Annotated in this window: 51 protein-coding genes (2 of these 51 cut by a window edge); 20 read left to right on the top strand and 31 right to left on the bottom strand. The window is 66.2% G+C overall.

Features of this window, described 5'->3' with window-relative positions:
* The 6 genes from metG to mazG form a co-directional block, all read left to right on the top strand.
* On the top strand, nt 1-1218 hold the 3' portion of the coding sequence (metG, locus tag K369_RS02885; RefSeq protein WP_036287724.1) for a methionine--tRNA ligase. Its footprint begins 336 nt before the window's first position; only the last 1218 of its 1554 coding nucleotides appear in the window; its start codon lies beyond the left edge, outside the window; it ends in the stop codon at nt 1216-1218.
* 13 nt (nt 1219-1231) lie between these two features.
* Nucleotides 1232-1744: a hypothetical protein gene (locus K369_RS02880; RefSeq protein ID WP_245278062.1), complete on the top strand. Its 513-nt coding sequence runs from the start codon at nt 1232-1234 to the stop codon at nt 1742-1744.
* A 133-nt stretch (nt 1745-1877) separates the two neighbouring features.
* Nucleotides 1878-2678 carry a TatD family hydrolase gene (locus tag K369_RS02875; RefSeq protein ID WP_036287194.1) on the top strand — a complete coding sequence of 267 codons (801 nt, stop codon included), beginning with the start codon at nt 1878-1880 and terminating at the stop codon, nt 2676-2678.
* Complete coding sequence (locus tag K369_RS02870) at nt 2675-3472, top strand: MBL fold metallo-hydrolase (protein WP_036287191.1); 798 nt, start codon at nt 2675-2677, stop codon at nt 3470-3472. The genes K369_RS02875 and K369_RS02870 overlap by 4 nt, the downstream gene beginning before the upstream one ends.
* A gap of 591 nt (nt 3473-4063) precedes the next feature.
* Nucleotides 4064-4732 (top strand): cold-shock protein, encoded by a 669-nt coding sequence (locus K369_RS02865; RefSeq protein WP_036287188.1) that lies wholly within the window; start codon nt 4064-4066, stop codon nt 4730-4732.
* Nucleotides 4733-5035: 303 nt separating this feature from the next.
* Nucleotides 5036-5854, top strand: a complete 819-nt coding sequence (mazG, locus tag K369_RS02860; RefSeq protein ID WP_036287185.1) for a nucleoside triphosphate pyrophosphohydrolase — start codon at nt 5036-5038, stop codon at nt 5852-5854.
* Nucleotides 5855-5870: 16 nt separating this feature from the next.
* Here the strand turns inward: mazG and K369_RS02855 are convergent, their stop codons facing one another.
* From K369_RS02855 to dusB, 9 genes are all read right to left on the bottom strand, one after another.
* Nucleotides 5871-6524 carry a glutathione S-transferase family protein gene (locus tag K369_RS02855; protein WP_036287182.1) on the bottom strand — a complete coding sequence of 218 codons (654 nt, stop codon included), beginning with the start codon at nt 6522-6524 and terminating at the stop codon, nt 5871-5873.
* Nucleotides 6525-6534: 10 nt separating this feature from the next.
* A complete protein-coding gene (locus K369_RS02850; RefSeq protein WP_018265373.1) occupies nt 6535-6861 on the bottom strand; it encodes a multidrug efflux SMR transporter in 327 nt (108 codons plus the stop codon).
* 55 nt (nt 6862-6916) lie between these two features.
* Complete coding sequence (gene hflX / locus K369_RS02845; RefSeq protein WP_036287179.1) at nt 6917-8308, bottom strand: GTPase HflX; 1392 nt, start codon at nt 8306-8308, stop codon at nt 6917-6919.
* Between the two features lie 122 nt (nt 8309-8430).
* Entirely contained in the window at nt 8431-8700 is a 270-nt protein-coding gene (hfq, locus tag K369_RS02840) for an RNA chaperone Hfq (protein ID WP_018265371.1), read from the bottom strand.
* A 262-nt stretch (nt 8701-8962) separates the two neighbouring features.
* Complete coding sequence (locus tag K369_RS02835; RefSeq protein WP_036287721.1) at nt 8963-10327, bottom strand: sigma-54 dependent transcriptional regulator; 1365 nt, start codon at nt 10325-10327, stop codon at nt 8963-8965.
* Nucleotides 10328-10339: 12 nt separating this feature from the next.
* On the bottom strand, nt 10340-12607 hold the full coding sequence (locus tag K369_RS02830) for a PAS domain-containing sensor histidine kinase (RefSeq protein ID WP_036287176.1): 2268 nt from the start codon (nt 12605-12607) through the stop codon (nt 10340-10342).
* A gap of 227 nt (nt 12608-12834) precedes the next feature.
* Nucleotides 12835-14313, bottom strand: a complete 1479-nt coding sequence (gene ntrC / locus K369_RS02825) for a nitrogen regulation protein NR(I) (RefSeq protein ID WP_036287173.1) — start codon at nt 14311-14313, stop codon at nt 12835-12837.
* Nucleotides 14314-14338: 25 nt separating this feature from the next.
* Nucleotides 14339-15577: a nitrogen regulation protein NR(II) gene (locus K369_RS02820; RefSeq protein ID WP_036287170.1), complete on the bottom strand. Its 1239-nt coding sequence runs from the start codon at nt 15575-15577 to the stop codon at nt 14339-14341.
* Between the two features lie 61 nt (nt 15578-15638).
* Nucleotides 15639-16643 (bottom strand): tRNA dihydrouridine synthase DusB, encoded by a 1005-nt coding sequence (gene dusB / locus K369_RS02815; protein ID WP_036287719.1) that lies wholly within the window; start codon nt 16641-16643, stop codon nt 15639-15641.
* Between the two features lie 147 nt (nt 16644-16790).
* On the opposite strand from dusB, the gene K369_RS02810 reads away from it, so the two are divergent.
* Together K369_RS02810 and K369_RS02805 are read left to right on the top strand one after the other, a co-directional pair.
* Complete coding sequence (locus K369_RS02810) at nt 16791-18002, top strand: bifunctional 2-C-methyl-D-erythritol 4-phosphate cytidylyltransferase/2-C-methyl-D-erythritol 2,4-cyclodiphosphate synthase (protein WP_036287168.1); 1212 nt, start codon at nt 16791-16793, stop codon at nt 18000-18002.
* Between the two features lie 151 nt (nt 18003-18153).
* Nucleotides 18154-19959, top strand: a complete 1806-nt coding sequence (locus K369_RS02805) for a methyl-accepting chemotaxis protein (RefSeq protein WP_036287160.1) — start codon at nt 18154-18156, stop codon at nt 19957-19959.
* 98 nt (nt 19960-20057) lie between these two features.
* Here the strand turns inward: K369_RS02805 and katG are convergent, their stop codons facing one another.
* Entirely contained in the window at nt 20058-22235 is a 2178-nt protein-coding gene (gene katG / locus K369_RS02800; protein ID WP_036287158.1) for a catalase/peroxidase HPI, read from the bottom strand.
* 179 nt (nt 22236-22414) lie between these two features.
* On the opposite strand from katG, the gene K369_RS02795 reads away from it, so the two are divergent.
* Together K369_RS02795 and K369_RS02790 are read left to right on the top strand one after the other, a co-directional pair.
* Nucleotides 22415-23326 carry a hydrogen peroxide-inducible genes activator gene (locus tag K369_RS02795; RefSeq protein WP_036287156.1) on the top strand — a complete coding sequence of 304 codons (912 nt, stop codon included), beginning with the start codon at nt 22415-22417 and terminating at the stop codon, nt 23324-23326.
* 77 nt (nt 23327-23403) lie between these two features.
* Nucleotides 23404-23904: a CinA family protein gene (locus K369_RS02790; RefSeq protein ID WP_036287154.1), complete on the top strand. Its 501-nt coding sequence runs from the start codon at nt 23404-23406 to the stop codon at nt 23902-23904.
* Here K369_RS02790 and K369_RS02785 read toward each other — a convergent pair.
* A complete protein-coding gene (locus K369_RS02785) occupies nt 23889-24359 on the bottom strand; it encodes a type II toxin-antitoxin system RatA family toxin (protein ID WP_036287151.1) in 471 nt (156 codons plus the stop codon). The genes K369_RS02790 and K369_RS02785 overlap by 16 nt on opposite strands.
* Nucleotides 24360-24473: 114 nt before the next feature.
* Here K369_RS02785 and K369_RS02780 point away from each other — a divergent pair, with 114 nt between their 5' ends.
* On the top strand, nt 24474-24878 hold the full coding sequence (locus K369_RS02780) for a DUF488 domain-containing protein (RefSeq protein WP_036287149.1): 405 nt from the start codon (nt 24474-24476) through the stop codon (nt 24876-24878).
* Here K369_RS02780 and lipA read toward each other — a convergent pair.
* The 4 genes from lipA to K369_RS02760 all read right to left on the bottom strand — a co-directional run bounded on the left by lipA (nt 24805) and on the right by K369_RS02760 (nt 30318).
* Nucleotides 24805-25779: a lipoyl synthase gene (lipA, locus tag K369_RS02775; protein ID WP_036287147.1), complete on the bottom strand. Its 975-nt coding sequence runs from the start codon at nt 25777-25779 to the stop codon at nt 24805-24807. The two genes, K369_RS02780 and lipA, sit on opposite strands and share 74 nt — an antisense overlap.
* Before the next feature lie 9 nt (nt 25780-25788).
* Nucleotides 25789-26097 carry a GlsB/YeaQ/YmgE family stress response membrane protein gene (locus K369_RS02770; protein ID WP_156967645.1) on the bottom strand — a complete coding sequence of 103 codons (309 nt, stop codon included), beginning with the start codon at nt 26095-26097 and terminating at the stop codon, nt 25789-25791.
* A gap of 201 nt (nt 26098-26298) precedes the next feature.
* Nucleotides 26299-29766 carry a DNA polymerase III subunit alpha gene (gene dnaE, locus K369_RS02765; RefSeq protein ID WP_036287717.1) on the bottom strand — a complete coding sequence of 1156 codons (3468 nt, stop codon included), beginning with the start codon at nt 29764-29766 and terminating at the stop codon, nt 26299-26301.
* Nucleotides 29767-29976: 210 nt separating this feature from the next.
* Nucleotides 29977-30318 carry a phasin family protein gene (locus K369_RS02760; protein ID WP_018265355.1) on the bottom strand — a complete coding sequence of 114 codons (342 nt, stop codon included), beginning with the start codon at nt 30316-30318 and terminating at the stop codon, nt 29977-29979.
* A 269-nt stretch (nt 30319-30587) separates the two neighbouring features.
* On the opposite strand from K369_RS02760, the gene K369_RS02755 reads away from it, so the two are divergent.
* Nucleotides 30588-32264 (top strand): SPOR domain-containing protein, encoded by a 1677-nt coding sequence (locus tag K369_RS02755; RefSeq protein WP_036287143.1) that lies wholly within the window; start codon nt 30588-30590, stop codon nt 32262-32264.
* Between the two features lie 55 nt (nt 32265-32319).
* Here the strand turns inward: K369_RS02755 and K369_RS02750 are convergent, their stop codons facing one another.
* Both K369_RS02750 and K369_RS02745 read right to left on the bottom strand, forming a co-directional pair.
* A complete protein-coding gene (locus K369_RS02750; protein WP_036287140.1) occupies nt 32320-33045 on the bottom strand; it encodes a DnaJ domain-containing protein in 726 nt (241 codons plus the stop codon).
* Nucleotides 33046-33057: 12 nt separating this feature from the next.
* Nucleotides 33058-33762 carry a hypothetical protein gene (locus K369_RS02745; protein ID WP_036287137.1) on the bottom strand — a complete coding sequence of 235 codons (705 nt, stop codon included), beginning with the start codon at nt 33760-33762 and terminating at the stop codon, nt 33058-33060.
* Between the two features lie 177 nt (nt 33763-33939).
* Here K369_RS02745 and K369_RS02740 point away from each other — a divergent pair, with 177 nt between their 5' ends.
* A complete protein-coding gene (locus tag K369_RS02740) occupies nt 33940-34491 on the top strand; it encodes a DUF2478 domain-containing protein (protein ID WP_036287134.1) in 552 nt (183 codons plus the stop codon).
* Here the strand turns inward: K369_RS02740 and K369_RS02735 are convergent.
* Together K369_RS02735 and K369_RS02730 are read right to left on the bottom strand one after the other, a co-directional pair.
* A complete protein-coding gene (locus K369_RS02735; protein ID WP_036287131.1) occupies nt 34470-35420 on the bottom strand; it encodes a DUF817 domain-containing protein in 951 nt (316 codons plus the stop codon). The genes K369_RS02740 and K369_RS02735 overlap by 22 nt on opposite strands.
* A 7-nt stretch (nt 35421-35427) precedes the next feature.
* A complete protein-coding gene (locus K369_RS02730) occupies nt 35428-36486 on the bottom strand; it encodes an amino acid ABC transporter substrate-binding protein (RefSeq protein WP_245278061.1) in 1059 nt (352 codons plus the stop codon).
* A 97-nt stretch (nt 36487-36583) separates the two neighbouring features.
* On the opposite strand from K369_RS02730, the gene metC reads away from it, so the two are divergent.
* Both metC and K369_RS02720 read left to right on the top strand, forming a co-directional pair.
* Nucleotides 36584-37774 (top strand): cystathionine beta-lyase, encoded by a 1191-nt coding sequence (metC, locus tag K369_RS02725; RefSeq protein ID WP_036287128.1) that lies wholly within the window; start codon nt 36584-36586, stop codon nt 37772-37774.
* A gap of 110 nt (nt 37775-37884) precedes the next feature.
* Complete coding sequence (locus tag K369_RS02720; protein WP_018265347.1) at nt 37885-38139, top strand: hypothetical protein; 255 nt, start codon at nt 37885-37887, stop codon at nt 38137-38139.
* A 132-nt stretch (nt 38140-38271) separates the two neighbouring features.
* On the opposite strand, the gene K369_RS02715 is transcribed toward K369_RS02720, so the two are convergent.
* The 4 genes from K369_RS02715 to K369_RS02700 are packed head-to-tail and all read right to left on the bottom strand — an operon-like array spanning nt 38272 to nt 45053.
* The gene (locus tag K369_RS02715; RefSeq protein ID WP_036287125.1) at nt 38272-40356 is read right to left on the bottom strand and encodes a membrane protein; all 2085 of its coding nucleotides are present in this window, start codon (nt 40354-40356) and stop codon (nt 38272-38274) included.
* Nucleotides 40353-43133 carry a DUF4159 domain-containing protein gene (locus tag K369_RS02710; RefSeq protein WP_051948814.1) on the bottom strand — a complete coding sequence of 927 codons (2781 nt, stop codon included), beginning with the start codon at nt 43131-43133 and terminating at the stop codon, nt 40353-40355. The genes K369_RS02715 and K369_RS02710 overlap by 4 nt, the downstream gene beginning before the upstream one ends.
* Nucleotides 43133-44059, bottom strand: a complete 927-nt coding sequence (locus K369_RS02705; protein ID WP_156967644.1) for a DUF58 domain-containing protein — start codon at nt 44057-44059, stop codon at nt 43133-43135. Before K369_RS02705 ends, K369_RS02710 begins: the two co-directional genes overlap by 1 nt.
* Before the next feature lies 1 nt (nt 44060).
* On the bottom strand, nt 44061-45053 hold the full coding sequence (locus K369_RS02700; protein ID WP_036287119.1) for a MoxR family ATPase: 993 nt from the start codon (nt 45051-45053) through the stop codon (nt 44061-44063).
* Between the two features lie 444 nt (nt 45054-45497).
* On the opposite strand from K369_RS02700, the gene K369_RS02695 reads away from it, so the two are divergent.
* Together K369_RS02695 and K369_RS02690 are read left to right on the top strand one after the other, a co-directional pair.
* Nucleotides 45498-45758, top strand: coding sequence for a DUF6111 family protein (locus tag K369_RS02695; RefSeq protein ID WP_036287116.1), 261 nt, complete (start codon nt 45498-45500; stop codon nt 45756-45758).
* 1 nt (nt 45759) lies between these two features.
* The gene (locus K369_RS02690) at nt 45760-47004 is read left to right on the top strand and encodes a CCA tRNA nucleotidyltransferase (RefSeq protein ID WP_051948812.1); all 1245 of its coding nucleotides are present in this window, start codon (nt 45760-45762) and stop codon (nt 47002-47004) included.
* On the opposite strand, the gene K369_RS02685 is transcribed toward K369_RS02690, so the two are convergent.
* Complete coding sequence (locus K369_RS02685; RefSeq protein WP_036287114.1) at nt 46999-47289, bottom strand: hypothetical protein; 291 nt, start codon at nt 47287-47289, stop codon at nt 46999-47001. The two genes, K369_RS02690 and K369_RS02685, sit on opposite strands and share 6 nt — an antisense overlap.
* A gap of 187 nt (nt 47290-47476) precedes the next feature.
* On the opposite strand from K369_RS02685, the gene K369_RS02680 reads away from it, so the two are divergent.
* Complete coding sequence (locus tag K369_RS02680; protein WP_018265337.1) at nt 47477-47731, top strand: hypothetical protein; 255 nt, start codon at nt 47477-47479, stop codon at nt 47729-47731.
* Between the two features lie 62 nt (nt 47732-47793).
* A complete protein-coding gene (locus K369_RS02675) occupies nt 47794-49476 on the top strand; it encodes a cation:proton antiporter (protein WP_036287112.1) in 1683 nt (560 codons plus the stop codon).
* Here the strand turns inward: K369_RS02675 and K369_RS02670 are convergent, their stop codons facing one another.
* Entirely contained in the window at nt 49477-50130 is a 654-nt protein-coding gene (locus K369_RS02670; protein ID WP_036287109.1) for a M15 family metallopeptidase, read from the bottom strand.
* Nucleotides 50131-50382: 252 nt separating this feature from the next.
* Here K369_RS02670 and K369_RS02665 point away from each other — a divergent pair, with 252 nt between their 5' ends.
* A complete protein-coding gene (locus tag K369_RS02665; protein ID WP_051948810.1) occupies nt 50383-51741 on the top strand; it encodes a S41 family peptidase in 1359 nt (452 codons plus the stop codon).
* A 9-nt stretch (nt 51742-51750) separates the two neighbouring features.
* Here K369_RS02665 and K369_RS02660 read toward each other — a convergent pair whose 3' ends face one another.
* The 6 genes from K369_RS02660 to K369_RS02635 form a co-directional block, all read right to left on the bottom strand.
* The gene (locus tag K369_RS02660) at nt 51751-52953 is read right to left on the bottom strand and encodes a DNA methyltransferase (RefSeq protein WP_036287106.1); all 1203 of its coding nucleotides are present in this window, start codon (nt 52951-52953) and stop codon (nt 51751-51753) included.
* 22 nt (nt 52954-52975) lie between these two features.
* Complete coding sequence (gene tgt, locus K369_RS02655; RefSeq protein ID WP_036287103.1) at nt 52976-54106, bottom strand: tRNA guanosine(34) transglycosylase Tgt; 1131 nt, start codon at nt 54104-54106, stop codon at nt 52976-52978.
* Nucleotides 54107-54119: 13 nt separating this feature from the next.
* Entirely contained in the window at nt 54120-54464 is a 345-nt protein-coding gene (locus tag K369_RS02650) for a hypothetical protein (protein ID WP_036287100.1), read from the bottom strand.
* Nucleotides 54461-55513, bottom strand: a complete 1053-nt coding sequence (gene queA / locus K369_RS02645) for a tRNA preQ1(34) S-adenosylmethionine ribosyltransferase-isomerase QueA (protein ID WP_036287098.1) — start codon at nt 55511-55513, stop codon at nt 54461-54463. The genes K369_RS02650 and queA overlap by 4 nt, the downstream gene beginning before the upstream one ends.
* A gap of 225 nt (nt 55514-55738) precedes the next feature.
* Nucleotides 55739-56185 carry a peptidylprolyl isomerase gene (locus tag K369_RS02640; protein WP_036287095.1) on the bottom strand — a complete coding sequence of 149 codons (447 nt, stop codon included), beginning with the start codon at nt 56183-56185 and terminating at the stop codon, nt 55739-55741.
* A gap of 84 nt (nt 56186-56269) precedes the next feature.
* Nucleotides 56270-56761 carry the 3' portion of a peptidylprolyl isomerase gene (locus K369_RS02635; RefSeq protein ID WP_084570398.1) on the bottom strand. Its footprint extends 60 nt past the window's final position, so 492 of the gene's 552 nt are visible here — the last part of the coding sequence; its start codon lies beyond the right edge, outside the window — the gene reads right to left on this strand; it ends in the stop codon at nt 56270-56272.

The raw sequence follows: 56761 nt of genomic DNA, 5'->3' as shown, positions 1-56761 counted from the left end.
TATCTCGCCAAATATTCCGGCTGGTACTCGGTGCGCGACGAGGCCTATTACGACGAAGGCGAGATCACCGAGGTCGAGGGCAAGAAGCTCGCGCCGACGGGCACGCCGGTCGAATGGGTGGAGGAGGAGAGCTGGTTCTTCAAGCTCTCGGCCTATCAGGAGAAGCTGCTCGCTCTCTATGAGGCGCATCCGGATTTCATCACGCCGGAGAAATACAGAAACGAGATCGTCTCCTTCGTGAAGCGCGGCCTCACAGATCTCTCGATCAGCCGCACCACTTTCGACTGGGGTATTCCGGTCCCGGCGAAGCCCGAGACCAATTCACCGCATGTGATGTATGTGTGGGTGGACGCGCTCACCAATTACATCACCGCGACCGGCTTTCTGACCGGGGAGCGGGAGCGCGCGCGCTACTGGCCGGCGAACGCCCATGTCATCGGCAAGGATATCACGCGCTTTCACGCGATCTATTGGCCGGCCTTTCTGATGTCGGCCGGCGTGGCTCTGCCGAAGCAGATCGTCGTGCACGGCTTTCTGTTCAGCCGCGGCGAGAAAATGTCGAAGTCGGTCGGCAATGTCATCGACCCGATCGATCTCGCACAGCGCTATGGCGTCGATCAGCTGCGCTATTTCTTCCTGCGCGAGGTGCCCTTCGGCCAGGACGGAAATTATTCGCATGAGGCGATCGTCAATCGCATCAACGCCGATCTCGCCAATGATCTCGGCAATCTGGCGCAGCGCTCTCTGTCTATGATCGCCAAGAATTGCGGCGGCGTCGTCCCGACCCCCGGCGAATTCACCGAGGCGGACCGCGCGCTGCTCGCCGACGCCGCGGCCGCGCTCGGCAAGGCGCGCGAGGCGATGGACGCCTATGCGCCGCATCTGGCGCTGGCGGAGCTGTTCCGCGTCGTCGGGGACGCCAATCGCTATTTTGCCGGCGAGGAGCCCTGGGCCAAGAAGAAGATCGACCCCAAGCGCATGGAGACGATCCTCTATGTGACGGCGGAGGCGCTGCGGCGGCTCGCCATTCCGCTGCAGCCTTTCATTCCGGCCGCGGCCTCGGGCTTGCTCGATCTGCTCGCCGTTCCCGCCGATGCGCGCGATTTCATCCATGCAGGCGAGTCGGATGCGCTGAGCCCCGGCGCGCCGCTGCCGGCGCCTGCGCCGGTGTTTCCGCGCTATGTGGAGGAGGGCGAGGCGCAAGGCGCCAAGAGCTGACGGAGAGACGCAAATGGAACGGTCGCGAGCGAGCCTCATTCGAATGACGGCGACGGTCGCGGCCCTGCTCTGCGCCGACCCACTGCACGCCGAAGCCTGGCTCGCCTATCGCAACGCCCGCTTCGGCGCGACGGCCGATGTGCCAAAGGGCTGGACCATGGGCGAGGCGCCGGAGAATGACGACGGCCGCGTCTTCACCTCGCCCGACAAGCAGGCCGAGATCGCCATCTTTGGCGGCTATCGCGCCTTTCAGAAAGATCAGGAATTCGCCGACCGTCTCGCGCCCGGCGAGGGCGAGACGGTGACCTACGCCAAGAAGGGCAAGGATTGGGTCGTCGTCTCCGGCACGAAGGGCGACCGCATTTTCTATCGCCGCTCGCTGCTCTCCTGCCGAGGCGAAATCTGGAACAATGTCTCGATCGAATATCCTGCGTCGCAGAAGAAGAAATTCGATGCGCTGGTGACGCACGTCTCGCGCTCGCTGCGCGCCGGGCGCAGCGACGGCCTCGTCACCGGATGCTCGTGAGGCGCTCGGCTGGTCGCCGAATTGCTTTGCCGCCTCGAGGACGCCGAATCCCCCACCGAATAGAATCGTTCCAATTCCCGGCCGGGCGCGTTAAGGGTTCGGCGCCGACACGCCGAGAGTTCAGGCCGAGCCCATGCTGATCGACACACATTGCCATCTCGACTTCCCCGATTTCGCTCCCGAGCAGGAGGAGGTCGTGGCGCGCGCGCGGGCGCAGGGCGTCGCGCGTTTCGTCACCATCTCGACCCATGTCGAGAAATTCGCTGCGATCGCCGCCATAGCCGAGCGTTACGAGGATGTGTTCTGCACGGTCGGCACGCATCCCAACCACGCCCATGAGGAGCGCGAGGCGAGCGCCGCCGAGCTGGTCGCGCTGGCGCGCCACGAGAAATGCGTCGGCATAGGCGAGGCGGGGCTCGACTATCACTATGACAAAGCCCCGCGCGCGCTGGCGCATCGCGTTTTCCGCACCCATATCGCCGCCGCGCGCGAGAGCGGGCTGCCGCTCGTCATTCACTCGCGCGACGCCGACGCCGATTGCGCCGAAATTCTGCGCGAGGAAATGGGGAAGGGGGCTTTCAAGGCCCTGCTCCATTGCTTCACCAGCTCGCGCGCGCTGGCCGAGACGGCTGTGGAGCTCGGGCTCTACATCTCCTTTTCCGGCGTGGTGACGTTCAAGAACTCGGGCGAATTGCGCGAGATCGCGCGCGACGTGCCGCTGGAGCGGCTGCTCGTGGAGACCGACGCGCCTTTCCTCGCGCCCGTCCCGCATCGCGGCAAGCGCAATGAGCCCGCCTATGTCGCCGATACGGCGCGCACGCTCGCCGCGGCCAAGGGCGTCTCCTTTGAGGAGATGGCGGCGCAGACGACGGCCAATGCGCTGGCGCTGTTCTCCAAAATGACGCCGATCGAGACACGGCGGGGGGCCGAATGAGCCTCGCCGTCACAATATTGGGCTGCGGCTCCTCCGGCGGCGTTCCGCGCGTCGGCCAGGGCTGGGGCGCCTGCGATCCCGCCAATCCGCGGAATCGCCGCCGACGCTGCTCGATATTGGCGACGCGAACCGAGGGCGACGCGCGGACCAATGTGCTGGTCGACACTTCGCCCGATCTGCGCGAGCAATTGATCGACGCGAAGGTCGACCATCTCGACGCGATCCTCTTCACTCATCCGCACGCCGATCATACGCATGGCGTCGACGATGTGCGCGGCCTGGTGCTGGAGAGCGGCCGCCGCATTCCGGCCTATCTGGACGAGCCGACGGCCAAAATGCTGACGGATCGCTTCGATTACATCTTCAAGACGCCGCCCGGCAGCTATTATCCGCCGCTGCTCGACGAGCATCGCATCCATCTCGGCCGCGAGGTGACGGTGGAAGGTCCTGGCGGAACCATCGAAGCCATGCCGTTCCGGCTCGACCATGGCGATATGGACGCGCTCGGCTTTCGCATCGGCGGCTTGGCCTATACGCCGGACCTCAATTCCGTGCCCAAAGAGAGCTTCCGCCATCTCGAGGGGCTCGACGTCTGGATCATCGATGCGCTGCGCCACAAGCGCCACGGCACGCATCTCTCCGTCGGCGAGGCGCTGGAATGGGTCGCTCATTTCAAGCCGCGCCGCGCGATTCTGACCGATCTGCATGTCGATCTCGACTATGACGTGCTGGCCGCGACACTGCCGGAGAATGTGACCCCGGCCTTCGACGGAATGCGGATCGAACTGGCCTGAGCCGGGCGTCCGAAACAGCCGCATTATCCATGAGCCGATCGTCCGAGCCACGCCGATATGGCGCGTGCTAATCTGCGCGTTGCCTGATCGCCGTCGTCGACCAGAGCCGCATTCCTGCCCCGAGGCGAATGGATTTTAAGTTCCATAATATCGATTATGCGATTTTCGTTTTTCTGATCTTCCATGATTTCAGACAATTGTGCGTCGAGCGTCCGGCCCCTCGCCTTCGAGGCCTCGCGCCGCTGTGGCGCGCCGAGTGCGGATGCGCGGCGTTCTTGCCGCGCTCGCGCCACTTTTCCGGGGTTCGATCACCGTGTTCTCACCCTGTGATTCGTCGCATGGTGAGCGGCGGCCTCGGGTTTTTTCGAAAATGCTGGCGAATTCATCTAGCCAGACTGGGCCGCTTCCTGGTAAAAAGGCGATTGCGCGGGACTATATGGCATTCAACTGGCACACTTACGAACGCACCAAAACCGGCTCTCCGCGAGACGCCGGCGGACGCGTGCGTCGTCGGCGCTTTTGCGCCCGGCGAGAGGCCGTGCATGTGGCTATAGCGGTCTTTTGGCGGTTGGCGGAGACGAGTACCAAGACATGAGCAGCAAAGGTCGAGACTTCCGGGGACCCAGAAAACGTGGGTTCGACGACGACCCCCCATACGGCTACGACAGCCCGCGGCCCAGCCGGCCGCCGAGGTCGCCTTTCGGCGGAGGTGGTGGATTTGGCGATGCGCCGCCCCCGTCCTCGAACGAGCCCGCGATCGACGCGGTCGTCAAATGGTTCAAGCCTGATAAAGGCTTCGGCTTCGTGGAGCTCGGCAATGGCACGGGCGACGCGTTCCTGCATATCGGCGCCGTTCAGGCTGCGGGCTATGACGCCCTGCCGCCCGGAGCGAAGCTGAAGGTGCAGGTGTCGAGCTCGGTCAAGGGCCAGCAGGTCACTCGCGTGCTCGAGGTCGATCTTTCGACCGCGACCGCAGAGCGTCCGCGCAGCAGCAGCGGCGGCGGCGGCTTCGATCGTCCGCCTCGCCGTCAGGCTCCCGATCCGTCGACGGCGGTGCCGGTCTCCGGCAAGGTCAAATGGTTCGACGAGACCAAGGGCTTCGGCTTCGTTCAGTCGAATGATGGCGGGAAGGACGTCTTCGTCCATATCTCGATCCTCGGTCCCTCCGGCGTCAATCATCTCGCCGAAGGCCAGCCCGTGACGATGCAGGTCGTCGACACGGCCAAGGGTCGCGAAGCGCTGTCGATCACGGTCGACTGAGGCTTTTAAAATCAGTGGGCCGCAAGTCGTTCCCGGCTTGCGGCTACGCGCCTGAAGGCGACAACCAACTCACCTCGGATGCGCAAGTCGGGTCCGAGGCGCTGTCGTTTGCAAGGCGTAATCTGGCCCCGGACCCTCGGATCGACTGCGGAGGGCGGTAGACCAAGGGCGCAGTCGAGATCCGGCACTCATGTTAGAGCAAAGCGTTTCGGATTCCTCGCTTTTTTTTCCGCGCCCTGCTGCGTCAAAACAACGCGTCGCTCGCGCTTCTCGGCGCCCCTCCCGCCTCTTCGAGGTCGGCCGATGACGCAGGACGCGATCGCGCGCCTCCTCGGCATAATGGCGGCCCTGCGCACCCCCGGAACCGGCTGCCCTTGGGATCTCGAGCAGGACTTCGCCAGCATCGCCCCCTATACGCTCGAGGAGGCCTATGAGGTCGTCGACGCCATAGAGCGCGGCGATCTCGGCGATCTTCGCGACGAACTCGGCGATCTGCTGCTGCAGGTGGTCTTTCACGCCCGTCTGGCCGAGGAGGGCGGCGCTTTCGCCTTCGCCGATGTGGCCGAGGCGATTTCGGACAAGCTCATCCGCCGCCATCCGCATGTGTTCGGCGACAAATCCGCGGCCTCGGCTGATGATGTCGCCGTCCAATGGGCCGAGATCAAAGCGCAGGAGAAGAAGGCCCGCGCCGAGCGTCGCGGCATAGAAGAGCCCGCCGGCCTGCTCAATGGCGTTCCGCCTGCCCTGCCCGCTCTGACGCGTGCAGTGAAGCTTCAGGAAAAGGCGGGAAAGGTCGGCTTCGATTGGGCCGACGCGCGTCTCGTGCTGGAGAAAATCCGCGAGGAGACGCTGGAAGTGGAGGCGGAACTGGGCGACGGAGGCGCCCCGCATGCGCCCGCCGTCGTCGAGGAGATCGGCGATCTTCTCTTCGCCGTCGCCAATCTCGCTCGCCATGTCGGCGCTGATCCAGAGCAGGCGCTGCGCGGCGCCAACGCCAAATTCGAGCGGCGCTTCCGCTATATCGAGCGCGCGCTCGCGGAAAAGGGCAAGAGCCCGAAGCAATCGACGCTCGATGAGATGGAAGCGCTGTGGCAGGCCGCCAAAGCCGACGAGCGGAAGTGAGTCCGGCGCGCCGAGATCACTTCTCGAATTTCTCGAGGACCCAGGGCTCGGCCCGGCCACTTTCCGTCCATTCGCGATAGGCCGGCAGCGCCTCGATCGCGCGCATATAATCCTGCGCCTGCGGCGAGACGTCGAGCCGATAGGCCCAGAATCGGCAGACGACCGGCGCGAACATGGCGTCGGCGGCGGAGAATTCGCCGAAGAGAAATGGTCCCTGCCCGCCGAAACGCGCGCGCGCGTCGCGCCAGGCGGCGTCTATGCGCGCGATATCGGCCGCGGCCCCAGCGCTCGGCGCTGCGATGGCGCCGGGCGCGCGACGAAAATTGGTGGGATATTCGCTGCGCAGCGCGGTGAAGCCGGCATGCATTTCCGCCGAGAGCGAGCGCGCCAGAGCCCGCGCCGCCGGATCGCGCGGCCAGACCGGCAGATCGGGAAAGCGCTCGGCGATGAATTCGACGATGGCGAGCGATTCCCAGACGAGAATGTCGTCGGCGCGCAGCGCCGGAACCTTGCCGGCCGGCGAGAAGGCGAGGAGCTTTGCCTTGGAGTCCGCCTGATAGAGCGGAACCAATATTTCCTCGAATTCGATTCCGAGCTGCGTCAGCAGTAGCCAAGCGCGCAGCGACCAAGAGGAATAGCCCTTATTGCCGATGAGCAAGGCGAGCGGCATCGAAACATCCTCAATGAGCGGTCTGGGAAAACAGGCTCAGCACGACGACGCCGGCGATGATGAGGCCCATGCCGGCCATTTCCCCGGCGTTGAGCCTCTGATGGAAAGCGAACCAGGCGACGACGGCGATCAGCGCTTGGCCGACGCCGGACCATATCGCATAGGCGACGGCGACCGGAATGCTGCGCAGCGCGAGCGACAGCAGAAAAAAGGACACGCCATAGCCGATGACGACGATGACCGACGGCAGCGGCTTGGAAAAAGCCTCGCTCGCCTTGAGCGCCGAGGTGCCGACCACCTCGGAGAGAATAGCGACGATCAGATATATTCGATCCATGATGCGTTCCGCCGGTTCCAGCGCCTCGGGACTCGAGGCGCGCCGAGAGGGGGAATTAGCGCGCGCGCCGCTTGGATGACGCCCGAGCGCGCACTTCCGCCTGCGGATAGCGGCGCGTGACCCCGTCAAATCGCTCCGGCGCAACGCGCACGATGAGCCGCGCGCGGCCATCGGCCAGCGTCTGGCGATCCAGCACCTCCGTATGGGCGTGCAGCCAGGCGATGCCGGCGCCGTCGGCTGGATCGAGCTCGACCTCGAGCTGAATGCGCCCTTCGGCGAGACGCGTCTCTATGCGCTCGAGCAAAGCGTCGAGTCCCTCCCCGGTCAGCGCCGAAACGAGAGACGGCCGATCGACGTTCTTCTTTCCACGTGCGGCGATCTTCATCGCGGCTACGATCTCGTCGTCGAGCGCGTCGATCTTGTTCCACACTTCGAGAATGCGCGTTCCCGCTTCGCCGGAAAGGCCGAGCTCGCCGAGAATGGCCTCGACATCGGCGGCCTGCGCCTCCCAATCGGGATGCGAGACATCGCGGACATGCAGGATCACATCGGCGAGCGTCACCTCCTCCAGCGTGGCGCGGAAGGCGGAGATCAGCATGGTCGGCAGATCGGAGATGAAGCCGACCGTGTCGGAGAGCAGCACTTTGGCGCCATGCGGCAGGCGGATCTGGCGAAGCGTCGGATCGAGCGTCGCGAACAGCATGTCCTCGGCTAGCACGCCGGCCTTGGTCAGCCGGTTGAACAGCGTCGATTTGCCTGCGTTGGTGTAGCCGACCAGAGCGACGACCGGATAGGGAACCTCGCGCCGCTTCTTGCGATGCAGGCCGCGCGTGCGCTTGACCTGATCGAGGTCGCGCTCGATACGCGCCATGCGCTCCTCGATCAGGCGGCGGTCCGTCTCGATCTGCGTCTCGCCGGGGCCGCCGAGAAAGCCGAAGCCGCCGCGCTGGCGCTCGAGATGGGTCCAGCTGCGCACGAGCCGCGATTTCTGATAGGCGAGATGGGCGAGCTCGACCTGCAGCGAGCCCTCCTTGGTGCGGGCGCGGCGGCCGAAAATCTCCAGGATCAGCCCGGTGCGATCGATGACCTTCGCGCCCCAGGCCTTCTCGAGATTGCGCTGCTGAACCGGCGAGAGCTGGCAATCCATGGTGACGAGCTCGACCTCCGCGGCCTTCACCGTCTCGGCGATCTCCTCCACCTTGCCTTTGCCGAGATAGGTCGCCGGCCGCACGTCATGCAGCGAGACGCCGATCTCTCCGACGATGTCGAGCTCGATCGCCTCGGCGAGACCGACCGCCTCGGCGAGGCGAGCGACGGGGTCGCGCTCCGTGCCCTGCCCGGCTCCGCTCTCCGAAGCGCGCGGCCGCGTGGGATAGGGGCCGACCACGAGCGCTTTCGTGGGCGCGCCGGCCGTCCGGTCCTCGGACGCTGATGCTTTTTCGTTCAACCTCACCTCGACCCGCCGAGCCGAGCGCCTCGGCGATTCGCCGCGCGTCTCGCCAGCCTTTTATAGTTCTCGCGCGGACTCCTACCAGAAAACGAAAAACGCCGCCCGCTTATGGAGCCCTCTCAGCGATGGCGCTCCGGTGGGCTCTGCTCGCCCTCCTCGCCCGGCTCGAACATATGGATCGGATGGCCGGGCATGATCGTCGAGATCGCATGCTTGTAGACGAGCTGGGAATGCCCATCGCGCCGCAGCAAGAGGCAGAAATTGTCGAACCAGGTCACGATGCCCTGCAATTTGACGCCATTGACCAGAAAAATCGTGAGCGGGACTTTGTTCTTCCGCACGTAATTCAAAAACGTATCTTGCAGATTTTGCGCGCGTTCGGAGGACATCGGCTATCCTGTTCTGTTTTTCGTTATCGGGGCGATTTGCGTCGCTCTTATCGGTCCATAGCCATCCGACCGCACATTAGAGCCCGCGTCGGCGCGATGCGCAAGACGCAACTCCCTCATGCGGCCAAAGGCCTCCCCTTACGGTCCTGTAACCCGCTGTTTCGACGAGTTTACGACGAGACGAAACGCATCAACTAGAGCCAAACCGCCGCAGAGCCAATAGGAAATTTTCGCAAGATCTTGTATCGGCGAGATTTGTCGCTCACTCGATGGCGAGCGACTTCAACTTGCGATGGAGCGCCGATCGCTCCATTCCAATGAATTCCGCCGTTCGCGAAATATTGTTGCTGAAGCGATTGAGCTGAGCGATCAGATATTCTCTCTCGAACACTTCGCGCGCCTCGCGCAGCGGCAGGCTCATCAGCTTCTCGCCGCGCACGCCGGCCGGAGTCGCGGGAACGAGCTGGCCGATCTCGGACGGCAGCATTTCGGCGGAAATCTCCGCCGTCGCGTCGCCGGCGGTCAGAATCATCAGCCGCTCCACATTGTTGCGCAGCTGGCGGATATTGCCCGGCCAATCGTGCAATTGCATCACGGCGAGCGCATCCTCGCTGATCTTGCGGCGCGGCATGCCGGAGGTCGCCGAGACCTGCTCCATGAAATATTCGATGAGCTCGGGGATATCCTCGCGCCGCTCGGCGAGCGAGGGGATGCGAATCGGCACCACGGAGAGGCGATGGAAGAGATCCTCGCGCAGAGCGCCCTCCTCTATCGCCGAGGTGAGATCGCGCGCCGATGAGGAGATGATCCGCACATCGACCTCGACGCGCGCCGTCCCGCCGACACGCTGAAAATTCTGCTCGACCAGAACGCGCAGGATTTTCGCCTGCGTGTCCTTCGGCATGTCGGCGATCTCGTCGAGGAAGAGCGTGCCGCCATGGGCCTCCTCCAGCGCGCCGATCTTGCGCGCGCCCTCGCCGCCCTCGCTGCCGAACAGCTCTATTTCCATATTCTCCGGCGTGATCGTCGCCGCATTGATGACGACGAAGGGACCGAGGGCGCGTTGCGAGGCCGCATGGATGCAGCGCGCCGCGAGCTCCTTGCCGGAGCCCGGCTGGCCGGTGATGAGCACGCGCGAATTGACCGGCGCGACGCGGGCGATCACCTGCTGCAGCTGATGCGCCGGAAAGGAGCTGCCGACGATGCGGTCCGAGGCGCCGGCGCGCTGGCGCAGCGCGCTGATCTCGCGGCGCAGATGCGAGGCCTCGAGCGCGCGCTCGGCGACGAGCACGAGTCGGTCCGCCTTGAAGGGCTTTTCTATGAAGTCATAGGCGCCGAGCTTTATGGCGCTGACCGCCGTCTCGATATTGCCGTGGCCGGAGATCATCACCACCGGCAGGTCCTTGTGCTGCTTCTGGACCATCTCCAGCACCTGCATGCCGTCGAGGCGCGAGCCTTGCAGCCAAATATCGAGGAAAACGAGATGTGGGCGGCGCTGCTCGATCGCGGCCAGAGCGCCATCGGCGTCCTTGGCGGTGCGCACGCCATGGCCCTCGTCGCCGAGAATGCCGGCGACCAGCTCTCTGATGTCTTCTTCATCGTCGACGATGAGAATGTCGCTGACCATGTTCCTCACCATTCACGAAATCCGGGCCTGCGCCTGCGTTTCCTCCGCCGCCGTCTCGGCGAGCGGAATCAGCAGGCGCACGCAGGCGCCCGTCCCGGAGGGGGCGTCGAGCAATTCGAGTCGGCCGCCATGGTCCTCGATGATCTTGGCGACAATAGGCAGGCCGAGCCCGGTGCCCTCGGCGCGCGTCGTCATATAAGGCTCGAGCAGGCGCTGCCGGTTGAAGGCGGGAAAGCCCTTGCCATTGTCGACGACGTCGATCTCGGCCATGCGATCACGCACGCCGAGGCTGATGTCGATGCGCTTGGCGGCGAGCGCGCCGGCGTCCTCGCGCGCTTCTATGCCTTCGGCTGCGTTTTTCACTATGTTGGTGAGCGCCTGCGACAGCAGCCTTCGATCGAAGACCGCGTAGACCGGCGCCTCCGGCAGATTGAGCGTCATCTCGACGTCGTTATGCGCGACGCGCGTCAGAAAAAAGGCCTGGCGCATGCAGTCGCAGAGATCGTCGCGCACCGGCCGCGCCTTGGGCATGCGTGCGAAGGAGGCGAATTCGTCGACCATGCGCTTGATGTCGTCGACCTGGCGCACGATCGTGTCGGTGCATTGGTCGAAGACGTCGCGCTCGAAGGTGATGTGCTTGCCGTATTTGCGCTTCAGCCGCTCGGCGGAGAGCTGGATCGGCGTCAGCGGATTTTTGATCTCATGGGCGATTCGCCGCGCCACATCGGCCCAGGCGGAGGTGCGCTGGGCGGTGACGAGATCGGTGATGTCGTCCAGCGTGACGACGAAATGCGCGCCGCCCTTTTGCGTGCTCGCCGAGGTGACGCGGACGGCGAGCGTCAGCTCCTTGACGCCGCGCCTTATATTGATCTGCGTCTGAATGGCGCGCGGAAACGCTTCCACCGCGTCCGCCAGAATGGGCGCGATCTCGGGGAGAGCCTCGGCCGCCCGCGCGCCGATCGCCGCCGCCGTGCCGTCCTTATCGCCCACGCCCTGCCCCGCCCCGCCGACGAGAAGCTCCTCCGCCGAGCGGTTCAGCACATTGATCCGCCCTTCCGCATCGACGCCGATGACGGCCGCCGGCACGCCGGAGAGCACCGCCTCGGTGAAGAGGCGACGTTCCTCATTCTGGTGATTGGCGGCGAGCAGGCGGCTCTGCTGCTGCTCGATCTCGCTGGTCATATTGTTGAAGACGGAGCCGAGCCGCGCGAGATCGCCATGCGAGCGCTCGACATTGACGCGCACGTCGAGATTGCCGGCCGAAACCTGATCGGTGGCGGCGATGAGCGCGCGAATCGGCGCGACCAGCCGATCGACGAAATCGAGCCCGACCCACACCGCCGACAGCAGCATTATGGTGGCGAGCAGCGCATACATGACGGTGAAGGCCTTTTTCACCGCGCCGCGATAGGTCTCGAAAGCGTCATAGGTGGCGATGAGGCTCGCCGCCTGCTCTGGGAATTGCACGCCGAAAGGATCGACCGGCCGCGTCACATAGAGGAATGTGTCGGGAAAGCTGGACAGCGGCCGCAGCGCGACGAAAGTGAGCCCATCGTCGATGACGAGGCAGAGCGGCTCACCCTTGCGCGCATCCTCGAAATCCGAGGCCGGCGGCGCGATGACGATGGCCGAGCCGTCGGCCGTGACATCGACGCGCTCCAATATTTGACCGTCGGTCTTGACGATCGCCGCCACGGAAAAGCCGAGGAAGCGCGCCCGCGAGACGAAGAACTCGTGGAACAGGCCGCGATCGGCGTTGAACATGGCGCGGGCGCGATCGAGGTCCGAGGCGGAGAGCTGCGCCTCCTGCAGCAGCGAGCGGCATTGCGTCTCGCGGAACACGCGCGCCGCCTCCGCCGTGCTGTGAACGGAGGTTTTCACCATGGCGAGGAATTGCGGGTTCAGCGCGCGCTCGAGCGTCACCGATCCGACGATGGCGAGGGTGATCGCCGGCGTCAGCGCCAAGGCGGAAAAGAAGGCGAGGATGCGAATATGCAGCCCGGCCGCCGCGGCGCCGCGCCGCCAGGAGCCGATGAGCGTGCCCGCCTTGACGAGCACCAGGGCGACCAGAAGAACCAGCGCGACGGCGTCGGCGAAGAAAAGCGGATAGACGACGTCGCTGGTCGGCGCCACGGGCGCGAGCTCGGCCATGACGAAGAAGGTGGCGAGCGCGCAGGCGACGGCGGCGACCACCGCGATCGGCCCGAACCACAGCCGCCAGGATCGCTTCCTGGGCGCAGCCGGCGGCTCGGGCGCCTGAATGTCTCCCGCCATGGACATGCGCCTGTATAGGTCGTGGCGCCGGTAGAGGCAATCTCGCGCGCTCCCTTCTCCCGTTTACGGGAGAAGGTGGCCCCGCGCAGCGGGGTTGGATGAGGGTCCTTCGAGTTTGCTGGACAGAGTTGGTTTTTTTCAAAGCCTCGGATGAGCGGCAATGGCCCTCATCCGACCCTCGCTGACGCGAGGGCCACCTTCTCCCGCGAGCGGGAGAAGGAGTCTACGCTTCCTTAGCGCGGCGAGCGCATCAGCCGAATGTCGAGGTCGTTGACCTTTTTGCGCAGCGTGTTGCGGTTGAGGCCCAGAAGCTCCGCCGCCTTGATCTGATTGCCGCGCGTCGCGGCGAGCGCGGCGGAGATCAGCGGCACCTCTATCTCGCGAATGACGCGGTGATAGAGGCCCGGCGGCGGCAGACGATCGCCATGGTCGCGGAACAGCTTGGCGAGATGCTGCTCGACCGAGGTGGAGAGCGTCAAATCCTTATCGGAGGGCATATCCGCCAGGATGGACGCCGCCGGCTGCAGCCGATCGCCGGGCGAGGCCTGACGCATCTCGTGTTCGAGCTCGAGCTCCACCACCGCCTCGGTGATGACCTCCTGCGGATGCAGGGCGGCGAGCCGGCGAATGAGATTCTCCAGCTCGCGGATATTGCCCGGCCAGCGATAGCGCTTCATGCGGTCGAGCGCCGCCTGCTCGATATATTTTTGCGGCAGGCCCTCGCTGGCCGCCACCTTGAAGAAGTGATGCACGAGGTCGGCGATATCCTCGGAGCGCTCGCGCAGCGGCGGCAGGCGCAGCGGCACGACGTTGAGGCGGAAATAGAGGTCCTCGCGGAACAGGCCCTGCTGAATCAGCGCGCGCAGATCCTTATTGGTCGCGGCGATGATGCGGACATTGGTCTTTATCGGCGTGCGGCCGCCGACGGTCGTATATTCGCCCTGCTGCAGCACGCGCAAAAGCCGCGTCTGCGCCTCCATCGGCATATCGCCGATCTCGTCCAGGAACAGCGTGCCGCCCTCGGCCTGCTCGAAACGGCCGATGGAGCGCTGATTGGCGCCGGTGAAGGAGCCCTTCTCATGGCCGAACAGCTCGCTCTCGATGAGATCGCGCGGGATGGCGGCCATGTTGATGGCGACGAAGGGGCCTTTCTTGCGCTTGCCATAGTCGTGCAGCGCGCGGGCGACGAGCTCCTTGCCGGTGCCCGACTCGCCATTGATCATGACGGTCAGATCGGTCTGCATCAGCCGCGCCAGCGAGCGATAGATCTCCTGCATCGCCTGCGAGCGGCCGACGAGGGGCATGCCCTCCATATCGTCCGGGCCGTCGATCTCGTTCTTCTTGCGCGGCTCGGCCATGGCGCGGCCGACGATGCCGACCAGCTCCTTCAGATCGAAGGGCTTGGGCAGATAATCATAAGCGCCACGCTCGGAGGCGCGGATCGCGGTCATGAAAGTGTTCTGCGCGCTCATCACGATGATCGGCAGATCGGGGCGCAGCTTTTTTATGCGCGGCAGCAGCTCGAAGGCGTTTTCATCCGGCATCACCACATCGGTGACGACGAGATCGCCCTCGCCCGATTGCACCCAGCGCCACAAGGTCGCGGCCGTTCCGGTGGTGCGCACCTCATAGCCGGCGCGCGAAAGCGCCTGCGCCACCACAGTTCTGATCGCGGCGTCGTCGTCGGCGACCAGAATCTCGCCGTGGGTCATCGGATTTTTCTCCAGCAGATCGTTCTCACGAGCGGCGCTCTCTCGGCGCAGGCTCTGTTCCCTCGGCGGCGGTATATTGTCGTTTGGCTCGTCGCTCGTCCGCGCGCTTCTCCTCGTCCTTGTTGCGATACATCGGCATCAAAATACGGAAAGTGGTACGCCTCGGGTGAGATTCGCATTCGACGATGCCGCCGTGGTCATTGACGATCTTGGCCACCAGTGCAAGTCCGAGGCCAGTTCCAGAAGTCTTCGTGGTGACGAAGGGATCGAACAAATGCGCGGCTATGTCCTCGGGAACGCCGCGGCCATTGTCGCGCACGCAGAATTCCAGCGGCAGCCCCACCGGGCGCTTGTCGCCGGCGGTGCGCAGGCTGACCCCCGGCCGGAAGGCGGTGGAAAGCTCGATCTCGCCGTCTATGGAGTCGCCGATCGCCTCGGCCGCATTCTTGACCAGATTGAGAAAGACCTGCACCAGCTGGTCGCGATTGGCGGCGACAGGCGGCAGCGACGGGTCGTAATTCTCGATGAAGCGAATGTGGCGGGCGAAGCCGCTGCGAGCGACGCGCTTCACATGGTCCAGCACCACATGAATATTGACCTTCTCGCGCTCCGGCGGCCGCGAGTCGGAGAACACCTCCATGCGATCGACGAGGCGGACGATGCGGTCGGTCTCCTCGCAGATCAGCCGAGTCAGCGCCCGATCGGCGTCTCCCACAGAGCTTTCCAGCAGTTGGGCGGCGCCGCGAATGCCCGACAGCGGGTTCTTGATCTCATGGGCGAGCATCGCCGCGAGCCCAGAAACCGTGCGCGCCGCCCCCCTATGGGTCAGCTGCCTGTCTATTTTATCGGCAATTGTGCGCTCTTGCAGCACCACGAGAACGCCGCCTTCGCTGTCCGGCAGCGGCGCGCAATGCACATCGACGCGTCTTTCGCCCTCCGCTCCGGGCCGGCCGAGGTCGATGCGATATTCATTGATCGCCGAGCCGCGCTCGCGCACCTGCTCGATAAGGGCGATCAAGGGCGAGCCGAAGGGCACGAGACGGCTCAGCTCCTGCCCGATGAGAATCGGCTTGCCGATCTCGAAAAACGACTCCGCCGCGGCGTTGGCGTCGACGATCACTCCATCCGGCCGGATCGCCAGGATCACATTGGGCAATGCTTCGAGAATGCAGGCGCGGTTATCTTCGGCGATGACGCGCAGCCGCGCGCCGACGGGCGTGGCGAGCGCGTTCTTGCGCCGGTGCGGGTTGGATTCGGCGGTCATCTCGACACCTCGGAACTCCTCTGGCGCGGAGCGCGCGCCGATCCTGTACGGGACTTACGCGTCAGCAATATGCCGGAGCCGGCTCCCCTCGCGCCGGCTCGAGCGAGAACAAAAGGCGAAGAAGCCCGCGAACCTCCTCGGCCGAGGAAGAGGCGAGCATCGCCCGTCGGAGACCGGCGCGCGCCTCTGCGTCTCCCTCCGCCTGCTCGGCATAGGCGGAGAGATGCTTGCGTGCATGGCGCAGGCCTAGATTCGCGCCCATGGCGATCAGCAGACCGTCCAAATGCTCGAGCGCGGCCTCCAGCCGCATTGAGGCGGAGGGCGTCGCGCGACGGCGCCCGGCGTCGAGAAAATGAGCGATGTCGCCGACGAGCCACGGCCGCCCCATCGCCGCCCGTCCGATCATTACCGCATCGGCGCCGGAGGCCGCGAGCATTGCGGCGGCGTCCTGCGGCGAGGCGCAATCGCCATTGGCCACGACCGGAATTTTAATGGCGGACTTGACCGCGGCGATCGCCCGCCAATCCGCTTTGCCCTCATAGAATTGCGCGCGGGTGCGGCCGTGGACCGTCACCATGACGGCGCCCTCGGCCTCCACCAGTCGCGCCAGCTCGGCGGCGTTGCGGCTGGAATCGTCCCAGCCGAGCCGCATTTTTACGCTCACCGGAACCCTGACCGCGCCCACAGCCGAGCGGACCAGCTCGGCGGCGAGCGCCGGCTCGCGCATCAGCGCCGCGCCGGCGAGGCCGCCGGTCACGCGCTTGCAGGGACAGCCCATGTTGATGTCGATCAGCCTCGCTCCCGCGGCCTCGGCCTGGCGCGCCGTCTCGGCTATGCCGGCCGGATCGCGCGCCGCGATCTGCACGATATGGGCGTCTATGCCGGAGCCGTCCAGCCGCTGGCGGGCCTCGACGTCGCCGCGCGCGAGCGCGCTCGCCCCGACCATCTCGCCGACCGCCGCGGAGGCGCCGAAACGCAATGCGATCCGCCGCATGGCGAGATCGGTCACGCCGGCCATAGGCGCCAGAAAGGCGCGCCCCGTAAGATGAAGCGAACCGATGCGCAAAGGCGTGGCTCCTATGGTCTCGCCTATAAATTCATCAGTTGTCATCGTGCCTACACTATATGCAGATGGGCATACGTACGCAATGCGTACATCCCCGAGAATAGTGAAAATTGACGCGAAGCCGAAAAAGCGGGAGAGGAACCTCCTATGAGCTCATCCTCGACCATTGCGATCCTCACTGTCGCCGGCGGCCGCGGCGTGCGGGCGGGTGACGGCCTTCCAAAACAATATCGTGCGCTTCTCGGCAAGTCTGTGCTGGCGCGCACGCTCGAAGCGATGCACCGGGCTGCGCCTCAGGCTTCGCTTCTCGTCGCCATCCATGCCGACGACGCGGAGCTCTATAGCGGCAGCGTCGCCGAGCTCTCGGACAGCGCGCGCGCGCAGCTGCTCGAGCCGGCGATCGGCGGCGCGACGCGCCAGCAGAGCGTGCGCAATGGGCTCGAGGCGCTGGCCGCCCTCTCTCCCGCCCCCGCGATCGTGCTGATCCAGGACGCCGCGCGGCCCTTCGCCGACCCGGCGCTCGTCGCCAGGGCCATAGAGGCGGCGCGCGCCCATGGCGCGGCGGTGCCGGGCCTGCCGCTCGCCGATACGGTGAAGCAGATCGACGCCGAGGGCGTGGTGATCGCCACTCCCGACCGCTCGAGCCTGCGCTTCGTGCAGACGCCGCAATCTTTCGCCTTTCCGCTGATCCTCGCCGCGCATCGCAAGGTCGCGAGCGGCGGCGCCGAGCTCACCGACGACGGCATGGTCGCCGAGGCCGCCGGCCACAAGGTCCATGTGTTCCCGGGCGACGCCGCCAATTTCAAGCTCACCACGCCGGAGGATTTCTTGCGCGCGCAAAACGCATTGCTGGGCGACCTCTCCGACATTCGCACCGGCCAGGGCTATGACGTCCACGCTTTCGGCGAGGGCGACAAGGTCTGGCTCGGCGGCGTTCCGGTGCCGCACAGCCATGGCCTCGCCGGCCATTCCGACGCCGATGTGCTCGCCCACGCCATCACCGACGCTCTGCTCGGAGCCCTGGCCGATGGCGACATTGGAAAACATTTCCCGCCCTCGGACCAGCAGTGGCGGGGCGCGCCCTCCTCCATCTTCCTGGCTTTCGCGGCCAATCGCGTGCGCGAGCGCGGCGGGATCATCTCCCATATCGACGCGACCATCGTCTGCGAGGCCCCCAAGATCGGTCCGCATCGCGACGCTATTCGCGAGAGCCTCGCCAAGATCATGGAGGTCGACATCGGCCGCGTGGCGGTGAAGGCCACGACCTCGGAACGCCTCGGCTTCACTGGCCGGCAGGAGGGCATGGCGGCGCTGGCGCTGGCGACAGTGCGGTTGCCGGCGATCGAGTCCGAGCATTGACAGCTGGGGAATCGCGGTTCGCCCCCGCAGTCGCCAGACCGTCACACAAGCGTCATAAAAAATAATGGCTTAGAGATATCGGCGTTAGCTGTTTCGAAACGGGAGCTCGGGCATTGTGCCGCGTCTTTCCTCCACGCGGCTTGTCGAACAGATGAAATCGAGCATCGCACGCAAGCTCGGCGGCGTCATCACGCTGCTCGGCGCTCTCGCTCTGTGCCTTTCCCTCTTCGCCTTCTGGCAATCGCGCCTCCACGCGCGGCAGACGAATGAGATCGAGGCGGATTATGACTATGTCCTCGAGGTGCGTGGGCTCGCGCAATCCGTGCAGCATGTGGCGATTCTCGCCAATGCGGTCTTCTCTGCCGACGACAAGAACGAAGTGCAGAAAAAGCTGACGGGTCTGCGTCGGGCGCTCGACGATCTCGGTCGATCGGCCGACGCTCTCGTCTCCCGCGCCGGCGGCAGGATGTCGGAGCAGCAGAAGACGAAGCTCTCCCTCGCCATACGAGAATTCATCGCCTATCAGAACGATACGATCGAGCTCGGCCTGACGATCTCGCCGAAGGCCGCGCTGGTCCAGGCGAATGACGAGGCGACGATCGCCAATCGCGGCCAGATGATCGCCGAAATGGACGCCTTCGTCCGCGACACGCTCCGGCGCCTCTCGGCCAATCGCCGAGCGGAAGAAGAGCGCCGGCCCCGGGACGAAGCGTTGACGCTGGCGGTCCCGGCCGCCGCCACCGCGCTCGCCATAATCGTCGCTTTTTGGATCGTCGCGACACAGATTCGCGCGCCGCTGGAAACGATCGCTCTGGCCCTGAAGCGCGCGGCGGAAGAGGATTTCGACGAGAACATCCCCTTCGTCGATCAGCGCGACGAGATCGGCGACATGGCGCGGGCGCTCCGCGCTTTCGAGGCCGCGGCGCAAGAGAAGCGGCGTCTCGAGCGAGAGGCCGAGTCCCAGCGCCGCTTGACCGCCCAGCTGCGCGAGACCGGCGACGGCGAGCGCCGTCGGGCCGCCGACGAGCAGGCGGCTGTGGTCGCCGCTCTCGCGCATGGGCTCGAGCGGCTCTCCGGCGGCGATTTCACCTCGAGGCTGGAGACGCCCTTCGCGCCGCAATACGAGCCGCTCCGCGCCGATTTCAACCAGGCCGTCGAGAAGCTGAGGCGCGCCATGATCGCCGTGGCGAAGAACTCCCAAGCTGTTCTCGAGCGGACGACGGAAGGGGCGCGCGTCGCCGACAGCCTCGCCGAGCGCAGCGAGCAGCAGGCGCTCGAGCTCGCCAAGGCGGCCATAGACCTCGGCGCCTCGACCTCCGCGATCGAGCGCACTGCGGACACGACAGCCGAGGTGCGCGAATTCGTCAATCGCGCCAGCAGTGCCGCGCGGCGCGGCGGCGAGGTCCTTCGCGACACGATCGTCGCGATGAGCGCGATCGAGGATTCATCCGGCCAGATCGGCCGGATCGTCGATCTCATCGACGAAATCGCCTTCCAGACCAATCTTCTCGCGCTCAACGCCGGCATAGAGGCGGCGCGCAGCGGCGAGGCCGGCCGCGGCTTCGCGGTTGTCGCCTCCGAAGTGCGCGCGCTGGCGCAACGCGCGCTCGAGGCGGCCAAGGAAATCGGGGCGCTCGTCGAAACCGCGCAACGGCAGGTCGGGATCGGCGTCGGTCTCGTGAGCGAGACGAGCCGCACATTGAGCGAGGTCGTCCAGCTCACATCCTCGACCGATGCGCTCGTCGCCAATGTCGCGGCCGCAGCGAAAGAACAATCGGCCAGCCTCGGCGAAATATGCCTCACCGTCGGCAAAATCGACAAGGCGACGCGGGAAAATGCGGCGATCGCGGCCCGCTCCTCCGACGCCAGCGCCGATCTCGCCGAGCGGACGCGCGAATTGATCGATCAGGTCGCGCGGCTGCGCGTCGTCGCGAACGCCGAGGCGCGTGCGGCCTGAGGCGGGCCGGCTTTCGAGTGGAAAACAGGGAATTATGTCAATAGCCGAGCGTCGCATGGGGCTCTCTCCCCGCGAAGCGCGGGGAGAGATACGACGCGTCAAGACTTGCGCAAGTCGAAGCGGTCCAGACTCATCACTTTGACCCATGCGGCGACGAAGTCGCGCACGAACTTCTCTTTCGCATCGTCCGAGGCGTAGACTTCCGCCACCGCCCTCAGCTCGGAATTGGAGCCGAAGATCAGATCGACAGCGCTCGCCGTCCATTTGAGCGCGCCGCTCTTGCGGTCGCGGCCTTCATAGACGCCTTCCGTCTCGGCCGACTTTTTCCATTGCGTGGACATGTCGAGCAGATTGACGAAAAACTCGTTGCTCAGCACGCCCGGCCGCGAGGTGAGGACGCCGAGCCGCGAATTCCCCTCATTCGCGCCGAGGACCCGCATTCCGCCGACGAGAACGGCGGTCTCGGGGACGGTGAGCTCCAGCAGGCTCGCGCGATCGACCAAGGCCTCCGCCGGCGATTTCTCGCCGCCTTTGGCGAAGTAGTTGCGGAAGCCGTCCGCCTTCGGCTCGAGAACCGCGAAGGATTCGACATCTGTCTGCGCCTGCGTCGCATCCGCGCGCCCTGTCGAGATCGGAACCTCGATCGTGACTCCGGCTTTTTTGGCGGCGTCCTCGATCGCGGCGGAGCCGCCGAGCACGATGAGATCGGCGATCGACACGCGCTTGCCGTCGGCGCGCCCCTTGTCGAAGCCGGCCTTCACCTCCTCCAGCGCCTTCACGACCTTCGCCAGCTCGGCGGGGTCGTTGACCGGCCAATCCTTTTCCGGCGCGAGGCGAATGCGCGCGCCATTGGCGCCGCCGCGCTTATCCGTGCCGCGGAAGGAGGCCGCCGAGGCCCAGGCCGTGCGGATCAGCTCGGCGTCGGTGAGGTTTGAAGCGAGGATTTTCGACTTCAGTCCGGCGATATCCGCGGCCTCGATCGGCTTGTAGTCGATCGCGGGAACGGGATCCTGCCAGATCAGCTCTTCTTTCGGAACCAGCGCGCCGAGATAGCGCGAGCGCGGCCCCATATCCCTATGCGTCAACTTGAACCAAGCCTTGGCGAAGGCCAGCTTGAACGCATTCGGATCGTCATGGAAGCGCTTGGCGATCTTGGCGTATTCGGGGTCGAATTTCAGCGCCAGATCGGTGGTGAACATCATAAGAGGATGCGCCTTGCCGGGCTCGTGCGCATCGGGGACGACGTCCTCGGCATCCTTGGGCTTCCACTGCGTCGCGCCGGCCGGGCTCTTGGTCTTGACCCACTCATGGCCGAAGAGATTGTCCAGATATTGCGTGGTGAAGGAGACCGGATCGACCGACCAGGCGCCTTCCAGCCCGCTGGTGATCGCATCCGCGCCCTTGCCGGAGCCGCAGCGATTGGCCCAGCCGAGGCCTTGCGCCTCGATCTTCTCTCCCGCCGGCGCGGGGCCGACGCATTTGGCCGGCGATTTGGCGCCATGCGCTTTGCCGAAAGTATGGCCGCCGGCGATCAGCGCGACGGTCTCCTCATCGTTCATCGCCATGCGGCCGAAGGCTTCTCTTATGTCCTTGGCCGCGGCCAGCGGGTCCGGCACGCCATTCGGTCCCTCGGGATTGACATAGATGAGGCCCATCTGGACCGCGCCCAGGGGCTTCTCCAGCGCGCCGCTCTTGTCGCGATTATTGCCCATGAATTTTGGCGCGCCCCAATAGACGAGATCGGGCTCCCAATCGTCGCTGCGGCCGCCGCCGAAGCCGAAGGTCGCAAAGCCCATCTTCTCCATGGCGACATTGCCGGTCAGCACCATGAGGTCGCCCCAGGAGAGCTTCTGGCCGTATTTCTTCTTCACCGGCCACAGCAGCCGGCGCGCCTTGTCGAGATTGGCGTTGTCCGGCCAGCTGTTGAGCGGCTCGAAGCGCTGCTGCGCCCCGCTCGCGCCGCCGCGGCCGTCGTGGATGCGATAGGTTCCCGCGCCGTGCCAGGCCATGCGGATGAAGAATGGGCCGTAATTGCCGTAGTCGGCCGGCCACCAGTCCTGCGAGGTCGTCAATACGGACTCTATGTCCTTCTTCACCTCAGCGAGATCGAGCGACTGGAACGCCTTCGCATAGTCGAAATCCTTGCCGAGCGGATTCGATTCCGCGGCGTTGCGGCGCAGCGGTGAGAGATCGAGCTGGTCCGGCCACCAGAATTGATTGGGATGCGGCGCGCCCTCGGCCGAGGCGGCCAGCGTCGCGCCGACGACGATCGCCATCGCCGAGGCCGTCGTCCGCAGGAATCGCCGCAAGTCGCTGCGCAAACGTGACCTTCCGGCCCTCTCCGTCATTTTTTCCATCGCATTTTCCTCCTCGTCGCGCCCCCGCTCAGCTTGCTATAAGACGCGAAATCGATTAGGTAAAATTCGATTTCCTTCGTCATCGATCAGGAAAACTGATGATAACGACCAAGCAGCTCCGCTATTTCGAGGCCCTCGCCCGCACCGAGCATTTCGGCAAGGCGGCCGATCTCTGCGCCGTGACGCAGCCGGCGCTCTCCATGCAGATCAAGGAGCTGGAGGCCGAGGTCGGCGCGCAATTGGTCGAGCGGCGCGGCAAATTGGTCACACTGACGGCCGCCGGCAGTGAGATCGCCAAGGTCGCCCGCCGAATCCTCGCCGATATTTCGGAGCTGGAGACGATGGCGGATCAGAATTTCTGTCCGCTACGCCTCGGCATAATCCCGACGGTCGCGCCCTATGTTCTGCCGACTTTGTTCGATGCGCTCGGCGGCGGCGCGGCCGCTCTGCGGCCTCTGCATATTCGCGAGGCGCAGACGGCGACGCTGCTGGCCGAGCTGGACGACGGCCTTCTGGACCTCGTCATGCTGGCGACGCCCGTCGATCCAGAGCTCGACTCCATGCCGCTCTTCGAGGACCGCTTCTTTCTTGTCGCTCCCTCGAGCGGATTGCCGGAGGAAGTGGGCTCCGTCAGTGCGGAGACGCTGAAAGCGCAAAGGCTACTGTTGCTCGAGGACGGCCATTGCCTGCGCGATCAGGCGCTCAGCTATTGCGAGAGCCGCAATGTGCTGAACATCGACACTTTCGGCATGACCAATCTGACCACGCTGGTTCAGATGGTCTCGGCGGGCATGGGCTGCACGCTGCTCCCGGAAATGAGCCTGCCGATCGAAACGGCGCGAGGAAACGTCCGCGTGCTGCGGATCGAGCCACCGGAGCCGCGCCGGATCATCGGGCTCGTCTGGCGCAAATCCTCGCGCCGCGGCGACGAGTTTCGCGCCCTCGGCCGCATGATCGTGGCGTCGCGCAACGCGGCGCTCGACGGCGCGGCGGCTCTGTCGGAGACCTAGCCCAAAGAGCTATTCTGCCGCAATCCGATCCGGCCTATCTATGAGCTGGACGCCGCATACGCCGAGCGAGCCTGCTCATGACTGCCCCCGACCTGCCCCGCCTCGCCGAACGCCTGCTCTATTTCTGCCGCGCGCAGAGCCTTCGCCTGGCGACGGCCGAATCCTGCACCGGCGGGCTCGTCGCCGGGGCGATCACCGATATCGCCGGCTCCTCGGACGCCTTCGACCGCGGCTTCGTGACATATTCCAACGCGGCCAAGGAGGAGATGCTCGGCGTCCCGCGCGACATTCTCGAGCGCTATGGCGCCGTCAGCGCCGAGACGGCGCGGGCCATGGCGAGCGGCGCGGTGGAGCGCTCCTTCGCCGATATCGCCGTCTCGATCACCGGCATAGCCGGCCCGGGCGGCGGCAGCGCGGAGAAGCCCGTCGGCCTCGTCCATTTCGCCTGCCTGCGCAAAGGATTCGGCGTGGAGCATGTCGAGCGCCGCTTCGGCCCCGAGACGCGCGAGGCGATCCGGCGGGCCTCGGTCGTTCAAGCGCTGGAGCTGATGATAGAAGCCGCTCAGCGGCGGCCATAGACCTCGCCGGCGCGCTTGACGAAAGCGTCCGAATATTTGTGGAATGCGGAGTCGAACATCGCCCCCATCACCAGCCCGAGCGTGCGGCTGCGGAACTCGTAATTAATGTAGAAATCGACGACCGAGCGCGCGCCGCCATCCGGCCCGGCCGGCTCGTCGGCGAAGGTCCAGCGGTTCTCGAGCTTCTTGAACGGGCCGTCGACATATTCGACGAGGATCTCGCGCTTGTTCGGGTCGCAAGTCACGCGGCTGGTGAAGCGCTCGCACACCGCCTTGAAGCCCACTTGCATTTCCGCGAGGATGACCTCCACCCCCTCCTCCGTCGTGCTGCGGCGACGCACGCGCAGCGCCTCGCAGAGCGGCACGAATTTCGGATAGGATTCGACATCCCTGACCAGGGCGAACATGTCGTCGGCGCGGAAGTTCACGCGGCGGCGGTTGCGGAAGCTCTTCATGGGCGAAGCTATTACCACTATTGCGGAAGGCGCGAAAACGGCCTTTTCGTCCGCGCGACGCGAGCGCCTCGCGCCCTATGTCGCTCCCTGGGGGCTTCGACCCTGAGGAAAAGCATGTTCAAGATCAAGCGCGCCTATGAGCCGGCGAGCGCCGAGGACGGTAAGCGCATCCTCGTCGACCGCCTGTGGCCGCGCGGACTCTCGAAAGCGAAGGCCGCGCTCGACGAATGGGATCGCCTCGTCGCGCCGAGCGACGCTCTGCGCCGCTGGTACGCCCATTCGCCCCAACGCTGGCGGGAGTTCAAAACGCGCTACGCCAGCGAGCTGCGCGAGACCTGTCCGCAGGAGCTGAAGCGCCTGCGCGCGCTCGGCCGCGGCAATGTGGTGACGCTGCTCTTCGCCTCCCGCGCGCCGGAGATGAACAACGCCGCCGCGCTGAAGGAGATCATCGAGGCGCGCCGAGCCGCTTCTCCCGCAGCCGCTCGAAGTCAGCGCCCGCATGGTGCGAGGAGCGGGTGAGCGGCGAGGCGGAGACCATGGAGAAGCCCTTGGCGTAGGCGATCGTCGTGAAAGCCTCGAATTCCTGCGGCGTCACGAAGCGGACGACCTCGTGATGCTTGCGGGTCGGCTGCAGATATTGGCCGATGGTGAGGAAGTCCACATCGGCCACGCGCAGATCGTCCATCACCTGGAGAATCTCGTTGCGCGTCTCGCCGAGCCCGACCATCAGGCCGGATTTGGTGAAGATGGCGGGGTCGAGCTCCTTGACCCGCTGCAGCAGCCGCAGCGAGTGGAAATAGCGCGCGCCCGGCCGCACCGTCACATAGAGGGACGGCACGGTCTCGAGATTATGGTTGAACACATCCGGCCGCGCCGCGACGACTTTCTCGAGCGCGCCCTCCTTGCGCAGAAAATCCGGCGTCAGCACCTCGATCGTCGTCGTCGGACAGGCGGCGCGAATGGCGCGGATCGTCTGCGCAATATGATCCGCCCCGCCGTCGTCGAGATCGTCGCGGTCGACCGAAGTGACCACCACATGGGCGAGGCCGAGCTTGGCTGTCGCCTCCGCCACGCGCTCCGGCTCGGTGGGGTCGAGCGCCGCCGGCAGGCCGGTGGCCACATTGCAGAAGGCGCAGGCGCGCGTGCACACCGACCCCATGACGAGGAAGGTCGCGTGCTTCTGCTCCCAGCATTCGCCGATATTCGGGCAGGAGGCCTCCTGGCAGACGGTGGAGAGTCCGCCGCCGCGCAGAATCGCGCCGGTCTCGCGCCAGGCCGCCGAACCCGGCGCCTTGACGCGTATCCAGTCCGGCTTGCGCGCGAGCGGCGTGTCCGGCCGATGCGCCTTTTCCGGGTGGCGGAGCGCGGCCGCATCGCGCTTGCGCGGGTCGTCGTTGAGGAGATCGAGGAGGACGGTCATGGGTTGCGCCTAATGTCTCGGCCTTTCGCCCGGCCTCAGAGGAGTCGCGCCGTCGACTCGCGCCCAGAGCGAGACGCTGATTATGGACCCGAGCAGGCCGGCGAGGAAATGGCCGATCGAGCCGTCGAGAACGAGCCCGCAGAATTCGGCGAATTGCGCGCCGAGCCAAGCGCCGGCGACGCCGATCGCCATATCGGAGAAGAGCTGATCGGGGCTTCGCAGCAGCGCGCCGACGAGCCAGCCGCCGAATGCGCCGATGACGACGAGGGGAAGAAAGCCCGCGTCGAGCTTTCCGAGAAAGGCGATCGCAGCGTCCATTTCCGCCACCCCGATCGAGCGGGCGCCGCCTGACGCGGCCCCTACTACAAGATAGGCGCATCTCACGTCGACAAGAAGAGGCGCGGCGTCGCAGGCCGTCGACGAGATCGCCGAGGCGAAGTCGCGCATCAGCAATATTACGTAATTATCTCAATAAATAAGTGGAATTTCCTAATGCGCTACATTAGCTCTGGCCACGCCTTACACATGCTCCACGGCGAGCACGCCGGGGATCGTCTTCAGCGCCCCGGCGACATCGGCCGAGACGGAATAACCGCCCGGCAGCTTGATCTCCACCTCGCTCCCCATGCGCTCCAGCGCCACGACGATCGACACCTCGCCCTCGCCGCGCGTCGCCAGCCGCGACTTCAGCGCATCGAGCGGCGCGGCGTCCTGAACGAAAATGCGCAGCCCTTTTTGCGCCTTGGCGGCGGCGGCCGCGAGCGGCTGCACCTCGGTGATGCGCGCCCGCACATCCTCGCCCTCGAGCGCGGCGGAGAGCGTCACCAACACGGTCGCGCCCTTCTCCAAAAGGTCGCGATATTGGTTGAGCCCTTCCTGAAACAGGATCGCCTCATATTGCCCGCTGTCGTCCGAGAGCTGGACCACGCCCATTTTGGAGCCGGATTTTGTGCGCCGCTCGGCGCGGTCGAGCACCACCGCGGCGAGCCGCCCGGCGCTGGCGCCGCGCTTCACCGCTATGATGAACTCCGCCCAGCGCGTCAGCCGAAGCCGGCCGAGCACGCTCGCATAGGCGTCGAGCGGATGGCCGGAGAGGAAGAAGCCGGCGGCGTCGAATTCGCGCTTCAGCTTTTCCGAGGCCGTCCAGGGCTGGCTCTTGGGCAGAACCAGATCCTCCTCCGCCTCCGCGCCGCCGAACAGCGCATTCTGTCCGGCCTGCCGGTCCTCGGCGCAACGATTGGCGCAAGCGAGAATCGTCTCGATCGCGCCGACGACGCGGGCGCGGTCGGCGTCGAGCTCGTCGAAGGCGCCGCAGCAGGCGAGATTTTCGAGAACCTTCTTATTGACCTCACGCGGATTGATCCGCCGGGCGAAGTCCGAGAGGCTGCGGAAAGGCGCGGCGCCGCGCGTCCGCACGATCGCCTCGGCCTGCCCCTCGCCGACGCCTTTGACGGCGGAGAGCGCATAGCGAATGGCGAGCTTGCCATCGGCGCCGGGCGCGACGTCGAAATCGACGCCCGAACGGCGGATGGAGGGCGGCTCGACCGCAATGCCGAGCCGCCGCGCCTCATTGCGGAATTCGGCCAGCTTGTCGGTGTTGCCCTTGTCGAGCGTCATGGAGGCGGCCAAAAACTCGACCGGATAATGCGCCTTGAACCAGGCGGTCTGATAGGCGATCAGCGCATAGGCCGCCGCATGGCTCTTGTTGAAGCCGTAATCGGCGAATTTCGCCAGCAGGTCGAAGATATCGCTGGCCTTTTGCGCCGTGAGCCCGCGCTCCACCGCGCCGGTGACGAAGCGCTCACGCTGGGCGTCCATTTCGGCCTTGATCTTCTTGCCCATGGCGCGGCGGAGCAGATCGGCCTCGCCCAGCGAATAGCCGGAGAGGACCTGAGCGATCTGCATCACCTGCTCCTGGTAGATGATGACGCCGAATGTCTCCTTCAGGATGTGCTCGATCTTGGGGTGGATGTAATCGGGCTCCTCGTCGCCGAGCTTCACAGCGCAATAGGTCGGGATATTGGCCATAGGACCCGGCCGGTAGAGCGCGACGAGGGCGATGATGTCCTCGAAATGATCGGCGTGCATCTCGACCAGCGCCTTGCGCATGCCGGCGCTTTCCAGCTGGAACACGCCCACCGTCTCGCCGCGCCCGAGCATTTCGTAAGTCTCGGAATCATCGAGCGGAATAGTGGCGAGATCGAAATTCGCCGCGCGCCGGCGCACGAGATCGACGGCTGTCGCCAGCACGGTCAGCGTCTTGAGGCCGAGGAAGTCGAATTTGATGAGCCCGGCCGGCTCCACCCATTTCATATTGAACTGGGTGGCCGGCATATCGGATTTGGGATCGCGATAGAGCGGCACCAGCGCGTCGAGCGGCCGGTCTCCGATGACGACGCCCGCGGCGTGGGTCGAGGCGTTGGAATAGAGCCCCTCCAGCGCTCCGGCAACCTTGAACAGCCGCGCGACCTTCTCGTCCTCGTCGATCGCCTCGCGCAATTTCTGCTCACCGGAGACCGCCTCGGCCAAAGTCACCGGCTTGGCGGGGTTCTGCGGCACCAGCTTGGCGAGCTTATCCACTTGCCCCAGCGGCATTTCCAGCACGCGGCCGACGCTGCGCAGCACGCCGCGCGCGAGGAACGAGCCGAAGGTGATGATCTGCGCCACTTTCTCGGCGCCGTAGCGCTCGCGGACATAATCGATGACCTCGCCGCGCCTCGTTTGGCAGAAGTCGATGTCGAAATCCGGCATCGACATGCGTTCGGGATTGAGGAAGCGCTCGAAGAAGAGGCCGAAGCGCAGAGGATCGAGATCGGTGATGGTCAGCGCATAGGCGACCAGCGAGCCGGCGCCCGAGCCGCGCCCCGGCCCCACCGGAATCCCTTGCGATTTCGCATATTTGATGAAGTCAGAGACAATCAGGAAGTAGCCGGGAAAGCGCATCTTCTCGATCGTGTCGAGCTCGAATTCGAGCCGCGCGTCATAGGTCTCTCGCGTCTGGCCCGGGGCCGGCGGCTGCGCGAGGAGGCGCGCCTCGAGGCCTTCCTTCGCCTGTCGGCGCAATTCGCGCGCCTCTATATCCTCGAGGGATTCCCCGCCCCCTTCTCCGTCCAGCATGAAGCGCGGCATGATGGGCTTGCGCGTCAGCGGGCGGAAGGCCGCACGGCGCGCGATCTCGACCGTCGAATCCGTCGCCTCGCGGAGGTCGGCGAAGAGCGTGAGCATCTCCTTGCGCGTCTTGAAATAGTGCTGCGGCGAGAGCCGCCGGCGCTCGGCGACGCTGGTCACTGTGCCCTCGGCGATGCAGAGCAGCGCGTCATGCGCCTCGAAATCCGTCGCCGTCGCGAAAAAAGGCTCATTGGTGGCGACCAGAGGCAGGCTGCGCCGATAGGCGAGATCGAGCAATTGCGGCTCGACGCGCCGCTGCTGATCGAGACCGTGGCGCTGGATCTCGACATAGAGCCTTCCGTCGAAGAGCGGCAGCAGCGCCTCGAGACGAGCCAGCGCCTGCTCCGCCCTGCCCTTGGCGTAGAGCGTGTCGAGCCCGCCCTCCGAGCCGCCGGTGAGGGCGATCAGTCCCTCGCTGCTCGCAGCGAGGCTCGCCAACGAGACATGGGAGGCCTCGCCCTGCGCCGGCTCGAGATAGGCGCGCGAGGCGAGCCGCATCAGATTGGAATAGCCCCGCTCCGACTGCGCGATCAGCACGATATGGCCGCGCCCGTCGGCGCCGCCCGCCGCACTCTGCGCGCCGTCGCCGAAATCGACATTGAGCTGCACGCCGGGGATCGGCTGCACGCCGGCTTTGGCGGCCTTTTCCGAAAACTCCAGCGCGCCGAAGAGATTATCGGTGTCGGTGACGGCCAGCGCCGGCATCTGGTCCTTCTGGGCCAGATCGATGACGCGCGACAGGGTCAGCGCGCCCTCGCGCAGCGAGAAAGCGGTGTGAACATGTAGATGAACGAAGCCGACCGCGTCGATCGCGCTCATTTCGACCGCCTCCTGCGACGCCTCTCGCGTCCCGGCGATCATATCGCGCCGCAGCGCCGGGATTCGCAACGCGCGCGACACGGCCCTCGGATTTTACGCACAATCTTCGTGATTCTACTGCGGCGCCGCAGAGCCGATAAATGAAAAGCCAGGCGGAGATCCCGCCCGGCTTTTCCGAGATTTCGTGTCGAGGACGCGTCGGGCCGGCGATCACTCGCCCGCGGAGTAGACTTTCGTCGCCGCCGCTTCCACCGGCTTGAACGCTTCCTTCGCGAGGCTGGAATAGAGCTCGCCGAGCTTGGTCGCCTCGGCGATGAAATCTTCGTACGCGCCCTTGGCGTAATCCGACTGCAACTGGAGGGCTTCGTCGATCTTCTTGACGCCAATCAGCTTTTCCGCGAGGAGGCGGCTCTTCTCGAAGGACTTCTTCGAATAGTCGGTCGTCTCCGCCGCAATGGTCTGCCAGCCCTTGGTGAGGGCCGCCGCGGCCGCGGACGCCGCTTCGAATTGCTCCTTGCCCAGCTGCTGAACGCTTTCGAAAGTGGCAACCATCGGTTTCGTCCTCGTATCGAGCGCCATTCGGCCTTCGCCCCGTGGCGGACTCCATGCGCTCAGTTGACAGGATAAGCTTATATGCATTGCACAATCAAAGTCAATGACAATGTTGCGATGCAAAACCACAATCCCGGTCTCCTTTCGCCTTAACCAGGGGGTAACCTCGCATCGGTAAGATTGTAATCATGTGACTTTTCGGCAACGCCCACGCTGACCGGGCCGCCGCCGCGAGCGCATGATGGGGCAAGTGAACGGGATCAGGATAGATGACGAAGCGTGGCGTCGCCGGCAGGCTCGAGCGTTGGAAGTGGGTGGCGGCTCTGGCGGCTCTCGCCGCTTTATCGGCGCTCTTCGCTTTTCCGGCCGAGGCCAGACGTCACCATCATCATTCCGCCCGCGCCTCTCACGCGCGTCATTCCTTCATCCATCACGCAGCGCACCATCGCCGCGGCGGCGCGCATCTCGCCCATGCGGCGCGGCGCGGCCATTCGGAGGCCGGCGGCGGTCCCGCCTTCGCGGCGATCGTGGTCGACGCCAATAGCGGGCGCACGCTCTATGCGCGCAATGAGCACGAGCTGCGCCATCCCGCCTCCATCACCAAGGTGATGACGCTCTATCTTCTTTTCGAGCAGCTCGAAAAGGGACGGCTGCGGCTCGACTCGCCGCTGGTCATCTCCGCCCATGCGGCGTCGCAGGCGCCGACCAAGCTCGGCCTCGCCCCCGGCCAGACGATCGACGTCGAGAGCGCCATCAAGGCCGTCGTCACCAAATCGGCGAACGACATCGCCGCGGCCATCGCCGAGAATATCGCCGGCGACGAGGAGAGCTTCGCCGAGATGATGACGCGTAAGGCGCATCAGCTCGGCATGGGCCGCACGCATTACGCCAACGCCTCCGGCCTGCCCAATGACGAGCAGATCACAACGGCGCATGATCTCTCCGTGCTCGGCCGCGCGATCCAGGATCGCTTCCCGCGCTATTTTCACTATTTCTCCACCCACGCCTTCGTCTGGCGCGGCCAGTCGCATCGCAATCACAATCATCTGCTCGGGCAGATTCGCGGCGTCGACGGCATCAAGACCGGTTATACCCACGCCTCCGGCTTCAATCTGCTGACCTCGGTGCGGCGCGACGGACATCATATCGTCGCCGTCGTCATGGGCGGACGCACCGCCGCGGCCCGCGACCGCGTGATGGCTGGCCTCATCTCCGAACATATCGACGACGGCGCCCCCGTCCGCACGGCGCGCGCCATCACCGAGGGCGAGCCCGCTCCGGCGCCGATCGCTCGAGCCGAGCCCGTCGAGGAGGAGAAGGACGAGGCGCCTATCGTCGCGGCCGCCGCCACCGCTCCCGCCCCGCGCGTCGCGCCAGCGATGGCCCTCGCGTCGGCGCCGCCGCTTCTCGCCGTCCCGACGCCCGTGCGCGGCGACAAGATTCGTCCGGCCTTCGTCGCTGGCGGCCAAAAGGCTGCGGAGCCGGCGCAAGAGCGTGGCGCTCGCCATCAGCCCGAGCCGTCTCGGCGCGACGGCGTTCATGCGACCGCCGATGGATCGACCGCCGCCAAGGCCGGTCATGGGACGAAGATCGCCTCGGCGACGACGCCGACCGCGCTGCCGGCGCGCATGTCCGACGCCGATCGCACGCTGGTCGCCCGCAGCGATCGCGCCGAATTGTCCAAAGCCGATCAGGCCCGTCCAATCCACTCGGGCTGGATGATTCAGATCGGCGCCACCGACGACGCCGAAAAGGCGCAGCAGCTGCTCTCGCGCGCCCGCGCCAAAGGCGTGCCGGCCACCGCCAAGGCTTTCACCGAGAAGGTGCAGAAGGGAAGAGAGACGCTCTACCGCGCCCGTTTCGCCGGGCTCGAGGAGAAGAGCGCGGAGACCGCCTGTCGCGCGCTGAAGCGCTCGGGCTTCTCCTGTTTTGCGACGAAGAATTGATCGACGGACCTATTTTTCCAAAAAGCGACGAGCATTGAGCAAACAAGGCCGAGCTTCAATGATGATGACGACGCATGAGGACATCTTTGGCTTCGTTCACCCGAGCCGCGAGATCGGTCGTCCCGCCATGGTCCGGATGAAGCTTCTTCATCAGATCGCGATGCGCCCGCGCGATGTCCTCGCGCGCCGCTCCCTTTTTGAGGCCCAGAATTTCATAGGCCTCATCTTCCGAAATCGTGCCGCCGCGGCGGCCTGGTCCGACGCCGCCCGCATCCGCGCCCCCCGCGTTGCGTCCACCGTCTCCTGTCTGACGCCAGCCGGCAAACCGGCGGTCGAGATACACCTCTAGAAGACGGGCGCCTTCTGGATCGACGCTGCGGCAATGGCGGTAGAGCTCCATCACCGCCGGCCGCGTCAGCGCGTCGAGCCTTTTGCCTTCGTCCTTGCCGGCGAGGATCGTGCCGCGAATGGCGCCGCTCGCATGGTCGAGCTCCATCTCGATCATGGCCGATCGCACGCGCGAGACGCCCGCCCCCGCAGCGCCGTGGCCGAAGCGCTTCACCCCGCGCGAGAAGGCGCCGTAGAGCCACATGCCGGCCGAGGCCAGCAGCAGGCCGATGTCGATGCGACCGCGCAAGATGAAGAACAGGCCGAGCGCGATCGTCGCCGCCCCGCCCCCCTTGCGAATGACGCGGGCCATGGCCGCCGGCGAAGCGCGCGTGAACATGCGCAATCCGTAGAGCGCGAGCAGCAATGCGAGAAATCCGATCAGAACCGGCATGAAGCGGGCTCCTCACCCCATTTGTGACAAAAGAAGACGCGCGGCGTCCTCGCCTTTTGTAGCGCGCCGTTCGAGCTCGGCCAGCCCGCCCGCCGCATAAGCCGCAGCCGCGGACAGAAGCTCCGCGAGACGACGCGGCGCCGAGGCGTCGAAAGCGGCGTAGGCCCCGCCGGTCAGCCGCGCGATCTCGCGAAAGGCGGCGCCCGCCTGCGCGTCGGCGCCTTCATGAAACATGAAGGCTTTCACGCCGAGAAGGCCGAGCCGGCCGGCGAGCTCGCAGAGTTGGTCGGCGTTTTCCTCCATCGCGTCGCCAACGAAGACGAGAGCGCCGATGCGGCGCGCGCCCGTCTCCTCGAGCGCATGGCGCAGCACTTTGCCGATCTGCGTGCGGCCGCCGCGACAGGAGATTTTCGCCATCAGCGCCGCGAGCCCCTGCCCGCCGCCGACGAATCCAGACGCGCGGCATTCGCCGAAGCCGCGAAAGAACACGAGCTGGACGTCGAGCCCGCCGAGCGCCGCCGTCTCCTCGAACATGCGGCCCTGCAGCGATTGCGCGAGATCCCATGTCGGCTGGCGGCTCATTGTGGCGTCGAGCGCGAAGATCAGCCGGCCTCGCTCGGCCGCTGCGCCGACGCGCCGCGCCTCCCGAATGAACGCCTCCACCGCCTGCGCCCGCGCAGAGGGAGAAAGCGGCGCATTGCCTCGTTCATCGCTCACGGCTGTTCACGTCGCGTCCCTGACCGTTTATATCAGATCGGTCGCCGCCCCGGAATGACAAGAGGCGCGAGCCTCGCCGAGCAAGGCCGGCCCGCTCCGCCGAACGTCCGAGGATAGGCGAACCCGCCGCGTCTTTCGACAGAAATCGCGACGCGAGGCCCTTACCGGAAAGCCGAAATGACCCTTTACGCTTCCTTGCCCGCAACGCCCATCGCCGCCCTTCCCGGCGAGCCGAGCGTTCAGGCGCAGACGCTGATCGCCGATTTCGCGCGGCGACTCTCCGAGAGCGGAGCGCGCGTCGCCGGGGTCACTCAGGCGCGCGTTCTCGACGAGGCGACGGGCCGCAGCCGCATCGTGCTGCGCGACGTCGCCGATGGCGCGCTCTATGCGATCTCGCAGGATCTGGGGGCGGGCTCTGTCGCCTGCAATCTCGACTCGAGCGAATTGGCGCTCGCCTGCGCCTCGATAGAGCGGCGCGTCGCCGAGGGCGTCGATCTCGTCGTCATCAGCAAGTTCAGCAAGCAGGAGGCCTCGCGCGGCGGCCTCGCCGACGCTTTCCGCGCTTCCATGCTGGCGAAGGTTCCGGTGGTGACAGCGGTGTCGCCGCATTATGTCGAGGAATGGCGCCAATTCGCCGGCCCGCTGGCGGAATTCCTCGCGCATGATCTCGATGCGCTCCTCGCCTGGTGGGAGCGCGCGCAAAAGGCTCAGCTCACGGGCGCGGAATAATCCGCCAAACGGCGGCGATGACGCTCGCGTGAAAGCTCCAGCGGCTCGGCGTCCGGCGCGCGCGGCCGCTTGACGGCGACGACCAGCGCATAGCTCACGATCTGCAGCAGGAACCATGAGCCGAGCTTGGCCGCGCCGACGGGCGACCAGACCGCGAGCTGGCTCGGATAGAGCCAAGTGCGCGTGAAGGTTCCGATATTCTCGGCGAGAAAGATGAAGCTCGCGGCGAGCAGCGCCGCCAGCAGCAACGGCATCGACCGCCATGAGTGATGCACGCGGTAGAAGATCCATGTGCGCGCGAACAGCGCCGCCGTCGCCGCGAACAGCGCGATCCGCAAATCCCACAGGTAATGGTGCAGGAAGAAATTGGCGTAGATCGCCGCGGCGAGCGCCGCGACCATCCATATCGGCGGATGGCGGATGAAGCGAAAATCGAACACCACCCAGGCGCGCATCATATAGCTGCCGATCGCCGCATACATGAAGCCGGTGAAGAGCGGAACGCCGCCGATGCGGAAAAAGGCCGGATCGGGGTAGATCCAGGAGCCGACCGCGGTCTTGAAGACCTCCATCGCCGTTCCGACGAGATGAAACAGCAGGATCACCTTGGCTTCCTGCAGGGTCTCGAAACGCGTCGCGAGCAGCAGCGCCTGAATGGCGAGCGCGGCGAGGAAGAGAAAATCATAACGCGCGATGACAAATTCGCGCGGATAGACGAAATGCGTCGCGATCAGCAGCCCGACCATCAGAAAACCGAACAGGCACGACCACGCCTGCTTCACGCCGAAGCGTAGAAACTCGTAGATGAGGCGGCGCAATGGCCGCTGCGAGGCCCAGCGCGCGAGACGCGCCTCGGCGATGGCGAAGCGCGCCAATGGCGCCCATTGCGCCGCCGCGCTGGCGCGAGGATCGAAAAAGCCAGGGTCCATATCCGCGCTACCGCACCGGCGGCGCATACATCAGGCCGCCCTTCGTCCATAGCGCGTTGAGCCTTCGCTCGAGGCCGATGGGCGAGCCGGCGCCGAGATTGCGCTCGAAGGCCTCTCCGTAATTGCCGACATGCTTGACGATGCGATAGGCCCAATCGGCCTCGAGCCCCAACCCGTCCACACCGCCGCCGTCGACGCCGAGCAGGCGCCGCACGCGCGGATCGGCCGATTTCAGCTGCTCGTCCGCATTGGCGGAGGTCACGCCCAGCTCCTCCGCGTCGACCATGGCGAAATGCGTCCAGCGCACGATGTCGAACCATTGGTCGTCGCTCTGCCGCACGATCGGGCCGAGCGGCTCCTTGTCGATGAGCTCGGGCAAAATCGCGTGATCGGCCGGCGCGGCCATCTCCTGCCGCTTGGCGGCGAGCGTCGAGAGATCGGCGGTCAGCGCCTCGCATTTGGCGTCGGAATAGGCCTTGGCCGCCTCCTCGAATGTCGGGAACAGCTTGGGCTCGATCGGCTTCATGCCCTCGCGATGGAAATCGACGAGATCGAGCTCGAAGGGCGTGCCCTGCTGCACGCAGACGGAGAGGCCGCCGAGATCGCGCAGCGCGACGATGGATTTTTTGCGCGCGAGAAAGCCCTGCCCGTCGAAAAAGCTGATCGCCGTATAGGAGAGCCCCTGCCCGGCGTCGCGCGACAAGGTGAAAGCGGCGCCGCGCGCCAGCAGATCGACGACGCCCGATTGCAGCGCCTTCACGCGATCCTTGGCGGAGAGCGTCACGAAGCGCATTTTTTCGGGATCGTCGAAAATGGCGGCGGCGAGCGCGCGGCAGAAATCGACGTCGAAGCCGCTCCAGCGGCCGGCCTCGTCCTGATGCGCGAAGCCCGGCAGGCCATTGCTCGCGCCGCAGATCAGAAAGCCGCGCTTTTGCGCCTGCTCGAGCGTCGAGGCCTCGGCGCCCGCGGCGAGCAGCACGGCGCTCGCGATGAGAATATTGCGGAACAGGCGAGAGATCATGTCCGACTCTGGATTGGGCTCGGGCGATCGGCGATCATTGGACAATTGCTCCTCTTTCGCCCATGTCCTGCGCGAACAGTCTATACTGCGGCGCGGACGAGGCCGCCGCAATTGCGTTCGCAGAAAGGCCGATGGGCGAGACATGAGCGAGACTAGAGGACAATCTGGGCGAAAAAAGAAAAGCCGCACCCGCTTGGCCCATGCCGGGCGCCGGCCCTCCGAGCAATTCGGCTTCGTCAACACGCCGATCTATCGCGGCTCCACCGTGCTGTTTCCCGATACGGCGTCGCTGCTCGCCAATCGCGGCGCCTATACTTACGCCACCAAAGGCACGCCGACGACGCGCGCGCTCGAGGAGGCCTGGATCGATGTCGCCGGCGCGGCGGAGGCCGTCGCCGTCCCCTCCGGCCTCGCGGCGATCACCCTCGCTCTGCTGACGGCGCTGAAGGCCGGCGACCATCTGCTCGTCACCGACTCCTGCTATCTGCCGGCGCGCATGTTCTGCGACAGCGTGCTGAAGCGCCTCGGCGTCGAGACGACCTATTACGATCCGCGCATCGGCGCCGAAATCGCCGCGCTGATGCGGCCGAACACGACAGCCATATTGACCGAGTCGCCCGGCTCGCAGACGCTCGAGGTGCAGGACATTCCGGCCATCGCCGAGGTCGCCCATGCGCGCGGCGCCTGCGTCGTCCTCGACAATACTTGGGCGACGCCTCTCTTTTTTCCGCCGCATGAGCGCGGGGTCGATCTCGCCATAGAGGCCGGCACCAAATATCTCGCGGGCCACTCCGATCTCCTGCTCGGCCTCGTCTCGGCGAATGAGAAATGGGCCAAGCGTCTGCGCGCCACCTACAACGCCTTCGCCATCTGTCCCGGGCCGGAGGACTGCTTTCTCGCGCTGCGCGGCATGCGCACGATGGAATTGCGATTGCGCGAGGCCGAGCGCGCCGGCCTCGAGATGGCGCGCTGGCTCGCCGAGCGCGAGGAGGTCGCGGAGGTGATCCATCCGGCGCTCGAGAACCATGCCGACCACGCTTTGTGGAAGCGCGACTTTCTCGGCTCGACCGGCTTGTTCTCCTTCGTCTTGAAGCCGGTTCCCCAGCAGGCCGTCGCCGCAATGCTGGATGGGCTCGAGCTGTTCGGCCTCGGCTATTCCTGGGGCGGCTTCGAGAGCCTCGCCCTGCCCTTCGATTGCGCCTCCTATCGCACCGCGACCGAATGGGCGCCCGGCGGTCCGGCGATAAGGCTCTCGATCGGGCTCGAAGATCTGGATGATCTGAAGGAGGATCTCGCCGCCGGCTTCGCGCGGCTGCGCGCCGCGAAAGCGTAAGCATCGCATTGAATAGGTAGTTCCCCTTGATTTCGCATATGCGCGAAAGCGCATACTTACGCATCGGAGCGCGACGGAGTGTCGCGGGCGAACTCGAGGGGAACGGTTCGATGCGTGGTGAAGCTTTCGATCTGTCGCCCACCTCCAATGAGGTCATGTCCGGCGTGCGGCATTCGGCGCAGCACGAGGCGCTGCTGGCGTCCTATCTGCTCGGGCTCGGCCATGGGCCGGCCGTGGTGCGCGATCTCATCGTCTCCGATCTCGACGGCTTTCTGGACCTCGGGCTGCAGCGCCGCGCGGCGGATCAGCTCGTCGTGCTGCGCGCCTTTCTCGCGCGCTTTCCAGAAATGACGCGCTCGAGCTGAGCTTGCCTCTTGCGCTGAGAAAATCGGCTCCTATTCTCTTCTCAGATCGAGCGCCGCAGACGCGGCCGCTCGCATGAGACGCCCCGACCTCGGATGAACAGGCGGGGCGTTTTCGCGTCAGCGACGTCCTTCTTATCCCCGCCGCCCTTCCCACGCCCAAGCCAGCACGATCATTCCGAGCAGCGCCGCGAGGCCCCAGAGGCCGATCGCGAGCGGCGCCGTCTCGACGCCCTTCAGCTCGCTCGCGCCGGTGCGCTTCACGCCGATATAATCGGCGCCGCCGAAAACCGAGGCTTCGCGCATCTCCACGATGCGGGGCAGCGTGACGACGCCGCTCGCGTCTTTCGACAGACGTCGCACCGTGCCGCCGCTGGCCTCGGCGAGCGGCTTCAGCTTCTCGGTGGTGGAGACCACCTCGCGGAACTCGCGCGGATTCTCCGGGCCGACATTGACCAGCGCCGTCAGCTCGCCGCTCTGAAAGCGATAGAGCCCCATTTCCTTCGCCGCATGATGCGCGCGCGCGAGGCCGGGCTCGGCGGGCGCGAGCGCGATCGGCGACGTCGCGCCCGAAGGCGTCGTCATCGTCACCGCGTCGATCTTCTCCTCGAGGCTCTGGCGCTCGACGGCGATGTCATGGCCATGGGCGCTGGCGCGCAGCGCCTCCTCCTCGAGATCGGGCTCCTTCATCAGCCAATGGGCGAGGCGGCGCATCAGATCGACATGCGGGCCGCCGCCCTCATAGCCGCGCGCCCACAGCCACATCTGATCGGTGAGCAGGGCGGCGACGCGGCCCTTGCCCTCGCGTGAGAGCACGAGCAGCGGCTTGTCATTGGCGCCGGTGAGGATGGAATTGCCCTTCACCACTTCGGCGTCGACCTGGCGGAACCATTCGCCCCAGGCGGGCGGATTGCTCCGCGCGCCCTCGAGCCCGCGCGTGACCGGATGCTTCTCGCCATCCTTGCTCACATGGGCGCGAAAGGCGCGCTCATAGAGCGAGCCGTCCGGCCGCGCCGGAATGATGCTCTCCAGCGGCGAATAATAGAGCCCCTGCACCGTCGCGAAATCCGGCCCCGTCGCGACGAGAAAGGCGCCGCCATTGTCGACATAGCGCAGGATATTGTCGAAATAGACGGAGGGCAGGATCGTCTGGTTCGAGTAGCGATCGAAGATGATGAGATCGAACTCGTTGATCTTGCGCCCGAAGAGATCGGCCGTTGGAAAGGCGATCAGCGACAGCTCGTGCGGCGGCGTGCCGTCGAGCTTCTCCGGCGGCCGCAGAATGGTGAAATGCACCAGATCGACATTGGCGTCGGAGCGCAGAAGATTGCGCCAGCTGCGCTCGCCGGGATGCGGCTCGCCGGAGACGAGCAGAACCTTCAGCTTGTCGCGCACGCCCTCTATGGTGACGACGGCCTTGTTGTTGACGGCGGTCAGCTCGCCGGGGAGCGCCTCCACCTCCAGCTCGACGACATTGGCGCCGCCATGCTCCACGCGCAGCGGAATGTCGACGATCTCGCCGGCGCGCGCGACGATGGGCTCGAGCGCCTGCCCGTCGCGCCGCGTCGTGATGACGACCGGCTCCGTCCCGCCGAGATTGCTGTCGACGACGCGGGCGCGGATCGTCTGATCCTTGCCGACAATGCCGAAGCGTGGCGCCTCGACCAGCTCCAGCCTGCGATCACGCTCGCCCTCATGGCCGGTGACGAGCACATGCAGCGGCGCCTTGAAGCCGAGCGCGGCGGCGTTCGCGGGAATGTCGTGAACGATTCCGTCCGTCACCATGATCGCGGCGCCGATGCGCTCACGCGGAACGTCCTTCAGCCCCTCTTCCAGAGCCTGGAACAATCTCGTCCCATCGGCCTCGGAGCCGGGACGCGCCGCGTCGATGAAGCGCGGCTCTATATCGCCGAGCTTTTGCAGCGCCGGCTCCAGCGCGGCCTTCGCCGCCTCGGTCTGCGCCATGCGCTCGCCGAAGCTCTGGCTCTCGCTGCGATCGAGCACGATGGGAACGATGGTTCTCAGTGGCTCGCGCTGCTCGCGCAGCAGCGACGGATCGGTGAGCGCCAGCAGCACCAGCGCCAGCGTCGCGAGGCGCAGGGCCGCGCCGCGCCCGCCGGCGCGCAGCGACAGCAGCGCCACGATGATCGCCGCCACGCTCAGCGCGGCGAGCGCGGGCCAGGGCAGCAGCGGCGTGAAGGAGAGGGACAGCTCGCTCATTGGCCGAGCCGCTCCAAGAGGTCGCGGACATGGACCTGATCGGATTTGTAATTGCCGGTCAGCGTGTACATCACCAGATTGACGCCGCCGCGGATCGCGAGCTCGCGCTGACGCGCGCCGCCCGGCGTCAACGTGTAGAGCGGTTGGCCATTGCGATCGGCCGCCCAGGCGCCGGCGAGATCGTTCGAGGTTATCACCACAGACGAGACGCTGTCGGTCGCGCGCACGGGGCGCGCGGGATCGTCCTTGCTCTCCGGCGGCAGCGCCTCCACCCAGGTCTTGCCATTGATCGTGCGGCCGTAGAAGCCGTCGAGCAGATAGAAAGTCTTGGTGATGACGTGATCGCGCGGCGTGACCTCGAGCGGCGGAATGTCGAGATTGCGCGTCAGATCGCGCAGCCATTGCGTCTCCGGCGTCGGCGGTCCGCCCTCATGCGCGGTGAGCGCGTCGCGCGTATCGAAGACGATCGTGCCGCCCTGCTTCAGATAGACGCCGACCTTGGCGATGGTCTGCGCCGAAGGCAGCGGCGCGGAAGCGACGATCGGCCAATAGAGCATGGGATAGAAGGCCAATTCGTCACGCGCCGGATCGACGCCGACCGGCGCGCCGGGCGCGAAGGAGGTGCGCTGATTGAGCGCGCGCGACAGCGCCTCGAGGCCGAGCTTGCTGGTCTCGTCGGTGCGGGCGTCGCCGGAGACGACATAGGCGAGCCTCGTAGTCAGCGCCGCCTCGCGGTCGCGCGGCGAGGCTATGGCGGGCGCATCCTTGGCGCGGGCGCCCTGCGGCGCGGCGCTCAGCACCGCGAGCGCGCACAAAGCGCCGATGGCGATCGGCGCGGCGCGGCGCAATGCGCCGGACATGGACAGCAAGATCAGCCAATCGGCGAGCAGCGCGACAAAGACCAGCGCGAGCAGATAGGGGCGCAGATCGATCGGCGCGCCGGCGCGCAGCGCCGAGACCGAGAGCCCCTGCCCCGAAAAATCGAAGGCGCGCAATTCGTCGCTCGCGCGCAGCGGCTGCACGGCGACGGGGGCGTCGGCGGCGCCGTAGAGGCCCGGCGGATGCTCGCGGTTCGCGCCGCCGTCATAGTCACTTGCGATCGGCCGGGCGCTCGGCGGCGGCGCGCCGAGACGGCCGCGCCCATCCAGAGTGACGAGCGGCGCCAGAGCCGGCGCGTCGCTGCGCGCTCCGTCCTCGGCGCGGCGCGCCGCGGCCTCGCCGCTCTCGGCGGCGATCCTGTGCAGCATATCGATGAAGAGGCCGGAGATCGGCAGATTGGACCAGGCGGCGTCGGCGCTGACATGGAACAGCACGATGAGCCCCTTGCCGCGCCGCTCGGCGGTGACGAGCGGCGTGCCATCAGTGAGCGCGGCCCAGGTCTTGGCCGGGAGGCCCGGCTCCGGCTCGGCGAGAACCTGGCGCGTCACCGTCACCTCATCTGGAATAGCGAGCCCGTAGAATGGACTCGCCGCATCGAAGGGCGCGAGCTTTTTCGGCGTGTCCCAGGACATGGCGCCGCCGAGCACGCGGCCATTGCGGCGCAAGCGCACGGGGGTGAGATCGTCGTCGCCATTGGCGAGGCGCGCGCCAGCGAAGCGTAAGAGCACGCCGCCCTCATCGACGAAACGGGCCAGCGCCTCATGCGCGCCCTGCGGCAGCACGCCGACGTCGGCGAGGGCGACGATATTGGGCTGCTCGGCGATGAGGCCTGGCAAAGGATCGGCGGCGCCCGGCCGCGGCTCGCGCACCTCGGCGAAAGGCGCGAAGGCCTTTTGAAGATAGAATTGCGGCTCCAGCAAAGGCTGCGCGAGATCGGCGCTCGCGCCGCTCAGCACGGCGACGCGGCGAACCTTGGAGCGCCCGTCGAGCAGCGCCACGGCGCCGGCCGAAGCCTCGCCGTCGAGGCGGAGCAGCGACGCCTCATTGCGCAGCTCGATCGGCAGATCGAAGCGCGCTTTCGCTTTGTCTCCTGCGCCGAAATCGAAATGCGCCTGCGCCAGCACGCGGCCCTGCTGATCGAAAGCGGAAACGGAGCCGGACGCCGGCGCCGCGGCGGAGGCGCGGGCCACCTCCACCTCGAGGCCGGCGGCCGTGTTCTGCGGCGCGACGAGCGCGCGCGCAACATGATCGCTGGTCAGCGTCTCGACTTTCGCGCCGGCTGCGGCGGCAGTGGTCAGAGCCTCGGCGAATTGGCGCGCTCCGCCCTGCGCCAGCCCATCCGCGATCCAGACGATGCGCCCATGCGGATGGGCGGCGGCGAATTCTGCGAGCCTCGCGGCGGCGGCGGCGCGATCCGGCGCATAGGGCTGCGGCGCGAGCGCGCGCAGGCGCTCGTCGATCTTGCCGCCGTCCTCCGGCGTCGGCGCGGCGTCGGCCTGCGACATGGGCAGCACAGCGATCGTCGCGCCGGAACGCGCGGCGTCGGCGGCGAGCGCGCGCGCCGCCTCGATGCGGGCGTCGAAATCCGGCGCCGCCGGCCAGCCGTCGTCGATCGCGATCAGCAGCGGCGCGCTGGAGAAAGCGGCCGTCGCCACTGGCGTCAGCGCGGGGCCGGCCATGGCCAGAACGGCGAGGCCGGCGAGCGCGAGGCGCAGCGCCAATAGCTGCCAGGGCGTGCGCGAAGGCGTCTCCTCGCGGCGCAGCAGATCGAAGAGCAGGCGGATCGGCGGGAACACGATCTCGCGTGGGCGGGGCGGCGTCACCCGCAGCAGAAAATAGATAGCCGGCAGAGCCAGCAGCCCGAACAGGGCGAGCGGCGCGGCGAAAGTGAGGCCCATCAGACGCGCTCCAATCCAGAGGCGAGCGCAAAGCTCAAAGAAAGCGCCGCCTCCGCAGCGGGCCGGTCGGTGCGGTGGATGTGCAGCGAGAAGCCGACATCGGCGGCGGCTTTGGCGATCTCGTCCCTATGCCACGCGAGACGTTCCACATAGGCCTCCCGCCAGGATTGGGCGCGGCCTGCGCGCAGCTGCGCGCGGCTGTCCGTGTCGAGAAAGATCGTCTCGCCTTCGAAGGGAAAGGTCTCTTCCACCGGATCGGCGATCATCAGCAGCGCGCCCGCCGCGCCGTTTCCGGCGAGAGTCGTCAGACGTTCGGAAAGCGCCTGCGGATCGCAGAGGAAGTCAGAAATGAGCAGAGCCTTGGCGCCGCCGGGCAGCGCCGCCGCCTCCGGCAATTCGCCGCGCGCCGCGCCGCCCGCTGCGACGAGCGCCTGCGCGAGCCGCTCGATAATGTCGCGCGTCGACATGGGATGGGTGAGGCCGAGCAGCCCAATCCTTTCGCCGCCGCGCATGAGCACATCGGCGAGCGCGAGGCCGAGCGTCAAAGCGCGGTCGAGCTTGGGCTCCAACGCCAGAGAGGAGACGAAGCCCATGGAGGGCGAGCAATCCATCCATAGATAATAGGAATGGGCGGCCTCCCATTCCCGCTCGCGCACGAAGAGCCGGTCGTCGCGCGCCGAGCGGCGCCAGTCGATGCGATGCGCCGCCTCGCCGGCGCCGAAGGGCCGGAACTGCCAAAAATTCTCGCCCGTTCCGGCGCGCCTTCGGCCATGCGCGCCATGGACGACGGTCGCCGCCACTTCCCGCGCGCGGATGACGATATCGGGCAGCCGGCTGGCCAGCTCGGCGGCGTCCACGCCGCGCGCGAGCGCGAGCCGATCGGAAATGTCGAAAGCCTCGGTGGAAACCGCCGGTCCCGCCGCCACCTCAGCCGATCCTCGAGACGAGCTTCTCGACGAGGCCGGCGATGGTCTTGCCCTGCGCGCGCGCGGCGAAGGTCAGCGCCATGCGATGGCGCAGCGCCGGCGCGGCGAGCGCGGCCACATCGTCCAGCGAGGGCGACAGGCGCCCGGCGAGCAGCGCGCGCGCGCGCGTGGCGAGCATGAGGGACTGCGCCGCGCGCGGGCCGGGACCCCAGGCGACATGGGGCGCGATCTCGGGATCGCCCTCCCCCGGCCGCGCGGCGCGCACGAGATCGAGTATCGCATCGACGACCTTGTCGCCGACCGGCAATTGCCGCACCAGCCTCTGCGCCGCGATCAGCTCCTGCGCGGAGAGAGTTTTGCGCGCCTCGGTCACGCGATCGCCCGTCGTCTCCAGCAATATGCGCCGCTCGCTGGCGCGGTCGGGATAGTCGACGTCGATCTGGAGAAGAAAACGATCCAGCTGCGCCTCCGGCAGAGGATAAGTTCCCTCCTGCTCCAGCGGATTTTGCGTCGCCAGCACATGGAAGGGCCGCGGCAGATCGTGACGCTCGCCGGCGACGCTCACATGATATTCCTGCATCGCCTGCAGCAGCGCCGATTGCGTGCGCGGCGAGGCGCGGTTGATCTCGTCCGCCATCAGCAATTGCGCGAAGATCGGGCCTTTGACGAAGCGGAAGACACGCTTTTTATCGGCGGTCTCCTCGAGCACCTCGGAGCCCAGAATATCGGCCGGCAGAAGATCGGGCGTGAATTGCACGCGCCGCTCATCGAGGCCGAGCACGCGGCCCAATGTCTCGACGAGCTTGGTCTTGGCGAGGCCGGGCACGCCGACGAGCAGGCCGTGTCCGCCGGCGAGCAGAGTGACGAGCGCCTGCTCGACCGCCTCCTCCTGGCCGAAGATCACGGTGGAGACGGCGGCGCGGGCGCGGCCGATCTCTTCCAGGACACGCTCGGCTGCGGCGGCGGGAGCGCTCGCCAAATCTTGCTCGGTCATTGACTGTCCTTCGATCGGCGACGACGGCGGCGTCGCAGTTTCCCCCTAGGATAAGCCGGAAAGGACGCTTGTCGACGTTAAAGAATGTTTAATTTCGGCCGGAGGCGCGGCGCGCCCGGACAAACGGGTTCGCCGGCAAAAATGGCTTTTTGAGGCTCCAGGCCACGGCCGAGCCGAACGAAGCGTCGACCAAAGCGGCGCGCTCATTTGCGCATTCGTGAGTCCACGGCGAACACGGCGACGCAGCGGAGCCGCGAGCGCCAATCCTCTTCGACGAGAGCCGAACCGCATCCGCCGCAAACCTGCGGATACCCTTAATTATTTGCGATCTCGACAAATATTCGAGCTGGCCCTGGCCGTCGGCCGCTCGTGCTATGATTTGTTACTGGTTTCGGCGCGGCGATTCTTTTTCGGGCGAACGCGCCCTTGGTGCGAGGCGTCCCAATGTGGCGGGTCATCGTTCAACCGGCGTTGCTCTTCGTCACGCCTTTCGTCGCCTATGCGCTCTATCTTCTGGCGCGTCGGCGCTGGCCTTTCGTGGCCGCGCTATGGACGCGCGGCGTCGTCTCGTCGCTGACCATCGTCGGCCTCGCCATCGGCGTCGCCGGCTTTATTTTTCTCGTGCTGTTGTCGCCGCGCAACGAAGGGACCTATGTCCCGGCGCATATAGAGGACGGCCGGCTCGCGCCCGGCCGCTTTCAGTGATTTGCCGATCCGCCTGCTCGACAACCCCAAGATCATCCGCCTGCTCGAGGCTTTGCGCGCGACCGGCGGCGAGACGCGCATCGTCGGCGGCGCCGTGCGCGACTCGCTGCTCGGCTGTCCTCCACATGAGATCGACCTCGCCACCACCGCCCAGCCCGAGGCAGTGACCAAAGCGGCCGAGGCGGCGGGGCTCAAAAGCGTGCCGACCGGCATAGATCACGGCACGGTGACGGTGGTCGTCGAGGGAACGCCCTTCGAGGTGACGACGCTGCGCGAGGATGTCGAGACCTTCGGCCGGCACGCCAAAGTGCGCTTCGGCGATGATTTCGAGAAGGACGCGCTGCGCCGCGACTTCACCATCAACGCGTTGTCGCTCTCGCCCGACGGTCGGCTGCATGATTACACCGGCGGACGCGCGGATATAGAGGCGCGCCGCGTGCGCTTCATCGGCGATCCGGCGACGCGCATCGCCGAGGATCATTTGCGCGTGCTGCGCTTCTTCCGCTTTCACGCCGCTTTCGGCGAGGGACCGCTGGACCCCGCCGGACTACATGCGGCGATCATCGCCCGCGCGAGCCTCGCCAAGCTCTCCGGCGAGCGCATCCGCGCCGAGACGCTGAAGCTGCTCGCCGCGCGGAGGGCGGTCGAGGTGGCGCGTGAAATCTCGCAGGCGGGCGTGCTCGAGGTCGTCGTCGGCGCGAGCTTTCCGGCGCGGCTCGAGCGTCTGGCCGCGGTCGAGGCGGCGCTGTCCCACGCCGCCGATCCGCTGCTGCGCCTCTGCGCGCTCTGCGTTCTCATTCTCGAGGACGCCGATCGGCTGCGCGATCGGCTGCGGCTCTCCAACGCCGAGCATCGCCGCCTCGCCCATGCGGCGCGCCTGCTGGAAGGGCTCCATGGCGCGACATCGCCGCCGCGGGAGCTGGAGCTGCTGCGGCTCCTCTTCGAGCAAGGCCGCGGCGCCGCGCGCGACGCGCTGGCGCTGGCGCATGCGGAGAGCCCCGCCGCCGCCGATGCGGAATTCTGGCTGCGGGGCGCGCGTTTCCTCGCCGAGACCCCGGCGCCGGATTTTCCGGTGAAGGCCGCCGATCTCATGGCGCGCGGCCTCTCGCCCGGCCGCGCATTGGGCGCCGTGCTGAAGGAGCTGCAGGCCAAATGGATCCGCGCCGGCTTCCCGCGCGATCCGGCGACGGTGACGCGGCTCGTCGAGGAGGCGGCGCGCGACGCCCTGCGCCCGTCGAGGCTATAGCAGGCTGCGTCCGAACATCAGCACCGCCGCAAACAGGCAGAGCATGGCGACGACGAACAGAAGATCGGCGATCAGCTCATAATTGAGCGTCGTCCGCAGCTGCAGCAGCGAGACGAAGGAGAAGAGGCAGGCTCCGACGAAGCCGACCGCGGAGACCATGGCAACCTCGTCGAGCAGCGTGCTGTCGCTCACCTTGCTGATCTTGAGGCCGGTGATCAGCACGAAGCAGATGCCGAGCAGATTGGAGGCCGCGGCCAATATATGCGGCTGACGATTTTGAGACATATTTCCTGGTCTTGCGCCGGTGGAGCCGTGGCTCGAGGAAGTTCTAGGGCGCCGCCGCGCCGGGGCGAGAGGCGCTGCCGACCACACGCTCGCGCGCGGCGGAAAATCGCTCGCGCCTCTTTGCTTACGGCTTTTCTTTTCGCCGCTCGGCGCGCTATCATTCTCAGGTCGGCCGCGGGAGTTGCGTATGAGCGTCGAGACCAGACAGCCGAGAGACGTGGCGCGTCGCCTCGCCGATCGCGCCCGCAGCGTCAAGAGCGCGCGCAGCGACGGCTGGCGCCGTGAGACCTTCACGCTCGAGCGCGGCGAGGCCCGCGCCAAGGCGCGCGAATGGTTCGACCTCTATCCCAAAGCCGCCTATATGACCGAGATCGAGTTCTGGCGAGAGCTCGAGGATGGCCGCATCGAGTTCACCATCCGCCGCCTGCCCAGCGCCGACTGACCCCCTCCTTTCCTCTGGCGCTCGAATTGCTCTATTCGAGGGTCTTGATTTCAGGAGGGAAGATGCAACACGGCGTCGATCTCATCACGACCCTCGCCGCCGCGCTCGGCCTCGCGCTGTTCATGGGGCTCATCGCCGCCAAGCTGCGGCTCTCCCCGCTGGTCGGCTATCTCTTCGCCGGAATATTGATCGGCCCGGCGACGCCCGGCTTCGTCGCCGATGTGGCGCTCGCCGATCAGCTCGCCGAGATCGGCATTATTCTGCTGATGTTCGGCGTCGGCCTGCACCTCTCGCTCGACGACCTCCTCTCCGTCCGCCGCATCGCCGCGCCGGGAGCGGTCGTGCAAATGGCCATAGCGACGGCGCTCGGCGTCGGCGTCGCCAGCTATTGGGGCTGGCATTTCGGCGCGGCGCTGATCTTCGGCCTCTCGCTCTCCTGCGCCAGCACCGTGGTGCTGCTGCGCGCGCTGGAGGAGCGCGGCGAGATGGACACGATCAACGGCCGCATCGCGGTCGGCTGGCTCGTCGTCGAGGATTTGGCGACCGTGCTGCTGCTGGTGCTGCTGCCGCCGGCCGCCGGCCTGCTCGGCGGCGGCGATCCAGACGCCATGGCGGGCGGGACGAACCTTTGGCCGATCGTCGGCCTGACGCTCGCCAAAGTGGCGGCCTTCGTCATTTTGATGCTGGTGGTCGGGCGCTGGCTGTTCCCGCGCCTCCTGTTCTGGGTGGCGGGCGTCGGCTCGCGCGAGCTGTTCACGCTCTGCGTCGTGGCCACGGCGATCGGCGTCGCCTATGGCTCGGCCAAACTCTTCGACGTCTCCTTCGCGCTGGGCGCCTTTTTCGCCGGCATGATGATGCGCGAATCCGAGTTCAGCCATCGCGCCGCCGATGAATCCCTGCCGCTGCGCGACGCTTTCTCCGTCCTGTTCTTCGTCTCGGTCGGCATGGCCTTCGATCCGCGCGCTTTCGTCGAGGAGCCTTGGCGCGTGCTCGCCGTCGTCGGCATTGTGATGGTGGGCAAGACGCTCGCCGCCGTCGGCCTCACCCTCGCGCTGCGCTATCCGCTGGACACGGCGCTGACCGTCGGCGCCAGCCTGGCGCAGATCGGCGAATTCTCCTTCATTCTGGCCGGGCTCGGCGTCTCGCTCGGCCTCATCTCGCCGGACGGCCGCAATCTGATCCTCGCCGGCGCGCTGGTCTCCATCGCGCTCAACTCGCTCGTCTTCGTGTCCATAGAGCCGATCCGCGCGCGGCTCGGACAAAGAGCGCGCTCTCTCGATCCGCTGGCGGAGCTGCCGCCCGACGTCGACGATTCCCGCCTCGCCGGCCAGATCGTGCTGGTCGGCTATGGCCGTGTCGGGAGCCGCATCGGCGAGAAGCTGCTGGAATGGGGCGCGCCCTTCGTCGTCATCGAGCAGAATCGTGAATTGGTGGAGGCGCTGCGGTCACGAGATATCGCCGCCGTCTGCGGCGACGCCTCCGAGCCCGCAACTCTGGCGCAGGCCCATATCGCGCGGGCGCGCGCGCTGATCGTCTCGACGACGCCCGACAGCTGCGACCTGCAGAAAACGATCACTACGGCGCGGAGGGTCAATCCCGCCGTGGACGTGGCGCTACGCGCGCGCGACGAGGAGGAGGCGAAGCTGCTGGAGAGTCAGAACATCGGCCGGGTGTTCTCGCCGGAGACGGAGCTCTCGCTCGGCATGCTCGGCTATTTGTTCGAGCGGCTCGGCAAGAGCGGCTGATTACTCGATCTCGACGTCATAGCTCGGCGCCTCGCCCGCGCCGGCGAAGGCGAAGTGCCACCATTCGGTCGGCAGATTGTGAAAGCCATGGCTGCGCATCAGCGTCTCGAGGCGGCGGCGATGCTCCTGCGCCTGCGCACTCACATCCTTGTTCGCGGTCCAGGAGCGCTCGTCGAAATAGTCGAAAGGCGTGCCGAAATCCCAGCCCAGCACGCCGAGATCAACGGCGAGCCCGGTGGAATGCGATGATTTTTCGGCGATATAGCCGCGCGCGAACAGATCGCGCTTGTTCTCATGCGGATAATATTGCGCCTTCATGCTCTCGTCCGGGCCTTTCGCCCAATCGATGAAGGCGGCGACCGCGCGACGCGGGCGGTAGCAATCATAGAGGATGAGCTCGAAGCCTTGGCGCTTCGCCTCGCCCTGCACGGCGATGAGCGCCTTGGCGGCGTCCTCGCGCAGCCAGCATTGCGCGGCCTTGTAGCCGGGCACGGAACGGCCGGTGAAATTATCGGCGCCGGCGTAGCGCATGTCCTGCACGATCTGCGGCGCGAGATCGGCGAGCCGCACGAAGCCTGGCGGAATCGCGGCGGCGGCGGCGGCGCAAGCGACGCAGGCGCCGGCGGCGATATCGCGGGTGGTTTTGGAGGTCATGATGCTCGATCCCGGACGGTTACATTGGAACGGCGTTCTACTCGAAGAGGGTTGACGGACTTCGGCTATGGCGCCGCTGGTTGAGTCGTCGCCGAGATGTTAAGATGAATCGAGGATCGCGACGGCTTCACGGGAATGCGCGGGCGCCGCCGACGACGCCTATCACGCGCTCGGCCGTCGGGTAAATCTTTGTTCTGTCCGCGAGCGCCCGCAGACCGCCTATTGCTCGACGATTTTTCATTGGAAGCTTCCATGGCGCAGCCAGCAAGGTTTTTCTTCCTTTCGCTTCTTCTCGGCTTGGCCCACGCGCCCGAGGCCGGCGCCGCGGAATCCCTCGCGCCGGACATTGCATTCGGCGACGACGCCATCCGGCAGATCGTCGAGCGAGCCGCCACAGAAATTCGCGTCGCCTATGTCGACCCAGACAAGGGCGAGTCGGCGGCGAGAACGATTGAAAACGCGGCCGCCGCGGGCGACTACGCCGCGATCGAAACGCCCGAACAGCTCGCATCGAGATTGACCTCCGACCTGCAGGCAGTGGTCCCGGACGCGCATCTGCGGGTGATCCGCCTCCCTAGACCCATTCCCGACGGTCTGCGCGCCCCCGCGAGCCAGCCTGCGAGCCGGAGCGGCTTCGAGCGCGTCGACCGCCTCAAAGGAAACATCGGCTATGTCCGGTTGGCGCGCTTCATCCCGCTGGCGAGTTTCAAGGAGCCCGCCAATTCGGCGATGCGGCTCCTCGCCGACGTAGACGCGTTGATCGTAGATCTGCGGGGCAATGGCGGCGGCGATCCCGCCTCAGTCGCTTATCTGTGCAGTTTCTTCTTCGATTCTGCGCGGCCTGTGCACGTCAACGACCTCGTCTGGCGCGAGCGTGGGACCATGAATTTTCGAAAGGACGCGTTTTGGACGGAGCCGACGCCAGTCCAGCACTTCGCGACGCCGCTCTATATTCTCGCCGGCCCGCAGACTTTTTCCGGCGGCGAAGAATTCGTCTATGACATGAAGACTCTGGGCAGAGCGCAGGTGATCGGAGCGACGACGAAAGGCGGCGCCAATCCGGGCGGGGTCTTGCCGCTCGGGAGTGGGCTCGGCGTATTCGTCCCCTCGGGCCGCGCCGAAAATCCGATAACCAAGTCCAATTGGGAAGGACGCGGCGTCGAGCCGGATGTTCGCGTCGATCCCGACGCCGCCTTCGCTGTGGCGGTCGAGGCCGTCGTCGCGGGTCGGCCGACGACGAAAGAGGCTGCGCTCCCGACGGCGAGCGCAGAGCTTTCGCAATGGAGCGAAGAATCGCTCCTCGAAAAAGTATATGTCCGAACGACGCCCTACGACGGCGGCGAGATCGCCGTGCGGCGGCTCGCCGAGGAATTCGCCGCTGGGCAGCCAAATTACGATCTGATTTCGGAGCGGATGGCGGCTCCTATTCGAGCGCAGCTGTCGGCGTTTCAGTCGACGCTCGGCGCTATCGGCGCCGTGCGGTCGGTGGCGCTCAGACGGGTGGGCGAGATCGGAGACGTCTATAGCGTCGAGCATGAACGCGGACGCAGCGAATGGACCATCATCGTGCAGGACGGAAAAGTGCAGCTCGCGTTTTTTCGCCCGGAATAGCGCGCGTGATCACATCCGCCTCAGCGTCACCACGCGGTTCGTGTTAGTGCCCTTGGCGTTATTGCCGACGCCCCAGCAATTGCTGGTCTTGGTGAAGCTCTGGCTGTTGACCAGCACAAAGAGCCGCTCGAAAGGCAAGCCCTCCGCCGCGCGCCAGACCAGTCGCTCAAGCAGGACCTTTCCGCCGCGCACCTCGCCGACCTCGAAGGCGACATGTCCGCCGGGCGCGACGATGCGCGCGAATTCCGCGAGGCAGGCGCGCACCATTCGCTCCCACTCCGCCTCGCTGCGATGCGCGGAAATGCGCACCGCATCCGTATCGACACCGGCGAACCAATTGCGCAGCCAATTGTCGCTCGCATATTGCACGACATCCAGAAAGGGCGGCGAGGTGACGATGAGCTGAACTTCCGCCTCGCCGGCATAGGGCGCGCGCCAGGCTTCGCTGGTGGCGAGCACGGCGGGCGGATGCGGCGGCGGCGCGCCATCGGCGAGAAGCGCGCGCGATTTGCGCAGGATGAGCGCCGCCACATCGCGCAAGGGCGGCATCTGCTCGCGCTTGGCGTTGATCTTGGCCTGTGCCTCGATGGAAACCGCCTGGTTCGGCGGCAGCGAATAGACCGAGAAAAAGCCGGGCGAATGGCCGGTCAGGCGATTGATCGCGACCATGCGAATCCAATCGTCGACCTCATCCGTGTCGCGCTCGAGCAAATGGCGACGCAGCGCGCAGAGGCGGCGTAAAGTCTCGGGATGATAGAAGACGAGAAGATCGCTTCGCTCGATCTCGCCTTGCTCCCAAGGGATTTCGCCGAGGCGTTTCTCTATGGCCGCGAGCGGCGGCGGCGACAGGCGTGGACGCGTCAGCAGAATGGAGAGCGGATTAATGTCCGCGCCCATGGGCCGCCGCCCTTGCAGCGCAGCCTCGAGCGGCGTCGTGCCGCGGCCCATGAAGGGATCGAGCACGGCGTCTCCCGGCGAGGTGAGGCGCGAGATGAAAAAGCCCGGCAACTGCGGCTTGAAGCAGGCGCGATAGCTGATCTCGTGCAGCGAATGCGCCTGCCGCTGCGCCGAGGTCCAGAATTCATTGACGAGATAGAGGAGGCCTTCCTCCTCTATCCGCCGCGTCGGCGCGCCGAAAGCGTCGAAGGCGAGCAGCTCTGCTTGAAGAGAATCGGTCGAGCAGGCGAGATTGCGAGCGAGCGCTTGGGGCATGAATCACCCTTGTTCACGCCGACTATAGCGCCTTCGCCTCTCCGCGCGCCCAGCCTTCCTTCGTCTGCGCAATGAAATCGGCGAGACGCCCCTGCTCTATCGCCTCGCGCAGGCCCGCCATCAGCTCCTGATAATAGGCGACATTGATCTCTGTCAGCAGCATCATGCCGAGGATTTCTTGCGCCTTCACCAGATGATGCAGATAGGCGCGGGAATAGTCGCGCGCCGAGGCGCAGGCGGCGCCTTCGTCGAGCGGCGCGGCGTCGTCGGCATGACGCGCATTACGAAGATTTACGCGGCCGAAGCGCGTGTAGGCGAGGCCATGGCGCCCGGCGCGCGTCGGCATCACGCAATCGAACATATCGACGCCGCGCAGCACGGATTGCACGATATCGTCCGGCGTGCCGACGCCCATGAGATAGCGCGGCTTCTCCTCGGGCAGATGCGGAATGACAATGTCGAGCATCGCCAGCATCACATCCTGCGGCTCGCCGACGGCGAGGCCGCCTATGGCGAGGCCATGGAAATCCATGGCCGCCAGCGCCTTCGCGCTCTCTATCCGCAGCGGCGGCGAGGCGCCGCCCTGCACGATGCCGAACAGCGCCTTGCCTCTGGCGTCGCCGAACGCCTTGCGCGAACGCTCCGCCCAGCGCAGCGAGAGGCGCATAGCGCGCTCGGCCTCCGCATCCGTGCAAGGCAGGCGCACGCATTCGTCGAATTGCATGTGAATGTCGGAGTCGAGCAGACGCTGAATCTCCATCGAGCGCTCGGGCGTCAGCATGTGACGCGAGCCGTCGATATGGGATTGGAAGGCGACGCCCTCCTCGTTCAGCTTGCGCAGCTTCGATAGCGACATCACTTGAAAGCCGCCGGAATCGGTGAGGATCGGATGCGGCCAATTCATGAATTTATGCAGGCCGCCGAGCGCGGCGACGCGCTCCGCGCCGGGGCGCAGCATCAGATGATAGACATTGCCGAGCACGATATCGGCGCCGGTCGCGCGCACATCCTGCGGAAACATCGCCTTGACCGTCGCCGCCGTGCCGACGGGCATGAAGGCCGGCGTGCGTATGTCGCCGCGCGGCGTCGAGACGAGGCCGCGCCGCGCCGCGCCGTCCTTCGCCAGCAGCCGAAAAGAAAATTGCTCGGTCATGCGTCTCTCTCACTCAGCTCTTGGCGCCGAGAGACGCCACTTTGACGATCTCATAAACACCGAAATCGCGCTCGTTCCAATGCATGGCGAAGCGCTCGCCGACCTTGATGACGACACTGCGCAGATCGGTGCGCCACGCTTCCGCCGCGCCGACGCCGAAATCCAGAGCGCCGTCGCGCCGCAGCACGAAAGGCCGACATTTGCCGCCGGAAAGATCGCAGGCGCCGAATGTCTCCCAATGCGAGATCACGCGGCGGCTGTCGGCGTCTATGCGTAGATCGAGCGTCAGCGGACATTCGGTGCGATCGTCGCGCCAGAGCGCCAGCACGCGCACATCGAGGAAAGCCGGCTCGCTCATTTGCGCAGCAGCAGGCAAGCGTCGCCGTAGGAATAGAAGCGATAGCCGCAAGCGATCGCATGGGCGTAGGCCGTTCGCATGCGCTCGAGGCCGGCGAAGGCGCAGATCAGCATGAACAAGGTCGAGCGCGGCAAATGGAAATTGGTGAGCAGCGCGTCGACGGCGCGGAAACGATAGCCGGGCGTGATGAAGATCGCCGTGTCGCTCGCGAATTCCGCGAGCGTTCCGTCCTCGCGCGCAGCGCTCTCCAGCACGCGCAATGCGGTCGTTCCCACAGCGACGATGCGCCCTCCCCGCGCGCGCGTCTCGTTCAATGCGCGCGCGGTGGCGGCGTCGACGCGTCCCCATTCGGAATGCATCTTATGCCCGGCCGTATCCTCGACCTTCACCGGAAGAAACGTCCCGGCGCCGACATGCAGCGTCACGCGATGCAGCGCGACGCCCTTCGCCTGCAGCTCCTCGACGAGGCGCGGCGTGAAATGCAGCCCCGCCGTCGGCGCGGCGACAGCGCCGGCGTTGGCGGCGAACAGGGTTTGATAGTCGGTCTCGTCGCGTGCGTCGGCGGCGCGTTGGCCGGCGATATAGGGCGGCAGCGGCATGACGCCGGCGGCCTCCACGGCTTCGTCCAGCGCGGCGCCCGCGAGCGCGAAGCCGAGCAATATCTCGCCATTCTCGCCCTTCTCGAGCGCCGTCGCCGCGAGCGCGCCATCCGCGCCGAAGCGCACGGTCTCGCCGATAGCGAGCTTCTTCGCCGGCTTGACCAGCGCGCGCCAACGATCGGCCGCGACGCGTTCGATGAGCGTCGCCTCTATATGAGCGCGCGTTTCGCCGCGCGCGCGAAAGCCGGAGAGACGCGCATGAATGACGCGCGTGTCATTGACGACGAGCGCGTCGCCGGGCGCGAGGAAGTCCGGCAGATCGCGAATGGAGCGGTCGAGAAAGGCGCCGTCCGGCGGCGCGACGAGCAGACGCGCGCTGTCGCGCGGCTCGGCGGGACGCAGCGCGATCCGGTCTCGCGGAAGCTCGAAATCGAAGAGATCGACGCGCATGAGTGTTTTTGCGAAGCCTGCGTGCGCGACTCCTTCTCCCACGCGTGGGAGAAGGTGGCCCTCGCGTCAACGAGGGTCGGATGAGGGCGCCGCCGCTCGATCGGCGCCGCCTCGAAATTTGTTCGACGAGGGCGATGGCGAGAGCCCTCATCCGACCCGGCTGCGCCGGGCCACCTTCTCCCGCAAGCGGGAGAAGGGAACGCGAACTTTCATAAGCGGCCGAAATCAGACCAGCGAGGCCTTGACGATCTTGTCCGGGTCCTTCACCGGCTCGCCGCGCTTGATCTTGTCGACATTCTCCATGCCGGAGATCACCTCGCCCCACACCGTATATTTCTTGTCGAGGAAGCGGGCGTCGTCGAAGCAGATGAAGAATTGCGAATTGGCGGAATCCGGGTTCTGCGCGCGCGCCATGGAGCAGGTGCCGCGCACATGCGGCTCGGCGTTGAACTCCTGCTTCAGATCGGGATATTTCGAGCCGCCGGTGCCGGTGCCGTGCGGACAGCCGGTCTGCGCCATGAATCCGTCGATGACGCGGTGGAACACGATCCCGTCATAGAAGCCTTCGGAGACGAGCTTCTTGATATGCGCCACATGGTTGGGCGCGAGATCGGGACGCAGCTTGATCAGAACGTCGCCCTGCGTCGTCTCGAGCTTCAGATTTTCGGACATGTCCACTCCTGTCGGTTTTGCATTTTCGCCCGGCGAAGCAATCCGAGGGCCGCGGCGCTCGGATTGCAGCGCGAGAAGGCGCGATCAGCTATTGTCGCCGGCGAGGCGCAGCTTGATGATCTTGTCCGGGCTCGTCACCTTGCCATTGTCGGCCTTGTCGCCCTTCTTGATCTTGTCGACGACATCCATGCCGGAGACGACCTCGCCGATCACCGTATATTGCTCCTCGAGATAGCGCGCCGGCGCGAGGCAGATGAAGAATTGCGAATTGGCCGAGTCCGGGTTCTGGCTGCGCGCCATGCCCAGAGTGCCGCGCACGAATTTCTCCTTGGAGAATTCGGCGGGGATGTTCGGCAGGTCGGACTTGCCCATGCCCGTGCCGGTCGGATCGCCGGTCTGGGCCATGAAGCCGTCGATGACGCGGTGGAAGACGATTCCGTCGTAGAAATGACGCTTGGCCAAGGTCTCGATCTGCGCCACATGCTTGGGCGCTATGTCGGCGCGCAGCTTGATGACGATGCGGCCGTCCTTGGTGTCGAGATAGAGCGTATGCTCGGGCGCATCCTCGGCGCGGGC

The sequence above is a fragment of the Methylosinus sp. PW1 genome, assembly GCF_000745215.1.
Taxonomy (GTDB): Bacteria; Pseudomonadota; Alphaproteobacteria; order Rhizobiales; family Beijerinckiaceae; genus Methylosinus.
This window is presented reverse-complemented; position numbering and strand designations above follow the sequence as displayed.

What these genes read in the sequence shown, in the direction of transcription:
- K369_RS02880 (WP_245278062.1), top strand. Translation starts at nt 1,232, where the DNA reads ATGGAACGGTCGCGAGCGAGCCTCATTCGAATGACGGCGACGGTCGCG.
- K369_RS02875 (WP_036287194.1), top strand. Translation starts at nt 1,878, where the DNA reads ATGCTGATCGACACACATTGCCATCTCGACTTCCCCGATTTCGCTCCC.
- K369_RS02870 (WP_036287191.1), top strand. Translation starts at nt 2,675, where the DNA reads ATGAGCCTCGCCGTCACAATATTGGGCTGCGGCTCCTCCGGCGGCGTT.
- K369_RS02865 (WP_036287188.1), top strand. Translation starts at nt 4,064, where the DNA reads ATGAGCAGCAAAGGTCGAGACTTCCGGGGACCCAGAAAACGTGGGTTC.
- mazG (WP_036287185.1), top strand. Translation starts at nt 5,036, where the DNA reads ATGACGCAGGACGCGATCGCGCGCCTCCTCGGCATAATGGCGGCCCTG.
- K369_RS02855 (WP_036287182.1), bottom strand. Translation starts at nt 6,524, where the DNA reads ATGCCGCTCGCCTTGCTCATCGGCAATAAGGGCTATTCCTCTTGGTCG.
- K369_RS02850 (WP_018265373.1), bottom strand. Translation starts at nt 6,861, where the DNA reads ATGGATCGAATATATCTGATCGTCGCTATTCTCTCCGAGGTGGTCGGC.
- hfq (WP_018265371.1), bottom strand. Translation starts at nt 8,700, where the DNA reads ATGTCCTCCGAACGCGCGCAAAATCTGCAAGATACGTTTTTGAATTAC.
- K369_RS02835 (WP_036287721.1), bottom strand. Translation starts at nt 10,327, where the DNA reads ATGGTCAGCGACATTCTCATCGTCGACGATGAAGAAGACATCAGAGAG.
- K369_RS02830 (WP_036287176.1), bottom strand. Translation starts at nt 12,607, where the DNA reads ATGTCCATGGCGGGAGACATTCAGGCGCCCGAGCCGCCGGCTGCGCCC.
- ntrC (WP_036287173.1), bottom strand. Translation starts at nt 14,313, where the DNA reads ATGACCCACGGCGAGATTCTGGTCGCCGACGACGACGCCGCGATCAGA.
- K369_RS02820 (WP_036287170.1), bottom strand. Translation starts at nt 15,577, where the DNA reads ATGACCGCCGAATCCAACCCGCACCGGCGCAAGAACGCGCTCGCCACG.
- K369_RS02810 (WP_036287168.1), top strand. Translation starts at nt 16,791, where the DNA reads ATGAGCTCATCCTCGACCATTGCGATCCTCACTGTCGCCGGCGGCCGC.
- K369_RS02805 (WP_036287160.1), top strand. Translation starts at nt 18,154, where the DNA reads ATGAAATCGAGCATCGCACGCAAGCTCGGCGGCGTCATCACGCTGCTC.
- katG (WP_036287158.1), bottom strand. Translation starts at nt 22,235, where the DNA reads ATGGCGATCGTCGTCGGCGCGACGCTGGCCGCCTCGGCCGAGGGCGCG.
- K369_RS02795 (WP_036287156.1), top strand. Translation starts at nt 22,415, where the DNA reads ATGATAACGACCAAGCAGCTCCGCTATTTCGAGGCCCTCGCCCGCACC.
- K369_RS02790 (WP_036287154.1), top strand. Translation starts at nt 23,404, where the DNA reads ATGACTGCCCCCGACCTGCCCCGCCTCGCCGAACGCCTGCTCTATTTC.
- K369_RS02785 (WP_036287151.1), bottom strand. Translation starts at nt 24,359, where the DNA reads ATGAAGAGCTTCCGCAACCGCCGCCGCGTGAACTTCCGCGCCGACGAC.
- K369_RS02780 (WP_036287149.1), top strand. Translation starts at nt 24,474, where the DNA reads ATGTTCAAGATCAAGCGCGCCTATGAGCCGGCGAGCGCCGAGGACGGT.
- lipA (WP_036287147.1), bottom strand. Translation starts at nt 25,779, where the DNA reads ATGACCGTCCTCCTCGATCTCCTCAACGACGACCCGCGCAAGCGCGAT.
- K369_RS02770 (WP_156967645.1), bottom strand. Translation starts at nt 26,097, where the DNA reads ATGGACGCTGCGATCGCCTTTCTCGGAAAGCTCGACGCGGGCTTTCTT.
- dnaE (WP_036287717.1), bottom strand. Translation starts at nt 29,766, where the DNA reads ATGAGCGCGATCGACGCGGTCGGCTTCGTTCATCTACATGTTCACACC.
- K369_RS02760 (WP_018265355.1), bottom strand. Translation starts at nt 30,318, where the DNA reads ATGGTTGCCACTTTCGAAAGCGTTCAGCAGCTGGGCAAGGAGCAATTC.
- K369_RS02755 (WP_036287143.1), top strand. Translation starts at nt 30,588, where the DNA reads ATGACGAAGCGTGGCGTCGCCGGCAGGCTCGAGCGTTGGAAGTGGGTG.
- K369_RS02750 (WP_036287140.1), bottom strand. Translation starts at nt 33,045, where the DNA reads ATGCCGGTTCTGATCGGATTTCTCGCATTGCTGCTCGCGCTCTACGGA.
- K369_RS02740 (WP_036287134.1), top strand. Translation starts at nt 33,940, where the DNA reads ATGACCCTTTACGCTTCCTTGCCCGCAACGCCCATCGCCGCCCTTCCC.
- K369_RS02735 (WP_036287131.1), bottom strand. Translation starts at nt 35,420, where the DNA reads ATGGACCCTGGCTTTTTCGATCCTCGCGCCAGCGCGGCGGCGCAATGG.
- metC (WP_036287128.1), top strand. Translation starts at nt 36,584, where the DNA reads ATGAGCGAGACTAGAGGACAATCTGGGCGAAAAAAGAAAAGCCGCACC.
- K369_RS02720 (WP_018265347.1), top strand. Translation starts at nt 37,885, where the DNA reads ATGCGTGGTGAAGCTTTCGATCTGTCGCCCACCTCCAATGAGGTCATG.
- K369_RS02715 (WP_036287125.1), bottom strand. Translation starts at nt 40,356, where the DNA reads ATGAGCGAGCTGTCCCTCTCCTTCACGCCGCTGCTGCCCTGGCCCGCG.
- K369_RS02710 (WP_051948814.1), bottom strand. Translation starts at nt 43,133, where the DNA reads ATGGGCCTCACTTTCGCCGCGCCGCTCGCCCTGTTCGGGCTGCTGGCT.
- K369_RS02700 (WP_036287119.1), bottom strand. Translation starts at nt 45,053, where the DNA reads ATGACCGAGCAAGATTTGGCGAGCGCTCCCGCCGCCGCAGCCGAGCGT.
- K369_RS02695 (WP_036287116.1), top strand. Translation starts at nt 45,498, where the DNA reads ATGTGGCGGGTCATCGTTCAACCGGCGTTGCTCTTCGTCACGCCTTTC.
- K369_RS02685 (WP_036287114.1), bottom strand. Translation starts at nt 47,289, where the DNA reads ATGTCTCAAAATCGTCAGCCGCATATATTGGCCGCGGCCTCCAATCTG.
- K369_RS02680 (WP_018265337.1), top strand. Translation starts at nt 47,477, where the DNA reads ATGAGCGTCGAGACCAGACAGCCGAGAGACGTGGCGCGTCGCCTCGCC.
- K369_RS02675 (WP_036287112.1), top strand. Translation starts at nt 47,794, where the DNA reads ATGCAACACGGCGTCGATCTCATCACGACCCTCGCCGCCGCGCTCGGC.
- K369_RS02670 (WP_036287109.1), bottom strand. Translation starts at nt 50,130, where the DNA reads ATGACCTCCAAAACCACCCGCGATATCGCCGCCGGCGCCTGCGTCGCT.
- K369_RS02665 (WP_051948810.1), top strand. Translation starts at nt 50,383, where the DNA reads ATGGCGCAGCCAGCAAGGTTTTTCTTCCTTTCGCTTCTTCTCGGCTTG.
- K369_RS02660 (WP_036287106.1), bottom strand. Translation starts at nt 52,953, where the DNA reads ATGCCCCAAGCGCTCGCTCGCAATCTCGCCTGCTCGACCGATTCTCTT.
- tgt (WP_036287103.1), bottom strand. Translation starts at nt 54,106, where the DNA reads ATGACCGAGCAATTTTCTTTTCGGCTGCTGGCGAAGGACGGCGCGGCG.
- K369_RS02650 (WP_036287100.1), bottom strand. Translation starts at nt 54,464, where the DNA reads ATGAGCGAGCCGGCTTTCCTCGATGTGCGCGTGCTGGCGCTCTGGCGC.
- queA (WP_036287098.1), bottom strand. Translation starts at nt 55,513, where the DNA reads ATGCGCGTCGATCTCTTCGATTTCGAGCTTCCGCGAGACCGGATCGCG.
- K369_RS02640 (WP_036287095.1), bottom strand. Translation starts at nt 56,185, where the DNA reads ATGTCCGAAAATCTGAAGCTCGAGACGACGCAGGGCGACGTTCTGATC.